Genomic DNA, 55531 nt, shown 5'->3' with positions numbered 1-55531 from the left:
CTTCGAAATCAGCATGGGGCGCGGCCCAGGTCTCGGGTGCAGTTCGGCCCAGGCCGGGAGGGAGTGCCTGCGTCCGTGGGGACGCCGGCCGCCGCCGCGGATGCGGCGATCTTCCTGGCGTCAAGGTACAGCAGGCCGTTGGGCTGATCGTGCTCGTATCCGTGGTGGTGTGCCGGGTGGCTCGGGCGCGACGGCCGGTGAGTGGGTGGGCCCCGGCCGGCCGTGGCACGGCAGGGCGCGGGTAACGGTGCGCCGGGCACGACGGCGACGAAGGCTGAGCCACGGTGGCAGACGCGCGCAGTGTAAAGGAGTTGCTGCGCCGGATCGGTGAAGACCACTCGGCCAAGATCATCTCAGGGTGTTGTCGGCACTGCGTTGGCGGGCGGGGAACTGGGCGATGTATCGCAGGGCCCGCTCCCATGGGTCGTCAGCGAAGAGGTGTCGGGGGCGGTGGTGGTGGCGTGCGCAGAACGTGTCGAGATCCATGGGGATCGGACGCGGCTGGAAGTCGCTCAGCGGTGCGTCGGCGCGGGTGACCCGCAGGAGTTCGGACTGCATGGTCCATCCGTCGTGATCGAAGGCCCAGGTGCCATCCGTGACGTAGACGTGGCTGGGGTCCGTCGCCTCGCGCGGCCAGAGCCCGAAGGGCTGGAACCCGGCGTCCGGATAGGTGCTCATGAACGCATACGCGAGGATGTGGCAAGCTCCAGCGGCGAAGAATGCCACGTCATCCCGGTTCCACGAGAGCAGTTGATCCTGCCGCTCGGCCTCGGTACGCCTGAAGCGTCCACTCGGACGGTACATGCCTTAGAACGAGACGCGGCGTCGCCCGAATGTCTCATCCTTAAGCCGGGCGAGCAGCGCACCCCACGCGTCCGGACTGAGGATGAGGCGCGGCCCGTCTGGGTCGGTCGAGTCGCGAACCCCGACCATGCTGCTTTGCCCAGACGCCAGACACGCGCACTCGACGCAGGTCTCGGACTGGCTGGCGCTGTAGCTGCTCTTCCGCCAATGAATCATTCGTTGATCCTTTCGCTCGCGTCGGTGCAGAGATCGCGGAGAGCTCGTTCAAGCCGTTCACCGGTCTCGGCCTTGCCGAGGGAGAGGCAGCACAACTCGTCCTGCACCCTCCGGTATGCCGCCACGCCTTCATCGTCGTCGATGAAAATGCGACGGCGGAGTGCGTCGACAACCACGACGGGGAAGTCCCCCGCCTCAACGTGAAGGATGGCGAACGATCCGTCAACACCGGGGTGCTTGGTGGCAGTGAACGGCAGGATCCGGAGTTCGATGTTCGGCCTCTCGATGAGTTCGAGAAGGTATCGGAGCTGGGCGATCATGACCTCCCGTCCGCCCATCCATTGACAGACCGCGGCCTCACCGACCACGGCCCTGATCGAGAGCGGATCGGACCGGGTGAGCGCCTCCTTGCGTGCCATGCGGTAGGCGACCCCCTCCTCGATATTGCTCAGCCCGCTGCTGGGGACGGACGACATGACGGCATGTGCGTACTCAGGGGTCTGGAGAAGCCCAGGGACCAGGTCCGCGTGGTAGGCGAAAAGCTCGGAAGAGTCTTGTTCGAGCAAGACGTACTCACCGTAGTTCGGCCCCTTGCCAGGGAGCTTGTGGCGTCTGATCCAGTCGCGGGAGCGGCCGCCGGGGGCGAGGCCTACGAGGGCAGATCTCAGGTCGTCGCCCTCCTCGTAGCCGTAGGACATAAGGATGTAGTTGACCTCGTGGGGACGGGCCACGACCTGGGCATTCTCTATCCTGCTCAGGGCGCTCTTGGACATCATCACGCGCGACGCCGCCTCTTCGAGGGTCAGGCCGCGTTGCTCGCGGATCTTGCGTAGCTGCACACCGAGTCGCCGTCGGCGAACGGTCGGGGGTCGTCTCGCCATGACACCGAGTGTGATGTTGTAGCAACGATCTGTCACTCGACTCAGAGAAAGAGGGAAATCCCGCTCTCCCGGAATCCCGGAGTGCTCGTCTCCCTGTCTCCGGCAAGGCGGTTGTGGGGGTTCACCTGGCGTTTCATGCTGGCGGCGTCGGTTACCGGAGGGAGTGAGGCAATGACGTGGTGTGAGCGGGAGGCGGGAGAGCTGCGGTTGCTCGGGACGATCACGATGCCCGGGGTGGCCAGGTCCGCGCGGGCGGCTCGGGCCTTCGTGCGGGGGATCGCGCCGCAGGTGGACGACGAGGCCATGGCCGACATCGTGCTCTGCGTGGACGAGCTGGTGGCCAACGCTGTCGAGCACACCGCGTCCGGCACAGGCGGTCAGATCACCGTCGTGGTGAGCGCCCGCGACGACATCCTGCGCGTGACCGTCCTCGACCAGGGCGGCGCCCGGGAGCAGCCCCGCGTGTGCACCGATCTCTGCGCGGAGGACGGTCGCGGCCTGCTTCTCGTCGACGCCCTCTCCAAGAGCTGGGGCTCGCATCCCGCGTTGAACGGCTCCGCCGTGTGGGCGGAATTTCATGCGGTGAACGGCTTGCCCGCCTTTTAGTCTTGGCCGATGCCGCTTCTCGTGCTTTCGCCGCGCTACACGTCCGACTCGAAGGTGCTGCGTGCCGCGGCCGGACGGCTCGGGTGGAAGACCGAGCGGCTGGGTGGCTGGCGGGCACCGGCGCATATGCGAGGGCAGGACGTGGTCCTTTACGGGGAGCCTACGTTCGTGGAGGTCATCGCCTCGCAGGTTGGTGTCACCCTTCTCGATGTGCCGTCCGGTTGGTTGCCGGGGCTTCCCGAGCGGCATCGGCGCAGGAGTATCGAGGTGTCGACGTTGGGTGACGTGCGGCAACGCCTTTCTGAGCCTGCGTTTGTGAAGCCTGCGGATGGGCGTAAGGCGTTCGAAGGCAGGGTGCACCGCTCGGTCGATGAGCTTCCTGGCCAGGACGTCCTGCCCGACGAAACTCCGGTGTTCGTCAGCGAGCCCGTCCGTTGGGACGTGGAATTCCGCTGCCACGTCCTGGAAGGCCAGGTCGTCACCATGTCCCCCTACCTGCTGGACGGTGAACTCGCCCTTAACGAGGACGGCCAGTGGCATGCCCCAGAGCAAGACGTCCAAGAGGCCAAGGAGTACGCCGCCCGCGTGCTCGAAGACGTGCCTGTGCCTCCGGGGACCGTCCTCGATGTTGGGCGCATCCACGGTCGGGGCTGGGCGGTTGTGGAAGCCAACGCCGCCTGGGGTGCGGGCCTCTACGGGTGCGACCCCGAACAGGTCCTTCGTGTGCTGGCCCGGTCGTGCCTCCGCCGGGAGCACATCGCCGCGACCGACCGTGACTGGGTCGTCGAGGAGGTCACCGTCGACATGGACAGGTAGGGCACCCCAGTCATCTGACAGATGAGCGGTCCTCCTCGCCCTTCGTAGCTTCGAGCACGTCATCGAGCTATGTGAGGAGCGACCCCATGACCGAGACACCGCTTCGCGTCGCGATCATCATCGGCAGCACGCGGGAGGGGCGGTTCGGCCCGACCGTGGCGGAGTGGTTCGCCGAGGAGGCCCGGCAGCGCGACGACCTGATCGTCGACGTGGTCGACGTGGCGGACGAGCCGCCGCCGGCCGCGCTCGGCGCGCGGACGTCCGAGAGGTTCGCGGGCGTCACCGCGAAGCTGGCGCAGGCCGACGCCTACACCGTCGTGACCTGCGAGTACAACCACAGCTATCCCGGCACGCTGAAGAACCTGATCGACACCCACTTCTACGAGTGGCGGGCCAAGCCGGTCGCGTTCGTGTCGTACGGGGGGTTGTCGGGCGGGCTGCGGTCCGTGGAGCACCTGCGGGGCGTCTTCGCCGAGCTGCACGCGGTCACGATCCGGGACACGGTGAGCTTCCACAGCCCGTGGAACTGGTTCGAGACCGACGGCCGGCCGATCGACGCCGAGGGCGCCACCGCCGCCGCCAAGGGGATGCTCGACCAGCTCGCCTGGTGGGGGCACGCGCTGCGCGACGCGCGCGCCGCCCGCCCGTACGGGGCCTGAGATGACCGCACTGGCGGAGGCCGCGCCGCGGGTCAGGGCCCGGCCGATGGCGATCGTGCTCGTGCTGGTCCTCGGCTCGATCATGATCACGCTGGACATGACCGTCGTGAACATCGCCATCAACCGGCTCGCGCAGGACTTCCAGGCGCCGCTCGGCACCATCCAGTGGGTGGCGACCGGCTACTCGCTGGCGCTCGGCGCGATGATCCCGTCCAGCGCCTGGGCCGTCGGACGGTTCGGCGCCCGCCGCCTGTACCTCGGCGCGATCGCGGCGTTCGCGGCCGGGTCGGTGCTCGCCGGGCTGGCGTGGAGCATCGAGTCGCTGATCGTGTTCCGGGTCGTGCAGGGGTTCAGCGGCGGGCTGGTGATGCCCGTCGGGATGACGATCATGCTGCGCGTCGCGGCACCGGAGCAGCTCGGACGGCTGATGAGCACGCTCGGCCTGGCGATCCTCGTCGGGCCGCTGGCCGGGCCCGTCCTCGGCGGCTGGCTGATCGACGAGGTGTCGTGGCGGTGGATGTTCTTCGTCAACCTGCCCGTCGCGGTGGTGGTGGTCGCGCTGGCCGCCCGGCTGTTCCCGCGCGACGCCCCGGCGGAGCGGACGCCGCTGGACGTTCCCGGGCTGCTCATGCTCTCGCCGGGAATCGCCGCCGTGCTCTACGGCGTGACGACCGGCGGCGACCACGGCGGCTTCGGCTCGGCGGGCGTGCTGGTGCCGCTGGTCGCGGGGGTTCTGCTGGTCGCCGCGTTCGCCGTCCGGGCGCTGACCGCGCGGAACCCGCTGATCGACCTGCGCCAGTTCCGGGACCGGACGTTCGCCGCCGCCACCGGCACGCTGACGCTGTTCGCGTTCGGCTACTTCGGGACGATGCTGCTCCTGCCTCTGTACCTGCAGGTCGTCCGGGGCGAGAGCGCGACGATGGCCGGGGTCCTCGGCATCCCGTTCGCGCTCGGCTCGGGGACGGCGATGCAGGTCGCGGGCCGGATCATCGACCGGGTGCCGCCCGGACGGCTCGTCCCGGTGTCGATCGCGACCGCCCTCACCGGCTTCGGGCTGTTCACCGTGCAGCTCGGCGCGGACTCCTCGTACTGGGGCCTATGCGCGACGATGCTGCTCATGGGCGCGGGCGGCGGCGCGACGATCATGCCGGCGATGACCGCGGCGACCCGCGGCCTGCCGCACGACCGGGCCCCGGCGGCGAGCGCGACCGTCAACCTGATCAACACGATGTCGGGGGCGGTCGGGATGGCGGTGACGTCGGTCGTCCTGTCCGCGCTGATGAGCGACCTGGTGCCGGACGGCGAGGGCGGCGCGCTCCAGGCCGTCCACAGGCTGGGGACGAAGGAGCTCGCCGGACCGCTCGCGGAGACGTTCCAGCACACCTACCTGTTCGCGATCGGCCTGCTGGCGCTGGCGCTCGTCCCGGCGCTCCTGCTGCCGCGCCGTCCGGCCGAATGAACGTGGGCGGCCCCGAGGCTTGGGGGCCGCCCGCCTGTTCAGATCTCCTTGAGGAAACCGGAGTCGACGGCGAAGTCGGCGCCCGTCGTGCTCGCCGAACGGGGCGACGCCAGCAGCGCGACCGCGTCCGCGATCTCCTGCGGCTCGGCGAGCCGGCCGGTGGTGAGGCCCATCATCTCGGCCGCGCCGCCGTCCAGCACCGCGTCGCGGTCCGAGCCGGTGGCTCCGGCGATGATGTCGGCGGCGCCGCCCTCGTCGGTCCACCACGGCGTCCGGACCGGGCCCGGCGAGACCGTGTTGACGCGAATGCCCTGCGGCGCGTACTCCTCCGACAGCCCCTTCGCCAGGTTGTTCATCGCCGCCTTCGCCGCGTTGTAGTCGAAGTTCATCGGCCCGGGACGCCGCCCGTTGCCCGACGAGACGTTCACGATCGACGCCACCTCGCTCTTCAGCAGGTGCGGGATCGCCGCCCGCACCGCCCGGACGGCGGCGACCACGTTGAACTCGAACATGTCGCGCCAGTCGTCGTCGGTGAGCGTCATGAACCCGAACCGCGGCAGGCTCACACCGGGCGGCGGCCCGCCCGCGTTGTTGACCAGGACGTCGAGGCCGCCGAACACCTCGACCGCCCGCTCCACGGCCCGCGCCGGGGCGTCCGGGTCCATGAGGTCGGCCGCGACGTGCAGCAGGTTCGGGCCGGCGAGCGCGCCGAGCTCCGGGCCCGGCTTGCGCGACACCGCGACCACGCGCGCGCCCTCGTCCAGCAGGGTGCGGGTGATCGCGAGGCCGATCCCCTTCGACGCTCCGGTGACCATCGCGACCCGTCCCGCCAGCCGCAAGTCCATGGGTTCCCCTCTCATAGGACGGACACGCCCGCACCGGACGCGCCACGCCCTCATGAACCCCGGCCCGCCGCCCCCGGTTGCGTCAGGACGGCGCGGGATCGTCCAGCCTGCTGAGGACGGTGTTGCGCACGTGCTGGAAGATCACCGACGTCCGGAACCCGGCGATCTCCTTGCGCTTGCTGAGCCCGTCCAGCAGGAACGCGTGCAGGTGGTCGAGGTCCTGGACGCCGACGTGCAGGACGAGGTCGTCGCCGCCGGCCACCACGAACACGCCGATGACCTCGGCCATCCCCGACACGTAGTCCTTGAACGTGTTGATCACCGTCCGGTTGAGCGGGCGGACCTGGAGCGACACCAGCGCCTGCACGCCCCGGTTCAGCGCCGCCGGGCTGATCTCCGCGTGGTACCCGCGGATCACGCCGCGCCGCGTCAGCGCCCGCACCCGTTCGAGGCACGTGGACGGCGCGATGCCGAGTGTCCGGGCCAGCTCGCGGTTGGACTGCCGGGCATCCGTCTGGAGAAGGCGCACGATCTCCGTATCAAGTTCGTCCATGCCCCGATTATGGCTACCAATTCCGAACGAACGTTCAGCTCAAAGCAGCATGCGTCGCCCAAATGGCTAGTTTTTAGCCGTAGGACCACTCATTCGGGGGATTCATGGCGAACACGACCGGTCATCGGCTCGGCCTCGGCCAGGGCACGGCGCTGATCGTCGGCGCCGTGCTCGGCCCCGGCGTGCTGGCCCTGCCCCACCTGGCCGCCGCGGCGGCGGGCCCGTCCTCCACGGTGGCGTGGGCGGCGCTGCTGGCGCTCAGCGTGCCGGTCGCGCTGACGTTCGCCGCGCTCGGCGCCCGGCACCCCGACGCGGGCGGCGTCGCCACGTTCGCCGCCCGCGCGTTCGGCCCCCGGACCGCGGCGATCGCGGGCCTGTGCTTCTACGCCGTCGTCCCGGTCGGCGTGCTGGCCGGCGCGATCATCGGCGCCGACTACACGGCCTCGGCCGCCGGGCTCGGACGGCCCGGCGCCATCGCCGTGACCTGCGCGCTGCTGCTGGCCGCGTTCGCCGCCAACTACGGCGGGCTGCGCGTCTCCGGAGGCGTCCAGCTCGTCCTCGTGGCCCTCCTCGCGGCGCTGCTGATCGCCGGGATCCTGGCCGCCGTCCCGCATCTGGACGGCGGGAACTTCACGCCGTTCGCCCCGCACGGCGCTTTCGGCGTCGTCCACGCGGCCGGCGTCCTGTTCTTCGCGTTCGCGGGCTGGGAGGCGGCCAGCCACCTGTCCGGGGACTTCGCCGACCCCCGCCGGCTGCTGCCCCGCGCGACCGTCCTCACCCTCGCCATCGTCGGCGCCCTCTACCTCGGTCTCGCGGTCGCGGTCACCGGCGTCCTCGGCGACCGCGCCGCCTCCTCGCCCGTCCCGCTCGCCCTGCTCCTCGACGCGGGGATCGGGACGGACGCCGCCCGGCCGGTGACCGCCGGGGCCGCGCTCGTCCTCAGTTTCGTCGCCATGAACACCTACATCGCCGGCGGAGCCCGCCTCGGCACGGCCCTGGCCCGGGACGGCGTGCTCCCCGCGCCCCTCGCCCGCGGCCGCCGGAGCCTGGCGCTGCTGGCGCTCGCGACCGGCGCGGTGACCGTCCCCGTCCTCTCCACGGATCTGGGCCTGGACCCGCTCATGCGCACCACCGCCGCCTGCCTGGCCGCGGTGACCCTCATCGGCACGGCCTCCGCCACGCGCCTCCTGGCAGGACGTGCACGCGCCCTCGCACGCTCCGGCGCGCTGTTCACCGGAGTGGTCCTGCTGTCATGCGGGCTGTATCTCGCCGTGCCCGCCGCCCTGGCTTTGACCGTCCTGGGTCTCCGCCTCGGCCGCACGGCGCGCGCGCAGAGCACGCACCCTGCCGCGTCGGAACCCCTGCACCGCCGAGCCCTGGCCGGTCAGGTCGACACGGAGGCCAGGTAGGCGTCGGTCTTGGCGGGGTCCATGATCCAGTTCTCGAAGTCGTGCGGATTGGCGTAGCCGTAGGCGAACCGGTAGGCGACCGCCTCGTTCTGGGCCGCCACGCCGAGAACCTTCTGCACGTGCTCCGGCAGCGGGCCGAGCATCATGTTGGTGTACGCCGTCGGGTGCCGGACGTAGTCCCAGAACGCGTCGAACGTCCGCTGCATCCATTCCGCGTCGAACGGCCGGTCCCCGTGCCGGACGATCTCGTCGCAGTAGATCGCGGCGCAGCGCGCGGCGTTGTTGGACCCCTGGCCCGTGACCGGGTCGTTCGCCACGAGCACGTCCCCCATGCCGAGCACGTTCACCGAGCCCGACAGCCGTCCCACCGGGTGCCGCACGACCGGGGCGTAACCGCCGTACAGGGTGCAGCGCGCGTCGGTGGGTTCCGCGCCGACCGTCAGCTCGTACTCCCAAGGCGCGTACTGGCGCATCATCTCCAGCGTCCGCGCCAGATGCCCGGACGGGGACGGGCGATCCGACCACACGTCGAAAGGCCCGCCCGGCACCGCCTCCCAGAGCAGGATGTCGCAGGGACCGGTGTTGGTGTAGCCCGGCATGAAGAACAGCTCGCCCACCCCGGGAGTCGCCGTGATCCGGACGTGCGGCTCGGGATAGTCCGGACGCGGAGACATCCCGTGCAGGTAGATGCAGGACAGGTGACGCTGCGGACGGTCATACGGCGACCGGGACGCGTCGCGATCGAACAGCTCGACCAGCTCTCCCTTGCCCGCCGCGATGAGCGTGAGGTCGTACAGGGAGGCGAGGCCCTCCAGGTCGGACGTCATGACGCCGTGGTAGACGACGTTCCCGCCGCGCGACTCGAACAGCTCCAGCCAGCCCGCCATCTTCACCCGCTGGTCCACCGACTGGGCGAAGTCGTCCCACCGGCCGACGAACTGCAGCGCCTCCTGGCCGGGCGGCCCGGCCACCGTGAGCCGCTGCGCGACGATCTTGGGGGCCTGCTCCTCCCACAGGTTCAGCCCCCGGTCGCGCTCCAGCTGGAGCTGCGGCCAGAACATGCACTGGGTCGACATGATCCGGCCGCCGCGGATCTCGTCCGGCGTCCGGGCCGACATCACCGTCACGTCGTAGCCCTCGGACTGCAGGCTCAGCGCGAGCTGCAGCCCGGCCTGCCCGGCACCGATGATCAGGATCCTGCGCAACGCGTCCTCCTAGCCGGAGATCCCGGGGGATCAGGGGGGATCAGGGGGTGGTCACGGCGCCGGACCGCCGCCCGGCCGTGCTGTGCAACGTGTGGGTCAGGGTCTCGGTGAGCACCGTCGCCACGGAGCCGCGGTCGCGGGCGTCGCAGGTCGTCAGCGGCACCTCGGGCGGCAGCCCCAGCGCCTCCCGCACCTCGGGGAGCGGATGGGAGGCCCGGCCGTCGAACAGGTTGACCGCGACGATGAACGGCACGTCGGAGTCGTTCTCGAAGTAGTTCACCGCCGGGAACGACACGTCCAGCCGGCGCGTGTCCACCAGGACCAGCGCCCCGCTGGCGCCCCGGCACAGGTCGTCCCACATCGGCCAGAAGCGCGGCTGGCCCGGCGTGCCGAACAGGTACAGGACGAGGTCCGCGGCCATGGTGATGCGCCCGAAGTCCATCGCGACGGTCGTGGTCGTCTTGCCGGCGGGGTCGCCGTCGAGCGGGTCGACGGTCTTGGCCGCCTGCGTCATCCAGGCCTCGGTGTTCACCGGGGGGATCTCCGAGACCGCGCCGACCAGGGTCGTCTTGCCGACGCCGAACCCGCCCGCGATCACGATCTTGGCCGAGGCACGCGACTGCGGCGGGCGGTCAGGCGAGCTCGCGTAGACCATCGATCACTCTCTCCAGGATGCGCGGGTCGTACGGGGAGATCTCGGAGCCGATCACGACCCGGCCCCCGGACGCCAGATCGCTCAGCAGGACCCGGGTCACTCCGAGCGACACCCCGCAATGCGCGGACAGTTCCGCCACCGACTCGTCGACGGTGTGCACGCGGTCGTACAGCGCGCGGGCCTCGGGCAGCAGCCGGGCGGCGAACGCGGCGTCGTAGCCGTTCCCCGACACCAGGGTGTGCACGAACAGGTGCTGCCGCCCGCGGGTCCGCCCGCCGGTCAGGACGTAGGGCCGCACCCAGGGATGGGCCGTCATGGTCGTCCTCCAGTCACGGGGATCGCGCGGCTCATGGCATGCCCTGCCCCGCCGACATCCGGCGCAGGTCGTCGCGCATCTGCGGGGTCAGCACGTGCCCGACGCTCTCGACGAGCCGGCCCATCCGGTAGGCGACCGCGCCGAGGTTGGCGCCCTCGGACACCAGCACCGCCAGCCCGGCCAGGCTGCCGATGCTCATGAACAGGAAGTGGCCCGCCGGGAACTTCAGCATCACCTGCTCGCAGCCGCTCTCCCCGACCCGGCGGGCGATGTTGTTCGCCAGGCTGATCATGCCGCTGGTCATCGCCGCCATCGGGTCGGCGAAGTCGGCGGGCATCCGGCCGGAGCCGACGAGCGCCAGGCCGTCGGAGGACACCAGCAGCGCGTGCGCGACGCCCGGCGTCGAGCCCGCGAAGTCGTTGAGCAGCCAGCCGAACCCCTCCGGGCCCTGCGGCCGGCCGTTGTCGGCGTTGACGGTCATGGTTCGGCTCGTCCCTCCGGAGGATCGTCGGCTTCGTGCCGGTCCGCCGCCGGAGCGCCCGAGGTGAAGGCCTCCAGGTCCTCGGCGAACGACCGGGCGGCCGTTCCGCGGCCGGGCGCGCCCTCCGCGCGCAGCGGGGACACGCTCGCCTCCGGCGCCGCCTCCGAACGCCGCAGGCTCATGCTCTCCCGGCGCGGCAGCGGGTCCAGGGCGGACAGCGGCGGCTGCGCGGCGGGCTCGGCGAGATCGGGCACGCGCTCCGGCGCCCGCAGGTGCGCCAGCGACCGGTCCACGGCACCGCCGGGATGCGGCGCGGCCGAGGCCGCCGGACGGGGCGGGACGAGGGGCTCCTCCGCCAGCTCGCACAGCAGGGCGGGCGGGACCACGACCATCGCGACCGTCCCCTGGGCGGAGCCGCTCGCCGCCGGGCGGCACGCGAGACCCACGCCGATCCCGTGCTTGGCCGCCAGGCGGTGGGCGACCGGGAAGCCCGTGTGCCGGGCGGTGTCGGCCCCGATCGGCGGGACGGGACCGGAAAGCATCGCGTTGATGGCCTGGAGCCGGTCGGGGGCGATGCCGATGCCCTTGTCCTCGATCCGCATCATGACGGCGCCGTTGTCCAGGAGGTGCGCGCTGACCGTGACGGCGGACGGCGAGTACCTGGTCGCGTTGTCCAGCAGCACGACGAGCAGGGACGCCACGTCATCGGACGCGTAGGGGACCACGGCGAGCTGGACGACCTTGCCGATGACCACCTGGGTGTACCGCTCGATCGACGACTCGGCGAGCCGCACGACGTCCACGAGCGAGGTGGTGTGCCCGCCCATCTCCGCCGAGCCGCCCCCGGCGAGGACGCTCATCTCCCGCGCCGCGCGGCGCATCCGCGTGACGGCGTGGTCGACCTGGTAGAGGAGCTGCAGCCGGTCGGCGTCCTCTTCCTCGCTTTCGAGCTGGTCCATGGCGGGACGGAGCTGCTCGCTCAGCAGCAGCACCTGCTGGGAGAACTGCTCGCACACGGCCGGCCAGGCGCTCGGTTCCGGGGTCGCGACGGGAGGGCCCGCCGGGGCGTGACCGGCATGACCGGCCTGGGAGGCGAGACCGCCGTCCTGTGCCGGTGCGCCCCAGCCGCCTTGCCGGGGTGGTGCCGCGTACCTCATGGGGGGCGTCTGGGACGTCCTGGCAGCGGAAGCGCTGCGCCTCCACCAGCTCACGTTCGGTCACCGCCGTACCGCGCGTTCGGCGGCCTACCGCCCCGGCCCCGCATCATGCTCCGCGTCGTCCTTCCGGTCGTTGTGCCCGCGCACGGACAGCCGGCACAGCATGACCTTCAGGCGCGTCTACGTCGCGCCGGCGCACGGCGAAGCCACGCGCCTCCGCGTCCGAGAGCAGGCCCCGTGCGGCGACCACGCACAAGGGTGGCAGAGTGACATGTAGCGATCAATGCCCAATGACCAAGCCGCCATATTTGCCACAAAGATCCCATTTTCCCGTTTTAGACGGGGGCTGCGCTCAGCGCAGGGCGTCGTACACGCCGGCGGCCACGGCACCGTAGGCCAGATGCGGGATGACGTCGGCGGCCCAGTCCGAGGCCGTCCACTCGCGAGGATCGGTCAGCCCCAGCAGGGTCATCGGGGCGCTGGACCCGAGCATCGCCAGCCCCGTCAGCGCGACCGCCCCGACCGGCCGCGGAACCCGCCGCCGCCCCGCGACCAGACCGAACAGCAGGCCGGCGCCGAGCCCGGTGCCGAAGCCGAGGACCGGCCCGAGCCCGGCCTTGCGGTTCTCGGCCTGCTCGCCCTCGCCGAGGTCGACGCCGGCCACGTCCGCCAGCCGCTCCACGCTCTGCTCCGGCGTGGTGCTCGCCGGACGGCCCCGAACCGCCATGTCCAGGTAGGTCACCAAATTGAGTGCGGTGGTCCCGGCCGCTCCGGCCGCCAGCCCGCGCGTCAGTCTGTCCATGGTCCCCCGCTACCCCGGGAGGCGGCCCGTCAACGTGCGGGGGCTCGGCTTGGTGGAACGTCGCCCGCACCCGAGCGACCGGCGGGCCGCATAATGCCTGGTCGTGCGTCCGCGGGTTCTGTTAGCCTCCGTCCGCACACGCTCCCAGCCTCCCGGAGTCCCTCCGTGACCATGAACATCGCGATCCGCCTGGCTCTCGGTGGCCTCCTTCTCGTCGGTGCCGCCGCATGCGAGGGGGACGACAAGTCCGGGGCGGCCGGCTCGTCCTCCGCACCGTCCACGGCGGCGACCACGGCGACGCCCGCACCCGCGCAGGCCACCCCGACCACGAGCGCCCCTGGGACTCCCGCGCCGACCACCACCAAGCCCAAGATCAAGCTGCCGACCAGCAAGCAGATCGTGATGATCGACCCGGAAGGGAAGAAGTACACGTACCTGAAGATGGCGCAGCTGGCGGCGGGCATGCGCTACACCATGGGCGACCGGCCCCAGGCCAACTTCTGCGAGAAGTCCTACGTCAAGGGTGTCGAAGGCGGCGGCAAGTTCCCCGCGGGCAAGGCGGCCTTCCTGGCCGCCTGCCACGAAGGCTGGCGCAAGGCCGAGCAGATGCACCGCGCCGGGCAGTAAGGGCCCGTTCGGGACGTCACTTGGACCGGATGCGGCCCATGGGGCTGTCCGCCGTTGCCGAGCAGATCGATCCGCGCCCTGCTGCCGTGCCAACGCCACCGCGAACCTGCGAACGGGCCGCCACTGCCGCCTCATTGAAACCGGCCTGCGGACGTAAGGGGCGGCACGGGCGTCACGGCTACCTGGGGGTGCCATGACGCCCGTACGGTCGCGGCGGTCAGGCGGCCTTGCCCCGGGCGATGTAGACGTTCATGTCGGTGAAGTCGAGGGTGATGTTGTAGGGCTTGTAGAAGGGGTGGAAGAAGGCGCCCAGCGTGTCGAACCCGTTGGGGGCGGGCCGCATGGTCGGGTTCGCACCGCAGTAGACCTCCTTGGCGGTGGCGCTGCCGAGGCGTATCTCCTTCGGGTAGCAGGGGTAGACGACGACGGGATGGCTGTGGCCGAAGGTCTCCATCGGGCGGTCGTAGTCGGTGCGGACCCGCAGACGCTTGGCCGTTTCCTCGGACACGATCGCGGCGGTCTCGGTGGCTCCGCCGATGGACAGGCCCACCACCCCGGGTCCGGAGCCGGCGATGCTGCCCCTGCTGTGCACCGCATGCTCACGAGCCAGCCACAGCGGCAGGGGCTTGGCGCCTGCCCGTGCGGCCTCGGCGCGCACCCTGGCGGCCGCCTCGGGGGTCCGGCGGCGCAGGATCAGCGACCGGCCCGCGTAGTCGAACGTGGTCAGCAGGTGGTAGAAGATCCACGTGCCGATGATGCCGTCGTTGGCGCCCCCGGGCGAAGCCTGGTCCGTCTCCGACCACTCCACGGGGATGTTGCGCAGTTCGATGCCGCCCATCCTGAACGATTCCAGCACCCCGAAGTACTGCCATGCGGTGCCGTTCAGGTAATCGATCTTCTGCTCGGCCACGGCGGTGAGCCCGGCCTCCTCGGCCACCTCCGCCGACATGCCGAGCCACGGGGCGCCGGTGTAGAACATGAAGCGCTTCGGCGGTCCGCCGTTGACCGAGCCCTCCACCAGCGCGGACGGATCCAGCTGCTGCCATGGCAGCCGCGCCGTGTCGCCGTGGATCTGATACGCCTGACCGCGGAGCGCCTCGAACCATTTCGCGCGCACCTCGCCGCCGGCCGCCCGCCAGTGCGGCACGGAGAGGGAGAACCTGTCCTGCCGGATGTAGCAGTCGCCCAGGAGCTGGTTGGTCTCCTTGTCGTCGGGCGCCAGGTCGAAGGCCATCCTGAGGTACTTCTCGGCCTCGGGAAACCTGTTGCTCAGCAGCCCGACATAGCCGCGCTGGCGGGCCGCCCGGACGTTCTCGGGGTCCGTCTTCAGGATCTTCTCGTAGGCTCGGCCGGCCTGCTCGAACCTGCCGGCCTTGAACAGCGCGTCCGCGTCATCGGTCCCCGTTCGCGCCGTGGCGGCCTCGCCCAGCAGCGGCACCGCCGCGGCGGCGCCTGCCACCACGGCCGCGCCCCGAAGGACGGAACGCCGGTCCCATTCGCCGTCATCGGTCATTGCCTTCTCCTTTTCGTGATCGTTGGCCGCGGCACCTTCCAGGCGTGCTGGCGGCTCCTTGACGCTCAGAGCGTGCGCAGCGCCTCGGTCGGGGAGAGGCGGGCGGCTCGCAGGGCCGGCAGCAGCCCGGCGATCGCGCCGATCAGGATCGCGGCGCCGATCCCGCCGGCCCACGCCTCGGCCGGGATCACCACCGCCCAGCCCTTGACGCTCGCGTAGACCGCGGTGGTCAGCGCCCCGGCCGCGACTCCGGCGACCCCGCCGAGCAGCGCGAGCATCACCGCCTCGGACAGGAACTGGGTGCGGATGTGCCCCCGGGTCGCGCCGAGCGCCCGGCGCAGCCCGATCTCCGACCGCCGCTCCAGCACCGAGATGATCATGATGTTGGCGACCCCGACCGCGCCCACGAGCAGCGCCACCACCCCGAGCCCGAGGAACAGGCTGTCGAACGCGCCCTCCGCGGCGGCCCGCGCGGTGAGCGCGTCCGACGGCTGGCTGACGTCGACGTCGGCGGGCGCCTCGGGGTTCGCGGTCTGCGCGAGGACCCCCTGCACCGCGTTGACCCGGTCCGTCCGGGCCCGCACGTAGACCGTCGTCGGAGGTCCGGGCACCGCCGCGCCCTTGTCGACGGCCGTGTAGCCGAGGTAGCGCTCCGCGGCCGGGTAGCCGATCAGGGCGCTGGTGTCGATGTCGGTCGACAGCGCCGCGGGCTCCAGGATGCCCGCGACGTAGAACCACTGGTTCTTCAGCCAGATCCGCTGCCCCGGGTAGACGCGGTCGATCCCGAGACGCTGCGCGGCGAGCGCCCCGAGCACCGTGACCGGCTGGCGCTCGGTCGCCGCGTTCAGCCAGCGGCCCTGCGCCACACCGGTCCCGACCACCTCGGGGAGGTTGAGGCTGGCGGCCTCCACTTTCAGGGCGTTGGTGTTGATCGCCGGGATCAGCGGGCTGCGGTACACGCTCGCGCCGTCGATGGCGCCCGCGTGCGCCGTGTCCTCGACGTCGGGCAGATGGGAGATCCGCTGGGGCGCGGCGGCCGGGAGCTGCGCCGTCCCGCCGGTGACCGATTTTCCGGTGTTGGCGGTCAGCAGGTTCGTGCCGAGCCGGTCGATCTGTGCCAGCAGCCCGGCCTGGGACGACGCGGACAGCCCGAGCACCGCCACGATCGCCGCGGTGCCGATCGCTATCCCGAGCGCGGACAGCGCGGCCCGCAGGCGGCGCGCCCGGATCCCGGCGCCGGCCACGCGCAGCTGGTCCGACGGCCTCATACGCCCTCCATCTCGCGCGCCGCGCTGTCGGAGACGATCCGCCCGTCGAGGACGTGCAGCCGGCGGGGCATCTGGGCGGCCAGCCCGCCGTCGTGCGTGATCACCAGGATGGTCGCGCCGCCCGCGTTGAGCTCGTGCAGCAGCTCGATGATCGCCGCGCCCGTCGTGCTGTCGAGGTTCCCGGTCGGCTCGTCGGCGAGCACGATGGCCGGGCGGCCGACCAGGGCGCGGGCGATCGCCACGCGCTGGCGCTGCCCGCCCGAGAGCCTGCTCGGCCGGAAGCCCGCCCGGTCCTGCAGCCCGACCCGGGCGAGCGCCTCGGCGGCCCGCCCGCGCCGCTCGGTCCGTCCGACGCCGCCGTACAGCAGGCCGTCGGCGACGTTCTCCAGGACGGTCGTGTGCTCGGACAGGTGGAACTGCTGGAAGACGAAGCCGATGCTGCGCGCCCGCAGGGCTGCGAGCCGGCGGTCGGTGAGCGCCGCGACGTCCTCCCCGTCGATCCGCACCGTGCCCGCGGTGGGCCGGTCGAGCGTGCCGAGGATGTGCAGCAGCGTGGACTTGCCCGATCCCGACGGGCCGACGATCGCGACCAGTTCCCCGCTCCGGACGGTGAAGCTCACCCCGCGCAGCGCGTGGACGGGCGGCTCCGAACCGTAAATCTTGGTGACGCGCTCCAACTCGATGACGTTCGTCCCGCTCATGTCGACGGCACCACCACTCGGTCACCGGCCGCCAGCGCGCCGGAGACCTGGACCCGCCCGTTGGCATGGTCGAACAGCCCCAGCGTGACCGGGACGAACCGGGTCCGGCCGCCGTCCCCCGCCGCGACCTCGACCTCGTAGCCGCCGCCGGCCCGCCCGAGGAGCGCGGTGACCGGCACGCTGAGCGCGTTCTTCACGCCGTCCGTGGTGATCTCCACCTGGACCGGTGCCTGGTCGAGCGTCCCGGCGTCCTTCGGGCGCTTGAGCGTGATGTAGATGGGGAGCGTCGCGGGCGCCGCGTCGGCGCCGTCCTTTCCGGAGGACGTCGCGACCGTGCCGATCCGGGTCACCACCCCGGGCGTGGTCCGGTTGTCCGGGAGCGTGATCTGCGCGCCGTCGCCCTTCCTGACCTCCGACTGCTGGGACGGGTCGAGGTTCACGACCACCTCGCGCCGGTTCGACGAGGCCTCCATGACCGGACGGCCCGGGACCGCGCCCGTGCCGTTCCCGGCCGTCACCTTGCCGATCCGCAGCGGGCCGGGCAGGGACACCGCCTGGCCGAGGTCCAGCCTGCCGGTCACGTCGGCGCCGCGCTCGTCCTGGAGCTTCTCCAGCGCCGCCGCGGTCGCCCAGCCGAAGTGGCCGGAATCGGGATCGAGCCTGGACCGTTCGGCGTAGCCCCCGTCCACCAGGGTCCTGTTCAGCGCCCGGACGTCCTTGCCGTCGTCGCCCACGGACAGGTCCCGGTACGCGGGGACGCTTCCGCAGACCAGGATCACCGGCTTCTGGTCGACCTTGTACAGCGTCTCGCCGCAGTCGATCTGCGCGCCCGCCACCGGCATCCGCGTGTAGGTCCCCTTCGCCTGGTTGACCACCTGGTACGGGGTCCCGGTGGCGCCGGCCGCGTACGAGAGCGTCCCGCTCTGGCCGACCTGCGAGGAGAGGGGGCCCTGCTGGACCGCCACGAGCGACGTCCCGCCGCCCGTCGCCGTCTCGGCTTCGCCGCCGTCACCGGACGGAGCCGTCACGGCGACTGCCGCGACGGCGGCCACGACCGCGAGGACGGCACCGCCGCCGATCATCCTGCGGCGTCTGCGCGGCGGGCGGGCGGGCGCGTCCCGCGCCTCCAGGGCCGGTTCGGTCACTCTGGTGCTCATCGAATCCCCGCCTCAGCCGCCGGCGCCCTTGGCGCCGCCGACCTCGAACGGGCGGCAGGCTTCGACGGCCCTGCGGAACTGCGGGGTCTTGTTGTCGATCGTGCCCTTCTCGATGAGGATGCGCCCGTTCTGCGGGTCGGGGAAATTCGGGACGCCGTTCTCGCGCATGCACCGCGTCCACTTGAGCATCTTCGCCTGGAGCTCGGCGTTCTCCGGCGTGCCGGGCCGGTTCTGGGGCGGCTCCAGCGACTGGCACGCCTGCCGCGCCTTCCGGAACGCCGCGGAGTCGCGGCCCGGGAAGTTCGCGCCCGGGTTCTGGCCGGGGTCGGGGTAGCCCGGAAGGCCGTTCTCGCGCATGCACTGCGCGTGCTTGATCCCCTGGTCCGCCGTGGCGACCGCCTTCGCGCCGGACGAAGTCGTGCCCGACGCCGATTCGCCGGAGCCCCCGCATCCGGCGGCGGTCACGGCGAGGGCGGCGGCCGACGCGGCCAGCAACACCGAGGCCCTGTTCATCGTTCCCCTTCCCGAAAGACATCGTTGTGCGAGGTCATGTCTAGAAGGGGAGCGGTCACATGGCGGTGCGCGAGGCTGTGACCCGGCTGTGACCGCGATTCGGGGAGGCTGACCGGGATGAGGGTGCTGGTGGCCGAGGATCACGCGGAGCTGGCGGGCTCCGTCGCCCGGGTCCTGCGGCGCGAGGGGATGGCGGTGGACGTCGCCCTCGACGGCCGGGCCGCGCTCGACCGCGCGGCGCTGACCGACTACGACGTGGTCGTGCTGGACCGCGACCTGCCCGGCGTGCACGGCGACGACGTCTGCCGCGCGCTGGTGGCCGACCCGGGCCGCCGGACCCGGGTGCTGATGCTCACCGCGTCCGGCACGATCGCCGACCGGGTCGAGGGGCTCAGCCTGGGCGCCGACGACTACCTGCCGAAACCGTTCGCGTACGCCGAGCTGGTCGCGCGGATCCGCGCCCTCGGGCGGCGGGCGCAGCCGGCCCTGCCGCCGATCCTGGAGCACGGCGACCTGCGGCTCGACCCGGCGCGGCGCGTCGCCACCCGCGCCGGGCTGCGGCTGGCGCTGAGCCCGAAGGAGATGGCGGTGCTGGAGTACCTGCTCGCGGCGGGAGGGCGCGTGGTCTCCGCCGAGGAACTGCTGGAACGCGTCTGGGACGAGGCGGCCGACCCGTTCACCACCACGGTCAAGGCGACGATCAACCGCCTGCGCGCCAAACTGGGCTCCCCAGCGGTGATCGAGACCGTCCCGCAGAGCGGCTACCGGATATGAGGCCGCTCCCGCGCGGGGTGCCGCGGACGGTCCGGATGCGCCTCACGCTGCTGTACGGGTCGCTGTTCGCCGCCTCCGGCGCGGTCCTGCTGGCGATCACATTCGTGCTCATGCGGAGGAACGCGGTCTTCAAGGTGCGGGTGCCGTGCGTCGACGCGAGAATCGAGGACTGCGCGGCCCGGCTGGGCCTTCCCCCCGAGACGACCGATTCGGTGGCCGTGTGGAGGGAGCAGCAGCAGGACGCGCTGACGCACGGGTTCCTCGCCCAGGCCGGGATCGCACTGGCGATCATGCTCGTGGCGTCCCTGGCGCTCGGCTGGTTCGTCGCGGGACGGGTGCTGCGCCCGCTGCGCACGATGACCACGACCGTCCGGCACATCTCGGCGCGCAACGTGCACGAGCGGCTGGCCCTCACCGGCCCCCGCGACGAGCTCAGGGACCTCGCCGACACCGTGGACGGCCTGCTCGGGCGCCTGGAGGCCGCGCTCGACGCGCAGAAGCGCTTCGTCGCCAACGCCGCGCACGAGCTCCGCACCCCGCTCACGCTCGAACGCGCGCTGGTGGAGGAGACGCTCACCGACCGGCGGCCGACCCTTGAGGCGTTCCAGACGACCTTCGAGCGGATCCTGACGATCAGCGACCAGCAGGGAAGGCTGCTGGAGTCGCTGCTCACCCTCGCCACCAGCGAGCGCGGGCTGGACGGCCGCGTCCCGGTCAACCTGGCCGCACTCACCGAGCGGGTGCTGGCGGACCGTCCGGAGCCACCCGGCGGCCCGCGCCTGTATTCGCGGATCGCCCCCGCCGCGACCGCGGGCGACCCCGCCCTGGTCGAGCGCCTCGTGGCCAACCTCGTCGACAACGCCATGCGGTACAACGTGCCCGGAGGGAGCGTCGACGTGACGACCGGAACGCGGGACGGGCAGGCCGTGATCAGCGTGAGCAACACCGGCCCGGTCGTCCCGCCGGAACAGGTGGCGCGGCTGCTCGAACCGTTCCAGCGGCTGGACCGCTCCGCCCGCGGCGACGGGCACCACGGGCTCGGCCTGTCCATCGTCCACGCGATCGTGCTGGCGCACGGCGGAACCCTCAACGCCTCCCCGCGCCAGGACGGCGGCCTCGTCGTCGAGGCCGCCTTCCCGGCCGCATAGGCGATACAGAAGAGGGCGCATCAGCTGGGGTCGCAGACCGGGTCGGTGGCAGGGAGAACACCGGTGGCCAGGTAGGCGTTGACCTTGGCGTCCACACACGCGTTGCCGTACTCGCCGTAGATCCCGTGGGCGATGGTGCCGCGCAGGGTGAGCAGGCGGGAGCCGGTCAGCGCCCGGTGCATGGCCTTGCCGCCCTCGTAGGTGGTGGCGGTGTCGCCGGTCGAGGACACGATCAGCGCGGCGGTGGAATTGCCGATACTGGTGGGACGCTCGCGCGGCTGCCCCGGCCAGAAGGCACAGGGCCAGATGTTGTTCTTCAGCGGGCCGAACAGGGGATGCCGGGCGCGGCTGCGCTGCACGTCCTTCCAGTAGACGTCGGGGTCGCGCGGCGCGGCGCGGTCGCCGCAGGTGATCGCGGCCGTCGGGCTGACGAGCGGGGAGCCCTCACCGGTCAGGACGAACCTCAGCTGCCCGTCGAGTTCGGGGCCGGGGTCGGCCGGGCGGCCGTGCGCGGCCTCGTTCAGGGTCCGGACGGTCGAGCTGAACTGCGCGCGGGCCGCGGGACGGTCGTCGCCCGAGCCGTTGGAGAGGATGTAGGGGACCACCTGGTCGTCCACCTCATACGACCCGACGCGCAGCGGACGGTCCTCCGCGGCGGCGACGATCGCGTTCACGGTGGCGAGCACGCGGCCGGGGGTGGCGCCGAGGCCGTAGGTGCCGTGCCGTCCGGCGGCCCAGACCGCCCAGCCGCGCAAGGCGCGTTCCGCCTCGTCCTCGGTGCCCCGCAAAGCCAGGGGGCCCCACGTGCGCGGATCGCCCGCGCTGTCCAAGACCACACGGTCGCTGCGGCCGGGGAACATCTGGGTGTAGACCGCGCCGAGGTAGGCGCCGTAGGAGTAGCCGAGGAAGGAGATCCGGTGCTCGCCGAGGACCCGGCGCACGAGGTCGATGTCGCGGGCCGTGTCGCGGGTGTTGGCGTAGGGGAGCACGTCGCCGTGGCGCCGGGCGCAGCGTTCGGCCAGGTCGCGCTGCACCGCCACCTGGTGGTCGAACCGGGCGCGGGTCGCGCCGGCAGACCGGAGGAACATGCCGATCGGCCAGCCGCAGTCGAGGGGCGTGCTGCGCCCGACGAAGCGCGGGTCCAGGCCGACGAGGTCATAGCGGGCGGCGACGTCCTTCATGGCCGCGCGCACCTGCAGCGGCATGCCCAGCGTGGGCTGGCCGGGCCCGCCATTGTTGAGCACCATCGTGCCGATGCGATGGGCCCGGTCAGTGGCAGGAAGGCGAGACAGCGCCAGCGTGATGGTGCGGCCCCCGGGCTTGGAGTGGTCGAGCGGCACGGTGACCTCCGCACACCGCGCGCCCGCCCGGTCGAGATCCTTCCCGACGGTGTCGTCGGCCCCCTGGGCGCAGGCCTTCCATTCCAGCGAAGGAGGCGGCCCGGAGTCGGCTCTGGCCAATGAGGGAACAGCGGCGGAAAGGGCGGTCAGGGCGAGGGCCGGAACCAAACGGCCGAATGTCGTTTTCATGGTCGAGGACGCTAATTCGGCCGGAACTCCGGCACGATACAGCCCGCCGCAGGCGTTGACCTACAGCCCGCTGTAGTGCCAGACCGGGCCCGGTGGCGAACAATGGCCTCCATACCGCCGGGATAAGGAGGTCCGTATGCGTAACCGGGCGTTCTCCGGCTCGGCCTACCTGCTGGGCACGCTGGCCACGTCCGTGGCCACGGTACCGGCGTTGCCGGTGCTGCTCGCGCCACCGGCGGCACGGGGATGGGCGGCCTGGCACCGCCGGCGAGCCGCCAGGCTGCTCGGCGTTCCAGCCGACGGACAGCCGTCTACGCGGCGGAACCTAGCCTGGGCACTCGCGCACGTCGCCGCCGGTTTCCCGCCGGGACTCGCCGCCCTGATGTGCTTGGGCAACATCCTGGTCGCCGCAGTGGCACTGCCCTTCTGGTGGGCGTTTCCCGCAGACACACGCCCCACCCTGTTCTCGTTCCTCGACGTCCACATAAACAACTGGGCGACCGCACTGATCGGAAGCTCTGTGCAGATCGCCCTCCTCGGCGCGGCCGCCTGGTGGGGGCTCCCCTGGCTGGCGCGCCTCCACGCGCGCCTGTGCCTGGCGGTGCTCGCGCCGTCGGCCACCGAGCGGCTCACCGAACGCGTCGACACCCTGACCAAGACCCGGGTCGGCGTGGTCGACGCCCACGGCACCGAGCTCCAGCGGATCGAACGCGATCTGCACGACGGGACGCAAGCCCGCCTGGTGACCATCGCCATGCAGCTGGGCATCGCCCGGGAGTCTCTCACCGACGACCCGGACGCGGTGGGGCCGCTGATCCAGCAGGCGCACGAGACGGCGGAGGGGGCGATGACCGAGCTCCGCGCGGTGCTCCGGACGATCTACCCGCCGATCCTCGCCGACCGCGGCCTCGACGGCGCGCTGGCGTCGCTGGCCGCCCGGTCGAACGTGCCCGTCCGCATCGACCTCGCCGACCTGGGCTCCCTCCCAGCCAGCGTCGAGGCTGTGGCCTACTACGTGATCGCCGAGGCGCTGACGAACACGGCCAAGCACGCCGCCGCCACGCGGGCGGACCTCCGGGTCGAGCGAACCGGCGACGTGCTGGGCATCGAGGTCACCGACGACGGCAAGGGCGGCGCCGACGAGGGCCACGGCACCGGCATCACCGGGATACGCCGGCGGGTCGCCGCCCTGGACGGCACCGTCCGCCTCGACAGCCCGCCGGGCGGCCCCACCACGCTCACCGTCCGGGTGCCGTGCGCACCATGACCGTCCAGGAGGATTCCGTGCGGGTCGTGATCGCAGAAGACAACGTCCTGCTATCAAGCGGCCTGGAACTCCTACTGCAGTCCAGGGGCTGCCAGGTCGTGGCGGTCACCGGCGACGCCGAGGCGTTCCTCGCCGCCGTCGCCGAGCACCGCCCCGACATCGCCATCGTCGACGTGCGGCTGCCGCCGTCGTTCCGCGACGAGGGAATCCACGCCGCGTTGCGGGCCCGCCGCGAGCACGGCCCGCTGCCGATCCTGGTGCTGTCGCAGTACGTCGAGCGCGAGTACGCGGGCGAACTCCTCTCCGACGGCCGCGGCGGCATCGGCTACCTCCTGAAGGACCGCATCGGCCGGGTGGCCGAGTTCGTCGACGCCCTCCGCCGCGTCGCGGCCGGCGGTACCGCCATGGACCCCGACGTGGTCGCCCAGCTCCTCGCCCACCGCGCCGGCACCCCTCTGGACACCCTCACGGCCCGCGAGCGGGAGTCGCTCGCCCTCATGGCGCAGGGCCACGACAACGCCACCATCGCCGAGCGGATGCGCATTTCCGACAATGCCGTCCACAAGCACATCGGCAACATCTTCGCCAAGCTGGGCCTGGCCCCGGACGACTCCGGCCACCGCCGAGTACGAGCAGTACTCGCCTACCTGGACGGCAACCCCACCTGACCACCCCCGCGCCGATTCCGGCCATGGCAGTAGGCGAACGTCTGGTCACAGCGAGCGCGAACAGGGAAAGTGGACTACATGGCCCCGAACCGCCGCCAGACGCATGCCCGACACCCTCCCAAGGGGCGACAGTCACACCCGCAGCACCCCAAACCCGGAGGGGGCAAGGGGCGAAGCCCCAAAGCAGACCCGAGCACCAGCAGCCACGAACGCAACAACATCAACCGGCAGGGGGCGTGGGGGCGGAGCCCCCACATCGGGGGTCCGGGGGTCGCCCCCCGGGTCAACATGACGAAGGAGTGGCGGCCCGCGCTCTCCGCGGGCACACCACTCCCAACTCGTTCGTGGGCGAGGAGGGATTTGAACCCTCACATCCTTTCGGACACACGGACCTGAACCGTGCGCGTCTGCCGTTCCGCCACCCGCCCAAGGGTGCCGTCCCGTTTCCGGGCGCCTGAAAAGGCTAGCACGGGTGATGCGGTGGTTAGGTATCCAGATACGCCGAGCGAACCTTCGCACCGATACGATCGTCTACCAGTGGGGAAGGGAGGTGCCCGTGGGCGTCATTCAGCGCTTCGAGCGAAGGCTCGAGGGCATGGTCGAAGGGGCCTTCGCCCGTGCCTTCAAGTCTGAGCTGCAGCCGGTCGAGGTGGCCAGTGCTGTGCAGCGCGAGATGGACGATCGGGCGGCGATCGTGGCACAGGGCCGCACGCTCGTTCCGAACGACTTCGTCGTCGAGATCTCTCAGCAGGACGGGCAGCGGCTGCAGGTGTACGCCGACAGCCTGAGCCAGGAACTGGCGAATCTGGCGCGCGAGTACGCGAAGGAGCAGGGGTACTCCTTCGTGGGCCCGGTGCGTGTGCGGTTCGAGAACGCGGGGGATCTCGCCACGGGCATGTTCCGCATCCGGTCCGGGGTGATCCGGGGCTCGACGGTGGAGGGCGGGGAGATCCGCCAGCCGGTGAGCGACGTTCCGCAGGGCGGCCGCGGCGGAGTGTTCGGCGGCCATCCGCGGCTGCTGGTGACGACGGCGGTGGAGGGATCCGACACGACTCAGCGCACCTATGAGATCAACACCCCTGTGACCTTGCTCGGTCGCGGCACGGACTGCGACCTGCGTCTCGTCGATCCTGGCGTGTCACGGCACCATGCCGAGATCCGTGTAGAAGGTCCCGAAATCGCTCTCGTGGATCTAGGGTCGACCAACGGCTCGTTCGTGAACGGGCAGCCGATCCGGCGGGTCACGCTGGTCGACGGCTCCCGCGTCACGATGGGCCGGACCACCCTTGTGTTCCGCCGCGATAGGGAGTAACCCCGACTCCGATGTCCCCATTCACCCTCACGCTGATCAAGCTGGCGTTCCTGGCGGTGCTCTGGCTCTTCGTCATCGCGGCCGTCGGCGTGATCCGGGCCGACCTGTTCGGCTCCAAGGCCGCGACGAAGGCCGCGACGCGGGCGTCCCAGCCACGCCCCCCGAAGGCGGCGCGGCAGCCGAAGCCGCCGCGGCAGCAGCGCAGCGCCCAGCAGGGCGCCCCGACGAAGCTGGTGGTGGTGCAGGGCGAACGTGCCGGCACCGTCATCGACCTCACGGGGGTGCCCATCACCATCGGCCGGGCGAATGACGCCACGCTGGTCGTGACCGACGACTACGCTTCGAGCCGGCATGCCCGAATTTTCGCGCAGGACGGTCAGTGGATCGTGGAAGATCTCGGCTCGACCAATGGGACGTACCTCGGACGCACGAAGGTGAGCCGGCCGATGCCGGTCCCGCCGGGCGTACCGGTCCGTATCGGCAAGACCGTGATCGAGCTGCGCAAATGACTCTGGGAATCCGCTACGCCGCGCGCTCCGACGTGGGCATGCTGCGCGAGGGCAACGAGGACTCGGCGTACGCGGGCGCGCACCTGCTCGCCGTGGCCGACGGGATGGGCGGGCACGTCGGCGGCGAGATCGCGAGCGCCGCGGCGATCGAGGCGCTGCGGGCGCTCGACAAGGACCTGCCGGCGACGGAGCTGCTGGCCGCGCTGGAGCACACCGTCAAGACGGCGAACGACAACCTGCACCGCATCGTGGAGTCGGACCCGGCCCTGCAAGGGATGGGCACGACGCTGACGGCGATGCTGTGGGCGGGCAACCAGGTCGCCCTGGTGCACATCGGGGACTCCCGCGCGTACCTGCTGCGGGACGGCAGCCTCTTCCAGATCACGCACGACCACACGCTGGTGCAGTCGCTGGTGGACGAGGGGCGGATCAGCCCGGACGAGGCGGCGTCGCACCCGCAGCGTTCGCTGCTGTTGCGGGCCCTGGACGGCCGCGGCGAGGTCGACCCCGACCTGTCGCTGCGCGAGGCGAAGGTCGGCGACCGGTACCTGCTGTGCTCGGACGGCCTGTCGGGCGTCGTCACCGCGGAGACGATCTTCCAGGTGCTGACCGACGTGGACGACCCGGAGCAGGCCGTCCGGCAGCTGATCGACCTGGCGAACCGGGGCGGCGGCCCCGACAACATCACCTGCGTCGTCGCCGACGTCGTCGACCTGGAGCGGCAGCCGCCGACGGGCGGGCCGGGCCACGCGGTCGGCGCGGCGGCGAACGCGGCCCCGCCGGAGCCGCCGGGCGGCGGGCCCGGCGCGAACACGACGGCGGCCGACACCCCGGCCGGGCGGGCGGCGCAGCTGCGCGAGACGCGCCCGCAGCCGCCGGTGGCCGTGGACGAGATGCCGCCGCCGCACGCGGCGATGCCGCGGAACGAGCCGATGGGCGCCCCGCCGGCGCCGATGCAGGCGGCCCCCCAGGCGCGGCGGGGCGGCGCGCGCCGCTGGACGTGGCTGGTCGTGGTGGCCGGGGTGGTCGTCATCGGGGTCGTGGCGGGCGGGTTCGTGCTCGTCCAGAACGTCCGGAACGGCTACTACGTCGGCGCGGAGGACGGCCGGGTCGTGCTGTTCCGCGGGACGACGCAGAAGGTGCCGCTCATCAGCCTGTCCCGCAAGGCGGCCGCGAAGGACCAGCCGAAGCAGCCGATCCTCGTCGCCGACCTCCCGCAGGACCTCCAGCAGCAGGTGAAGGACACCTACACCGTCGACGGCCCGAAGGCGCTCAAGCAGCTTGAGGACGCCGTCTGCAAGTACTCACTCGTCGAGGAGAACGGCAAGGTCGCCATCCTCAAGGGCAAGGGCCAGCAGAACTGCAAGCAGGCCACGGTGAAGGCCACCGACGTCCCGGTCGCGGAGCTGCCCGCGTCCGATGTCGACGCGGTCGCCAAGGGCAGCCTGGTGTTCATCGGGCAGAGCGCGGCCGAGGCCAAGCTGAACGAGCTCAACACCCGCCGCAACGAGTGCAAGCAGCGCAACTCCACCATCAAGGACTGTCCCTCCAGCGGGGGGAGCTCGTAGATGCACTCCATCGGGGAACAGATCAGGGCGCACCTGCCGTACCAGCGCCGCAACGCGGCCTCGCTGGCACTGCTCGTCTTCGCGATGATCCTGACGCTGTCGGCGTTCGCGGAAGTGGGGCTGGCCCGTGACGGGAACATCCCGGGCGGCCTGTTCATCTATGGCGGCGGCCTGGCGGTGCTGGCGTTCGTCGCGTACTTCGCCCAAGCGAAGTTCACCCCGTACGCCGACCCCCTGCTGCTGCCGCTCGCGGTGGCGCTGAACGGCATCGGGCTGGCGATGATCTACCGGCTCGACCTGGACACCAGCAGCGACCGCAAGGCCGCGGCGGCGGCCGGCAAGAAGCTGCTGGAGGACGCGGCCGACGCGCCGAGCCAGCTGATGTGGACGTTCGTCGGCATCGGCCTGTTCGTCGCCGCCGTCGTCATCATGCGCGACACCGAGAAGCCGGACGCGCCGGTGTCGTTCACCCCGAAGACCGCGCAGCGCTACACGTACCTGATCGGGCTCACCGCGGTCATCCTGCTGCTGCTGCCGATCGTCCCGGGCATCGGCCAGCAGATCAACGGCGCTCGCGTGTGGATCTCCGTGGGCCCGTTCTCGGTGCAGCCGGGCGAGTTCGCGAAGCTGCTGCTGGTCGTGTTCTTCGCCGGCTACCTGGTGAACAAGCGGCAGGCGATGTCGCTGATCGGCAAGAAGGTCGGCCCGATCAGCCTGCCGCGGGCCCGCGACCTCGGCCCGATCATGGTGATCTGGTTCTTCTGCCTGGGCGTGCTGTTCATGCAGAAGGACCTCGGCACCGCGCTGCTGTTCTTCGGCCTGTTCATCTCGATGCTGTACATCGCGACGCAGCGGGTCTCGTGGGTCTTCATCGGCGTCGGCCTGCTCGCGATCGGCGTGTTCATCGCGACGCTGCTGCCGTTCATGGGGCACGTGAACCAGCGCATCGACATCTGGCAGAACCCGAAGCCGTACTTCGACGGCGGATGCCTGCTGGAGAACGGCAAGGTCGTCCCGGTCAACCCCGACACCGACATCTACAAGAAGTTCAAGGCGCAGGGCAGCGTCTCCCCGGGCTTCTCCGCCTGCGCCGAGCTGGGCGGGGAGTACTCCGACAGCGCCCAGCTGATGAAGGGCCTGTTCTCGCTGGCCCAGGGCGGGGTGCTCGGCACCGGCCTCGGCCAGGGCGAGCCGTGGCGGACGCCGCTGTCGTTCAGCGACTTCATCTTCGACTCGCTGGGCGAGGAGCTCGGGCTGACCGGGCTGATGGTGTTGCTGCTGGTATACGCGTTGATCGTGCAACGCGGGATGAAGACCGCCGTGGCGGCCAGGGACCCGTTCCTGAAGCTGTTCGCGGGTGGTGTGTCGTTCGTGCTGGCCCTCCAGGTCTTCGTGATCGTCGGGGGCGTCACACGGCTCATCCCGCTGACGGGCCTGACGACGCCCTTCCTGTCCCAGGGCGGTTCGTCGCTGATGGCCAACTGGATCCTGATCGCGATTCTGGTGCGGATGAGCCATGACGCTCGGAAGCCGGCCCCGCAGGCGATCCAGGACGAGGGCATGACCCAGATCGTGAGCACGAGGTGACTTTCGTCCAATGAACAGCGAGCGAGCCGGTGCTGCCTGGACTGAGGAGCGCGCGGAGCGACGAAGGAGCGAGCACGCGACGAGGGAAGGCAGCACCTTCCCGGGCTCGCTCGCAGCCGAGCGGAGCGAGGCCCAATGAACATGGACAAGCCGGTCCGGCGGGTGGCGATCTTCGCGCTGCTGCTGTTCTTCGGGCTGATGGCGCAGGTCAACTACGTCCAGGGCAGCCAGGCGGAGGACCTGCGCACCGACGCCCGCAACAGCCGCCAGTACGCGGACGTGTTCAACTCTCCGCGCGGCCAGATCTCCGCCGGCGGCGAGGTGCTGGTGACGTCGAAGGAGACCGGCAAGGACAACCCGAAGTACGGCCGCACCTACAAGGACGGCCCGATCTTCGCGCCGGTGACCGGGTACTTCAACGGGAACGCGACGCAGGTGGAGCGGGCCTACAACTCGCTGCTCGGCGGCAAGGACAAGCGGATCACGCAGCAGCGCTGGTTCGACACCTTCATCGGCAAGAAGGCCGAGGGCGCGAACGTCGAGCTGACGATCGACCCGCAGGCGCAGCGGACGGCGTACCAGCAGCTCAAGGCGAAGACGACGCAGGGCCGCCGCGGCGGCGCCGTGGTGATCGACGTGGAGACCGGCGCGGTGAAGGTGGCGGCGTCGTGGCCGTCGTTCGACCCGAACGAGGTCGCCCCGCAGACCGGTGAGAAGGGCGGGCAGCGGCTGGAGCAGCTCGACCAGGGCAACGGCGTCGTCAAGCCGCTGGTCGACAACGCGATGAGCCAGACGTTCCCGCCGGGTTCGTCGTTCAAGGCGGTGGTGTCGGCGATCGGGATGCAGAAGCTCGGCCTCAACAGCTCGTCGACGGTGAACACCGGGCAGCTGATCCTGCCGGAGTCGGGCCGCCCGCTGCCGAACTCCCACGACACCGGCAACTGCGCCGGGACGGCCCCGCTGCGCGGCGCGTTCGCCGAGTCCTGCAACACCTCGTTCGCGAAGATGGCGCTGGACCTCGGCATCGAGCAGCTCCACGAGGGCGCGACGAAGTTCGGGTTCGGCGAGCGCATCCAGCTGGAGCCCGACATGTACGCGGCCGAGAGCGACGTCCCGGTGGCCTACACCGACGCCGAGGGCAAGACCACCCCGACCGGCAAGGACGGGACGGCCCGGTCCGGCATCGGCCAGGAGAACGTGCGGGCCACCCCGCTGCAGATGGCGCTGGTCGCCTGCTCGATCGCCAACGACGGCAAGATCATGAGCCCGTACGTGGTGCAGAAGGTCCGCGCCAAGGACCAGAGCGAGCTCTACAACGCCTCGTCGAAGGAGCTCGGCGAGGGCATGACCGGTGACCAGGCCGATCAGCTGCAGGACATGATGCGCGCGGTGATCTCCGAGGGCACGGCGAAGAACCTGCAGGGCATGCGGATCGCCGGCAAGACCGGTACCGCCGAGCAGGGCCCCGGCAACCCGAACGCCAACTGGTTCGTCGGGTTCAGCCCCGCCGAGAACCCGCGCTACGCGTTCGCCGTCATGACCGAGGTCGCCGGCGGCTCGGGCGCCGGCGACGCGGGCCCGATCGCGGGCGCGATCATGGCTAAGGTCCTGCAGAAGTGAGTGCGGACCTCGTCCTGAACCACCGGTACCGGCTGCTGGAGCGGCTGGCGATCGGCGGGATGGGCGAGGTCTGGCGCGCGTCCGACGAGGCGGCCGGGCGGCAGGTGGCGGTGAAGCTGCTGCGCCTGGAGCTCGGCTCGGACATGCGGGCGCGGGGCCGGTTCGAGTCGGAGGCCCGGTTCGCGGCGGAGCTGCGGCATCCGGGGATCGCGCGGGCGTTCGACTACGGCGAGCAGGACGGCCGGACTTTCCTGGTGATGGAGCTGGTGGCGGGTGAGCCGCTGGACGAGATCCTGGCGCGCGACGGCGGGCTGCCGGTGGAGGCCGTCCTCGACCTGATCGTGCAGGCGGGGCGGGCGCTGACGGTCGCGCACGAGGCGGGGATCGTGCACCGCGACGTCAAGCCGGCGAACCTGATGGTGTCCCCGGACGGCAGGCTGAAGATCACCGATTTCGGGATCGCGCGGCGGCTGGCGGCGGCGTCGCAGACCCAGACCGGGATGGTCATGGGGACGGCGCACTACATCTCGCCGGAGCAGGCGCAGGGACTGAAGCTGTCCCCGGCGGCGGACCTGTACTCCCTGGGCGTGGTGGCCTACGAGTGCCTGACGGGCGCGCCGCCGTTCGACGGGCCCACGCCGGTGGAGGTGGCGCTCAAGCACGTCCGGGACGCGCCGGCGGAGCTGCCGGCGCGGGTCCCGGAGGAGGCCCGCGAGCTGGTCATGGAGATGCTGGCGAAGGAGCCGCGGGACCGTCCGGCGGACGCCCACACGGTCGCGGCCCGCGCGCTGGCGATCCGGGCGGGCCTCAGCACGGGCCGGATCAGCGCGGTCCCGGCGGGGCCGCCCCGTCCGGGACGGTCCGGTGCGGCCCGTCCGGGCCCGGGCCGGCACTCCGCGGCCGGCGGCACGCACATCGTTACCCAATCGTCGGCTTTGTCGGGATTTGACGACACGTCAGGGGCGGATAGCCTCGCCAACGGGTCAGTGCCGGGGCAACGGCGCACGGTGCTGGCGTACGTGTCCGTCGCGGCCGCCCTGCTGGTCTGCGTCATCGTGATCGGTTCCCTGTGGAAGGGGCTCGCCTTCGCCGGGTCCGGCAAGGACGAGCGGGACCCGCCCGCCACCCCGGCGACCCTCCCGGTCGGGGACGACGGCGTGAGCGATCCCACGGCGAAGCCCGGCGGCACGCCGCCGGAGCACTCCCCGCCGAGGCACCGGAGCCGCAGCGGTACGAGGCCGGCTGTTCCACCACCGCACCGGACGCATAGGATCCGTCCGTCAACGCAAGGGGCGCCTCGGACGTCCCCCACACGCAAGCCATCCACGAATCCGCCCCGGGCGACTCCCACCGCCCCTGAGCCGACACCCACACCGACGGAGAGCCCCACGAATCCGTCAACTCCGAGCCCGGATCCCCCGCCGACACCGGACGGGAAGCTAGGTTCAGGAGACAAGGTGTAGACGTACGAGGGAAAGTGCACATATGAGTCAACCTCGGCTGCTCGGCGGCCGCTACGAGCTCGAAACAGTGATCGGGCGGGGCGGCATGGCCGAGGTCTACCGTGCCCGAGACCTGCGCCTCGATCGCGTCGTCGCGGTCAAGACGCTACGGTCCGACCTGGCTCGTGACCCCACGTTCCAGGCCCGGTTCCGGCGCGAGGCCCAGTCGGCCGCGTCGCTGAACCACCCCTCGGTCATCGCGGTGTACGACACCGGCGAGGACATGATCGCAGACACGCCGATCCCGTACATCGTGATGGAGTACGTGGACGGGAGCACGCTGCGCGACCTGCTGCGGGAGAACCGCGCGCTGCTCCCCGACAAGGCGCTGGAGATCACCGACGGCATCCTGCGCGCGCTGGACTACAGCCACCGCGGCGGGATCGTGCACCGCGACATCAAGCCGGCCAACGTGATGCTCACCCGGCAGCACGAGGTCAAGGTCATGGACTTCGGCATCGCCCGCGCCATGGCCGACTCGGCGGCCACGATGACGCAGACCGCGCAGGTGATCGGCACCGCGCAGTACCTGTCGCCGGAGCAGGCCCGCGGCGAGCGGGTCGACGCCCGCAGCGACATCTACTCGACGGGCTGCGTGCTGTACGAGCTGCTCACCGGCAAGCCGCCGTTCACCGGCGACTCCCCGGTCGCGATCGCCTACCAGCACGTCCGGGAGGAGCCGGTGCCGCCGTCGCAGGTGGACCCGCAGATCCCGCAGTGGGCGGACGCGATCGTGCTGAAGGCGATGGCCAAGGAGGCCGACCACCGCTACCAGAACGCGACGGAGTTCCGGCAGGAGATCCAGCGCGTCCTGCAGGGGCAGCCGGTGGCGTCGACGGCGGCGTCCACGATGCTGATGGGCGGCGCGCAGCCGCAGGGCACCCAGGTGATGGGCGCGTACGGCGGCCCGGCCCGCACGCAGGTGCGGCGCCCGCCGGACGACGGGTACGGCCTGCCGCCCGCTCACTACGACGACGATGACGAGAGACGCGGCGGCGCCGGGAAGAAGGCGGCGCTGTGGCTGGGGCTCGCGGTGCTGTTCATCGGCGGCGCTGCGCTCATCGGCTGGATGATGAGCGACACCGACAAGGCGCAGCAGGTCGCGGTCCCGCAGAGCATCGTCAACGTGTCGCAGAGCGACGCGACGGCGCAGCTCACCAAGCTCGGTTTCAAGGTCGGCGAGCCGAGGACGGACTACAGCGACGACATCCGGCGCGGGTACGTCATCAGCTCCGACCCGGAGCCCGGCACGAACGCGGCCCAGGGCGCCACGGTGACGCTGCTGGTCTCCAAGGGCAAGAAGCCGCCCACGGAGGTCGAGGTGCCGGACGTGACCGGCAAGCCGTACGCGGCGGCGAAGAAGCTGCTGGAGGAGCGCGGCTTCGAGGTCGAGAGGAAGGTCGAGTCGAGCGACAGCGTCCCGCGGCTCAACGTGATCGGCACCGACCCGGCCGGCGGGTCGAAGGCGCCGAAGAACTCGACCGTGACGGTGACGGTGTCCAACGGGCCGACGAACCTGAAGGTGCCGGACCTGTTCAACAACAGCCAGCGGGCCGCGTGCGCGAAGCTGCAGGGCCTCGGGCTGAAGTGCAACGTGCAGAAGGGCCCGTCCACGAACCCGCAGGTCGCGCCGGGCTTCGTGTTCAACCAGCAGCCCGGTCCGGACGCGACGGTCGCGCCCGGCGACACGGTGACGATCTTCGTGGCGGAGAAGCCGCAGTCGCCGCCGCCGAGCGGTCCCGGCGGGAGCCCGACGCCGGGCTTCCCGGGCTTCCCCGGCGGTAACGACGACGGCTGAGCCGTCCCGCCCGGACGGTGCCGTGCCGCCCGACGATGAAGGGCCCAGTCTCCCGGATCGGGAGGCGGGGCCCTTCGGCGTCGTGTCGTCAGGACGCGAGGAGGGCCTCCGCCACTCGGGGGCAATGGCGGAAGCCCTCGATATGGTCTTCGTCACCGCGCCTTGGGACGTTACGGATTTCAACCGATATTTTCCGGCGGAGCCTGCGAAGGGCTCGCCGCGGGCCCGCCCCCGCCGCGCATCCGCGGGTCACCGCAGGAGGAGAGCCAGTTGCGCAGGAGCCGGTGACCGTGCCGCGAGAGCACCGACTCCGGGTGGAACTGGACGCCCTCGACGGGACGGGTGCGGTGCCGCAGGCCCATGATCACGCCGTCGGGGGTGCGGGCGGTCACGTCCAGGACGTCCGGCGGGACGGTGCCGGGACGGACGGCGAGCGAGTGGTAGCGGGTCGCGGGGAAGGGGTCGGGCAGGCCCCGGAAGACGCCCGCGCCGTCGTGGTGGATCTCGCTCGTGGAGCCGTGGACGATCTCCGGCGCGCGGCCGACCGCGGCCCCGTGCACGTGCGCGATCACCTGGTGGCCGAGGCAGACGCCGAACAGCGGGGTGCCGCGGCGCTCGGCGTCCCGGACGAGGTCGAGGCAGACGCCGGCGTCGGCGGGGTGCCCGGGACCGGGGCTCAGCAGGACGCCGGCCACGCGGGCGGCGTCCGCGACGGCGACGTCCGAGCGGTCCTTGACCACGCAGTCGGCGCCGAGCTCCCGCAGGTACTGGACGATGTTGTAGACGAAGCTGTCGTGGTTGTCGACGACGAGGACGCGCACGGCCGGTCAGCCGCCCGGGGTGGCGGTGCCGGGAGTGGCGGTGCCGGACGGCGCCGGGGTCTGCACGACCCCGTGGTCGAACTGGACCTTGGGTTCGACCCAGGGGAACACCACGTACCACAGGAGGGCGGCGACCGCGATGAGCAGGCCGGCCGCCGTGGCGGTCTTGGTCTGCCAGGCGCCGGGCAGGCGGCGCCAGATCCAGGCGTACACGGGACCTCCTCCTACGTTCCGGCGGCCTGCGACGCGGCCGCGACGCGGGGCCTGGACTCGGCCAGCTCACCGAACACGATCATGCGTTTGGCGGCGGAGTACTTCGGGTGGCAGGTGGTGAGCGTGATGAGCCGCTCGGTCGGCCGCCGCTTCGGATGGAACGGGACGGACGCGGTCACCTCCGTCGCCGACGGCTTCACGATCCTGCGGTCGGTGACCGTGTACACGTACTGCCGCTCGCGGGTGTCGATCAGGATGCGGTCGCCGCGGTCGAGTTCGCCGAGCCGGTTGAAGGGCGCCGAGTAGGTCGTCCGGTGCCCGGAGACCACGAAGTTGCCGACCTGGCCCGGCAGCGCGGTGCCGGGATAGTGGCCGGGGCCCTTGCGCAGGTCCTCCCGGCCGACGCCCTCGATGACGACGAAGTGGTAGCCCTTCCCGAAGCGGGGGACGCGGATCATGGCGAGCCCCTTGCCGAGCCTGACCTTCTCGGTGGTGACCCGGCCGTCCCGCCAGTTCTTCAGCATCTCGTCGCCGAGGCGGTCCTGCGCGCCCTGCGTGTACCGGCCCGTGCCCCACAGCTCGTACGTCACGAACAGCATGAGGATCAGCCCGGCGGTGATGCACAGTTCGCCCATGCCACGGATCACCGTCCGCACCGCGCGTCCTCCTCCTGCCGAGCGCTAGCCGCCCTTGGGCGGCGCCGTCGGCACCGTAGCGTGCTTCATCGTCACGTTGCCGGTGTAGGGCGGCAACGTGGCGCGTTCCAGGCTCCGCACCGCGTAGCCGAGCCCGTAGGCCCGGACGTACCTGCGGTAGATCGCGATCTCCTCGGACGCGCCGAGCGCCGCGCGCAGCCGGTCCGGGTCGCCCGCGGCGATGATCCGGAACGGCGGGGAGTACACGACGCCCTGGAGGATCAGCGTATTGCCGACGCACCGCACCGCGCTCGTGGAGATCACCCGCTGGTCCATGATCTGCATCGCCCGCGCGCCGCCGGCCCACAGCGCGTTCACGACCGCCTGGACGTCGCTCTGGTGCACCACGAGGTCGTCCGGCCGGGCCCCGTGGGGAAGGCGGCCCGCTTCCGGTGCCGGCGCGTCGTCCAGCGTGACGCTGACGGCGGGGCCGGTGTACGGGGTGAACCCGGCGCCGGCCGCGAGCCGGTCGGCCTCCTCCCGCGCCTCGCGCACGCGGGCGTCGTGCCGTCCGGCCTCCCGGGAGATGGCGTCGACCTGGGCGCGCAGCCGCCGGTACTCGGCGCGCTCCTCGCGGCCCCGGCGCTGCTCCGCGGTGATCAGCTCGGTGATCCTGGTGCGGCCCTGCTCGCGCAGGTTCGTGCCGCGGGCCGTGCTCGCGCTCGCCGCGAACAGGACTCCCGCGAGAAGCGTGAGAACTGGGATGATGCTTCCCCACGCTGGACGCCGTACGCTGCTCATCGAGAATCTGCTCATCAGACAGTGCTCACCAGCGACTACGCTAACCGACAAACCACCCATGCGCGGTCCGGCGCTCCGGCCGCCGGACGCCCGAGGAGATCGAACCGCCGTGGCCAAGTCCAAAGTGCGCAAGAAGGCCGTCTACACCCCGCCGCAGAAGTCGAAGGCACCCGAGGTCAGCCCGCGCTGGCTCGTGCCCACGATGGTGGGGCTGTGGCTGGTCGGGCTGATCTGGATCGCCGTCTTCTACGTGACGGCGAGCACCGGCACCGACGTGCCGTACATGACCGACCTGCACAACTGGAACCTGGGGATCGGCTTCACGGCCATCATCCTCGGTGTGATCCTGTCGACCCGCTGGCGCTGACCGCGGTTATCCACAGGTTGGGGATCTCTCACCCCGGCTTTCCCCAGGTTTTCCACAACGGTTTTCCACAGGCGCGGTGCCGCGGACGCCGCCGTGTGAGCGGCGCCCGCGGCGTTCGCCCGCCGTCCGAGCGCGGCTAGACCGCCGGACTCAGCTCCGCCGTCCTGACCAGGACCAGCGCCGCGAGCAGCGCCAGCGTGACCAGCGGCGCCGCCACGTGCACCAGCGTCCGCCGCGCGGCCGGCGCGTAGGCGTACGCCGCGGCCAGCGCCGCACCCACCACGAGCCCGCCGACGTGCCCCTGCCAGGAGATGCCCGGTACCGAGAACGTGATCACCAGGTTGAGCACCAGCAGCACCACGATGGGGCCGACCGGCCCGCCGAGCCGGCGGCCGATCACGAAGTAGGCGCCGAACAGCCCGAAGATGGCCCCGGACGCGCCGACCGCCGAGTCGCCGGGCGAGCCGACCAGGTACAGCAGCACCGACCCGCCCAGCCCCGACAGGACGTACAGGGCCAGGAAGCGCCACCTGCCGAGCACCTGCTCCAGCGCGGGGCCGACGGCCCACAGCGCCCACATGTTGAACAGGATGTGGGTGATCCCGAACGACCCGCCGCGCTGGTGCAGGAACATCGTGGTGAACAGCCGGTACCACTCGCCCTCGGCGACCCCGCCGACGTCCCCGTCCGGCAGGACGCCCCGGCCGAGCATCATGAACTCCCAGACGACCCGCCAGGACGACAGCTCCGCCAGGTACGCCGCCACGCACGCGCCGATCAGCGTGTACGTCACGACCGGCGTGGCCGACGCGGGACCGCGCGCGCCGAGGGCCGTCCGGGGCACCGCCCGGCGGACGCCCCGGTTCCCCTCGGCGACGCACTCCACGCACTGGTGGCCCACCGCCGCGTCCCGCATGCAGTCCGGGCAGATGTAGCGGTCGCACCGGGTGCAGCGCACGTACGTCTCGCGCCCCGGGTGCCGGTAGCAGGTCGGCACCGAGGTCTCAGGGGCGTGACCGTGGTCTGTGCTCATCAGGGCTCCGTTGGCCGATGCGGTGGCACCCGTCGCGGGGTCTCACCGTGAGAACGTCTAACGGCGCTCGATCGTCACCGACTGTACGACGACGTCCTCCTGCGGACGGTTCATCCGTCCCGTCGGGAGGCCGCCGATCCGGTCGACGACGTCGGTGCCCTCGATGACCTTGCCGAAGATGGTGTGCCGGCCGGTCAGGTGCTGGGTGTGCGCGACACTCAGCGTGATGAAGAACTGGGAGCCGTTGGTGCCGGGCCCCGCGTTCGCCATCGCCAGCAGGTACGGGCGGTTGAACTTCAGGTCCGGGTGGAACTCGTCCTTGAACTCATAGCCCGGCCCGCCGGTGCCGGTGCCGAGCGGGTCACCGCCCTGGATCATGAAGTCCTTGATGACGCGGTGGAAGATGGTGCCGTTGTAGAGCGGCTTGTCCGACTTCTGGCCGGTGCGCGGGTCGGTCCAGGTGCGGGAGCCCTCCGCCAGCTCGACGAAGTTCGCCACCGTCTCCGGCGCGTGCTCCGGGTAGAGCTGGATCACGATCTTGCCCTGCGACGTGGTGAGCGTCGCGAAGATCTCGTTGGCCACGCTGGCCGCCTCCTCATGGAATGGATTGTGGGACGTCTCGACGCGCGGTCTCGGCCAGAGCCGAATCCGTCACCCTGTGTGAACATTCGATCACGTTCACGGGGTTTACCTCCCGTTCGCGGGGAAGGCTGCTTGACAGGACCTCGCAAACAGGGAGGTTAGCGTGTCCCTAATGATCAGTATCCGCCGGAAGCCGCAGGACGAAGTCCGTTCCCGGTTCGGCCGCGTCCAGGAGACGGCCCGGCACCGCAGCGTGCTGTGGCGGCAGGGCGCCTCCGACGTGGCGGGGCGGGCCTCCGACATGGCGGGGCGGATCGGCCCCGTCGCGGGCGAGCGCATCATGGTCGCCCGCGGATGGAGCGCACCGAGACTCCGGAGCGCGGCCCGGTATGTGGAGAGCGGGCTGGCCCCGCGGGTGAGCACGTTGCTCAACGACGCCGCCGGACGGGTGGAACCCCCGAAACCGGCGAAGTCCGGGCGTGGCGCCCTCATGGCGATGATGGGCGCCGTCGCGGCCGTCGGCGTGGCCGGCGTGGTCGCGACGCGGCGCGGCGCCATCCGCGACATGACGAAGGGCTCCGGTGAGCACCGGGAGGACGCCACCTCGGCCGACTCCATGACGGTCACCGGCGCCGATGTCGACGGAGAGGTGCAGTCGCCGCATTGACCCGCACAGGGGAAGGGGGCCCGGCCGTGCACGGCCGGGCCCTTTTGCGTGGCCGCGGCCCTGCGGGACGGGGGTTGCTACCACCCGGTACGGTGAACGCCATGTCGCCGAAGCGCTCCGTCCTGCACGGGCTGACCGCCCGGGTGAGGCAGCGGGCCCGCCAGGGCGCGCACACGGCCCTGCACCGCGGCTGGGAGTGGCTGCAGCGGCACGGGGAGATCACCCCGCACACGCCGGGCCGCCGCAGGTTCGCCTACCTCGGCGAGGGCGCGTGCATCGGCTTCCCCGTCGGCGCGATCTACGGGGAGCCGTGGATCTCGATCGGCGACCACACGCTCGTCGGGACCCACGTCACGATCTCGGCGGGGTTCGTCCCGGGCCTGGACCTCGGCCCGGACGTCATCGTGCGGATCGGCGCGAGCTGCTCGCTCGGCCGCGGCACCCACATCGTCGGCCACCAGTCCATCGACATCGGCGACGACGTCTTCACCGGCCCGAACGTCTACATCACCGACCAGAACCACACCTACGGGGACCTGCACACCCCGATCGGGCGGCAGTGGCCGGAGAACAACCCGGTCGTGATCGGCGACGGCTGCTGGATCGGCACGGGCGCGATCATCCTTCCCGGCACGCGGCTCGGCCGCAACGTCGCGGTCGCGGGCGGCGCCGTCGTCCGCGGCGAGTTCCCCGACCACTCGGTCATCGGCGGCGTTCCCGCGAAGATCCTGCGCAGCCACGACAAGGAGCTCGGCTGGCAGCCGCCCCTGCGCAGCGGCCCCCTGATGTCCCTGGACGAGCTCGCCGCCCTCTCGGTGGACGGCCTGGACGGCCTCCAGATCCTCCAGGACAAGCTGCGCAAGGAATCCCCCGGCCCCGCCTCCGGCTCCGAGGACGTGCTCAGCGAGGAAGCCGGCTGAGGAACGCCGGCGGGTTCCGCGGCGAGCCGTCCCGCGGTCGCGCGTGTTCCGCGGTCGCGCGTGTTCCGCCCGGCCGCCGTTGTCCCCCGTGCGAGCTACCCGCGATTGTCCACCGCACGGTGACGATCCGCGCCCTGCCGATTCCATAGCGTTCTCCACGTAGCCGCGGCGCCCCAGCCGCGAAATCCCCCCGGCCCTTTCCGGGCACCGCTCCCGCTGGAGGACACCATGCTTCGCAAGATCAGGACCGCCGCCGTCACCGCCGTGTGCTGCACCGTGCTCGGTGCGGGACTCGTCGGCTGCGACGACAGCACGGGGGAGGACTGGGACCCCTTCGCCTCCTCCCCGAAGCCCGCCGCCGGCTCCTTCACCGGGACGAAGAAGATCGAGGTCGGCGGCAAGTCGGTGAACGTGTCCTGCTCGGGCGAGGCGAACGGCAAGCCGGTCGTCGTCCTCCTGCACGGCGGGGGCGACGGGCTGGACAAGATGGCCGCCCTGCAGAAGACCCTGAGCGAGAAGAACCGGGTCTGCTCCTATGACCGCCTCGGCGCGGGCAAGAGCGACAAGCCGGACGGCCCGCAGGACTTCACGAGCTCCGGGAAGGTCCTCACCGGGGTCCTCGACCAGGTCGCCGGCGACGCCCCGGTCGTCCTGGCCGGGCACTCCCTCGGCGGGCTCATCGCCGCCCGGTACGCCCCGGAGCACCAGGACAAGGTCAAGGGCCTGGTCCTCCTGGACGCCACCCCGTCGACCATGGTCGCCGACCTGACGAAGATCATCCCCGCGTCCGCCACCGGCCCCGCCGCCCAGCTGCGGGCGCAGTACATCGCGCTCTTCAAGGGCCAGAACCCGGAGCAGCTCGTCATCAAGGACGGGAAGGTCGCCTCCGCCGGCGACATGCCGGTGGAGGTGGTCAAGCACGGGAAGCCGTACCTCAGCGCCGTCCCGCAGTACGGGCAGAGCCTGGAGCAGGCATGGACCGAGGGCCAGCGCAAGTGGCTCGAACTGTCCAGCGACAGCTCGCTGCGCGTCGCCAAGAAGAGCGAGCACTACATCTACACGGACCAGCCCGAGGTCGCCGTCAAGTCGATCCAGCGCGTAGCCGCGCAGGCCGCGCGCTGAGCGCTCCCCGGCCGCGAAGTGCGGCCCGCGTGAACAAGGCCCCTGGCGCGAAGCCAGGGGCCTGTTCCGTTCGTTCTAGGGCGGTCAGTTCGAGCGTGCGGTACGGCGGTCGCCGTCGCGGCGGTTGCCGTTGTACGGGCCGCCCCGGCGGGCGCCGTGGGAGCCGCCGCCGGTGCGGGGGCCGCCGCCGTGCCGGTCGCCGGACGAGTAGGAGCGGTGCTCGCCGCGCCCGCCGTCGCCCTCGCGGCGCCGGCCGCCGCCCTCGCCGCGGTCGAAGGAGCGCGCGGGCCGGCCGCGCCGCCCGCCCGGACGTCCCCGGCCGCCCTCGCGACGGGCCGGCCGCTCGGGGATGATCGGGCCCTCGATCGGGATGCCGGACGGCGGCCGGGCGCCGGTCAGCTTGACCAGCTCGGCGTCGCCGGTGCTCACCCGGATGCGGGGCGCGTTGATGCCGGCCCGGCGCGTCATCGAGGACGTGGCGCGCACCTGGTGCGGCAGGACGAGCGTGACGACGGTGCCGCGCTCGCCGGCGCGGGCGGTGCGGCCCGCGCGGTGCATGTAGTCCTTGTGGTCGGCGGGCGGGTCGACGTGCATGACGAGGGACACGTCGTCGACGTGGATGCCGCGGGCGGCGACGTCGGTGGCGACGAGGACGCTGATGGATCCCTCGCGGAACTCGGCGAGCGTGCGGGTGCGCAGGCCCTGGCTCTTGCCGCCGTGCAGGCCCGCCGCGCGGACGCCGGCCTGGACGAGCTGCTTGGCGAGCCGGTCGACGCCGTGCTTGGTGCGGGCGAACAGGATCGTCCGGCCCTCGCGGTTGGCGATCTCGGCGGTGACGGCCGCCTTCTCCTTGGGCGCGACCAGGAGGAGGTGGTGGTCCATCGTGTCGACGGACTCGTCCACCGGGCCGATGGCGTGCGTCACCGGGTCGTTCAGGTACCGCCTGACCAGGACGTCCACGTCCTTGTCGAGGGTGGCGGAGAACAGCAGCCGCTGCCCGCCGGGCTTGGCGGCGTCCAGGATGTCGGTGACGTCGGGCAGGAAGCCCATGTCGGCCATGTGGTCGGCCTCGTCCAGCACGGCGATCTCGATGTCGGACAGGTCGCAGGCGCCCTGCCGCATCAGGTCCTTGAGCCGGCCGGGCGTGGCGACCAGGACCTCGACGCCGCGGCGCAGCGCGTCGATCTGCTTGAACATCGAGGTCTGGCCGATGACGGTCTTGAAGCGGAGGCCGAGCCCGCGGCCGAGCGGCTCCAGGTTCGTCTGGACCTGCTGGGCGAGCTCGCGGGTCGGCACCAGGATCAGCGCCAGCGGGCGCTTCGGGGCGGCCTTGCGGCCGGAGAGCCGGGCGAGCAGCGGAAGGCCGAACGCCAGGGTCTTGCCGGAGCCGGTCTTACCGCGTCCGAGGACGTCGCGTCCCGCCATGACGTCGGGGATCGCGGCGGCCTGGATCGGGAACGGCGCGTCGATGCCCTGGCGGGCCAGGGCGTTCACCAGCACCGGCGGGAGGCCGAGCTCGGCGAAGGTGGGAACCCGCTCCTCGTCCGCGGTCGCGGGCATGGACGGGTTCTGTGCAGCGGCAGCTGTGGTCACGCATTACCTTCCGAGAGGGGGGCACGTCTCGGGAGGCACCACGGTGTGCGTGGCCTGCAAGGACGAGCCTGACGCCAAGGTCGGCGTCGAAGAGTGATTCCTAGAGTCTAACGTCGCCGGGGGCCGTCCTTATGCCCCGTCCCCGAGGGAACATGCGTCATCCCCTGCTCAGCAGGCACAGGAGACCCCCGTCACAGGGGCCGTGAGCGGGTCGGGGGAACGGTGCGTGACGACGCCGCCACCCGTCTCGACCGGGAGACCTTCGCGCGCCCAGTACTCGAACCCGCCGAGCATCTCCTTGACGGGACGGCCGAGTTTCGCGAACTCCAGCGCGGCCTTCTGCGCGCCGTTGCAGCCGGGACCCCAGCAGTAGACGACGACGGTGGCGTCCTCGGGGAGGAGCGCGGCGGCCCGTCCGGCGATCTCGGCGGTGGGCAGGTGGACGGCGCCCTGGACATGGCCCTGCGCCCAGCTCTCCGCGCTGCGCGTGTCGACGACGACGAGGCCCGGCGTGCCGGCGGCGAGGGCGGCGGCGACGTCGGACACGTCGGTCTCGAAGGCGAGGCGGGCGGCGAAATGCCGGCGGGCCTCATCGGCGGCCGCGGCGGATGCGGTTTCGGGCGCGGGGACGGTGGCCATCGCGGGCTCCTCGTTGGTCGGGTCGTTGCTCGGGTCGTTGCTCGGGGTTCGGGACCGATCCTCGGTGGAGCGGACGTCGAGCGGGAGTGGCACGAACGCCCATCATCGCTAAGATCTCGCCATGTCCGTCCCACCGTCCCGGCGCCACACGGTGTCGGTGCTGGCGTTCGACGGGATGGCGCCGTTCGAGCTGGGCACGGTCGTCGAGGTGTTCGGGCTGCCCCGTCCCGAGCTCGGCGTTCCCTGGTACGACCTACGGGTCTGCTCGCCGGAACGCGGCCCGATGCGCGCGGTCGGCGGCTTCACGATGACCGCCGAGCACGGGCTGGACGCGTTCGCGGCGGCGGACACCGTGCTGGTCGTCGCCGTCCCCGACGTCCGGCGGGATCCGCCGCCGGGGGTCGTCGCGGCGCTGCGGGAGGCGCACGCGCGGGGCGCCCGCGTCGTGTCGATCTGCTCGGGCGCGTTCGCCCTCGCCGCCGCCGGCCTGCTGGACGGGCGGGAGGCCACCACGCACTGGCGGTACGCGGACCTGCTGCGGCGGCGCTTCCCCGCGGTGCGCGTGACGCCGGACGTCCTCTACGTCGACGGCGACGACGTGCTCACCGGGGCGGGAAGCGCCGCCGGGCTCGACATGTGCCTGCATCTCGTACGCAAGGACCACGGCGCCCGGATCGCGAACGCGGTGGCGCGCCGCCTGGTCGTCCCGCCGCACCGGGACGGCGGCCAGGCGCAGTTCGTGGAGGCCGCCGTGTCGCCTCCCGACGAGGACGATCCGGTCGCGCGGGCCATGGCGTGGGCGCTCGCGCACCTCGCCGAGCCGATCACCGTCGCCCGGATGTCCCGGGAGGCGTGCCTCGCGCCCCGCACGTTCATCCGGCGCTTCGGCCGGCGGACCGGGACGAGTCCGCTCCGCTGGGTGGTCAGGCAGCGCGTCCTGGCGTCGCTGCCGCTACTGGAGGACGGCACGGCGCCCATCGAGGAGGTCGGCGCGGCCGTCGGGTTCGAGAGCCCGGCGACGTTCCGGCACCACTTCGTCCGGGCGATGCAGACGTCCCCGTCCGCCTACCGGCGCACCTTCCGCGCCGGCCTCTGACCGGACGGGGCCCCGGCTTGCTCAGCGGGGGTGGACGGGGGCCTGCCGGTCGATCTCGCGGCCCAAGGTGACGACCATCCGGTCGAAGGCGGCCGCCCCGTACCGGGCGTGGAGGGCGGGGTAGACGTTCTTGCGGGCGGCCTCCCTGAGCATCCAGCTCAGGTCGGCGCGGGGGACCCCGCCGCCGCGGGCGAGCCGGTCGTGCGCGTCCCGCGTCACCCGGAGCAGCTCCGGATGCGCCGCCGACTCGGTGAGGATCATGCGCGTCGCGTCCCTGAGTTCCATGGGCGGAGTCTAGAACCGCCGGCGGATCATGGACAGCCGAGGACGTCGGGCGGCGGCGGTTGTGCAATGCGTGCCTGATTCGGAGAGTCGTCCCAGTTCGCTCTGCTTGGCCCTTCCCGTCCGCCAGAGGCCTGGTTAGCATCACGCTGCCCCACCTCGACGGAGAGGACCCCCCGCCATGCACAGACGCCTCCTCGGCGTGCTCGCCGCCGCGTTCCTCGGCGCCGCGGCGGTCACCGCCGGACCGTCCACCGCGACCGCCGCTCCCGCCCCGCCCAAGGCCGCCGTCGACTTCACCGGGATCGTCGCCCTCAGCAACTGCTCCGGCTCCCTCGTGCGCGCCCCCGGCGCCGCCGACGGCGACCCGGCGCTCGTGCTCACGAACGGGCACTGCTACGAGGGCGGCATGCCCGCTGCCGGCCAGGTGATCACGAACCGGGCGTCCCAGCGCACGTTCACGCTGCTCGACCCGAGTGGCAGCGGGTCGCTGGGCACCCTGCGCGCGACGACGATGCTGTACGCGACCATGACCGACACCGATGTGGCCCTGTACCGGCTGAACACCAGCTACGCGAGCATCCAGCAGTCGTACGGCGTTCCCGCGCTGGAGCTGTCGCTGCAGCGCCCGGCGTCCGGGACCGACCTGCGCGTCGTCTCCGGCTACTGGAGGCGCATCTACTCCTGCCGCCTCGACGGCTTCGCCTACGGTGTCCGCGAGTCCCAGTGGACATGGAAGGACTCGCTGCGCTACACGCCCGAGTGCGACACGATCGGCGGGACGTCGGGTTCGCCGGTCGTCGACGCCGCGTCCGGCAAGGTCATCGGCGCGAACAACACCATGAACGAGAACGGCGGACGCTGCACGCTGAACAACCCGTGCGAGGTCGACGAGTCGGGGAACGTCACGGTGCGCGAGGGCATCGGGTACGGCCAGCAGACCCACATCCTGGCCGCCTGCATCGCGCCCGGCAGCGTGATCGACTACGACCGCCAGGGCTGCCTCGTCCCGCGCGGCTGACGCCCCGTCTCTCGCGCTGACCAGCGCCTCCCCTCCATGGCCCGCGGCCCCGACCGGCCGCGGGCCTCGCTGTGAGGGAACTAACCACGGCGCGTAGTACTACAGCTCGTAGTATGTCTGACAGGATATAGTACTACAGCTTGTAGTAGATGAGCCGGAGAGGCACGCGCCCATGGACTCGGTCGACATCGCACGGTGGCAGTTCGGGATCACCACCGTCTACCACTTCCTGTTCGTCCCGCTGACGATCGGGCTGTCCGCGCTCGTCGCGGTCCTGGAGACGGCGTGGCTGCGGACGGGCAAGACCGCCTACCTGCGGGCCACCAAGTTCTGGGGCAAGCTCTTCCTGATCAACTTCGCGATGGGGATCGTCACCGGCATCGTGCAGGAGTTCCAGTTCGGCATGAACTGGAGTGACTACTCCCGGTTCGTCGGCGACATCTTCGGCGCGCCGCTCGCCATCGAGGGCCTGCTCGCCTTCTTCGTCGAGTCGACCTTCCTCGGCCTGTGGATCTTCGGCTGGGACCGGTTGCCCAGGCGGATCCACAACGCCTGCATCTGGATCGTGCACGTCGGGACGCTGCTGTCCGCATACTTCATCCTCGCCGCCAACTCCTGGATGCAGCACCCGGTCGGCTACCGGATCGACCCCGAGACCGGACGCGCCGTCCTCACCGACTTCTGGGCCGTCCTGACCAACTCCACCCACCTCGTCGCCTTCCCGCACACCATCACCGCCGCGTTCGTCACCGGCGGCATGTTCATGGCGGGCGTCTCCGCCTGGCACCTCGCCCGCCGCAAGAACGTCGAGGTGTTCCGGCCGTCGCTGAAGCTCGCGCTGGCCGTCACCGCGGTCGCCTCGATCGGCGTCGCCGTCTCCGGCGACTTCCAGGGCAAGGTCATGACCGAGCAGCAGCCGATGAAGATGGCCGCGGCCGAGGCCCTCTACGAGACCGAGCAGCCCGCCTCCTTCTCGATCTTCACGGTCGGGACGCTGGACGGCGACGAGGAGGTCTTCGGAATCAAGGTCCCGCGCGTCCTGTCGTTCCTCGCCACCGGCACCCTCGACGGCGAGGTCAAGGGCATCAACGACGTCCAGGCCGCCGAGGAGGCCCGGTACGGGCCCGGCGACTACCGGCCGCTCGTCCCGGTCATCTACTGGAACTTCCGGATCATGGTCGGGGTCGGGATGCTCACCGCGCTCGTCTCGCTGGCCGGGCTGTGGCTGCTGCGGCGCGGGCGGCTGCCGTCCAGTCCCTGGGTGTATCGGATCGGGATGCTGTCGCTGACGCTCCCCTTCATCGGCAACTCCGCCGGATGGATCTTCACCGAGATGGGCCGCCAGCCCTGGTCGGTGTTCGGCCTGATGAAGACGTCCGCGAGCGTCTCGCCCGGCGTCACGCCGTCCTCGATGCTCATCTCGGTCATCTCGCTGACCGCGCTGTACAGCGTCCTGCTCGTCATCGAGACGGGCCTGATGCTCAAGTACGCCAAGGCCGGGCCGCCCTCGGAGAACGAGGTGCTGCCCCCGCCGCCGGGCGACCCCGACTCCGATTCCGACTCCGAGCGCTCGCTCGCGTTCGCCTACTGAGAGCCGGCCATGGAACTCACGACCGTCTGGTTCATCGTCATCGCCTTCCTCTGGACGAGCTACTTCTTCCTGGAAGGGTTCGACTTCGGCGTCGGCATGCTGCTGCCCGTCCTCGGCCGGGACGACGTCGAGCGCCGCGTCGTCATCAACACCATCGGCCCGGTATGGGACGGCAACGAGGTGTGGTTCATCGTCGCCGGCGCCGCCACCTTCGCCGCGTTCCCCGAGTGGTACGCCACCCTGTTCAGCGGCTTCTACCTGCCCCTCCTCGCGATCCTGCTCGCGCTGATCATCCGCGGCGTCGCTTTCGAGTACCGCGGCAAGCGCGACGAGGCCCGCTGGCGCTCCCGCTGGGACAAGGCGATCTTCTGGGGCAGCCTCGTGCCCGCGTTCCTGTGGGGCGTCGCGTTCGCGAACATGGTCCGCGGCGTGCCGCTGGACGCCGACCACGAGTACGTCGGGACCCTCGGTGACCTGCTCAGCCCGTACGCGCTGCTCGGCGGGCTCACCACGATGATCCTCTTCGTCCTGCACGGGGCGGTGTTCCTCGCGCTCAAGACCTCCGGAGGGATCCGCTTCCGGGCCCGCCGCATCGCGGGTTTCGCCGCCGTCGCCGCCCTCGTCGCCGGCGGGGGCTTCCTCCTGGTCACCCAACTCCAGTACGGCAAGCCGGTGACGTGGCTGACCGCCGCGGGCGCCGCCGCCGGGCTGCTCCTCGCCGCCGCCAACCGGCGCGGCCGGGAGGGCTGGGCCTTCATCGGCACCGGCGCCGCCATCGTGCTCGCGGTCGCGACCCTGTTCACCTCGCTGTTCCCGGACGTGCTGCCGTCCACCCTGGACACCGGCTCGCTGACCACGACGAACGCCGCCTCGTCGGACTACACGCTGACGATCATGACGTGGGTCGCGGCCGTGTTCACCCCGATCGTGATGATCTATCAGGGCTGGACGTACTGGGTGTTCCGCAAGCGGATCAGCACGTCCCACATCCCCGTGAAGCCGCCGGAACCGGTCGCATGAAACCCCTCGACCCCCGGCTGCTGCGGTACGCCCGGACGACGCGGCTCTTCCTGCTGGCGTCCGTGGCGCTCGGCACCGCCACCGCCGGCCTGATCATCGCGCAGGCGACCCTGCTCGCCGCCATGCTCACGCGCGCCTTCCTGGACGGCGCGTCGCTCGCCGACCTGCGCACCCCCATGCTGCTCCTGCTCGCCGTCGTGCTGGCGCGGACGCTCGTCGCGTGGCTGGCCGAGGTCGCGGCGCACCGCTCGTCCGCCGCCGTGAAGTCCGAGCTGCGGCGCCGGCTGCTCGCGCACGCCCTCGGCCTCGGCCCGCGCTGGCTGTCCGGCGAGCGCAGCGGCGAGCTCGCCACCCTCGCCAGCCGCGGGATCGACGCCCTCGACGACTACTTCTCCCGGTACCTGCCGCAGCTCGTCCTCGCGGTCATCGTGCCCGTCGCCGTCGGCGCGCGGATCCTGCTGGGCGACTGGCTGTCGGCCGTGACGATCGCGGCGACGCTCCCGCTCATCCCCGTCTTCGCGATCCTCGTCGGCCTCACCACCCAGCGGAAGATGGACCGCCAGTGGCGGACCCTCTCGCTCCTGTCCGCCCACTTCCTGGACGTCGTCGCCGGGCTCCCCACGCTGAAGATCTTCGGCCGCGCCCGCGCCCAGGCCGGCCGGATCCGCGAGATCACCGACCGCCACCGGCGCGCCACCATGTCGACCCTGCGGATCGCGTTCCTGTCGGCCCTGGTCCTGGAGCTGCTGTCGACCCTCTCCGTCGCCCTCGTCGCCGTCTCGATCGGGCTGCGGCTGGTCGAGGGCGGGCTCGGCCTGGAGACGGCGCTGCTCGTCCTGATCCTGGCGCCGGAGGCGTACCTGCCCCTCCGCCAGGTCGGCGCGCAGTACCACGCCAGCGTCGAGGGCCTCACCGCCGCCTCGCGCGTCTTCGAGGTCCTCGAAACGCCACCGCCCGCCTCCGGGACGCGCCCGGACGTCCCCGGCCTGGCCCGCGCGACACTCCGCCTGGAGGACGTGACGGTCACCTACCCCGACCGCGACGCCCCCGCCCTCGACGATTTCTCGCTGACCGTCCATCCGGGCGAAACGGTCGCGCTGGTGGGGCCCAGCGGCGCGGGCAAGTCGACCGTCCTCTCGGTCCTGCTGGGCTTCGTCCGGCCCGACTCGGGCCGCGTCCTGGTCGACTGGGACGACCTCGCCACGTTCTCCCCGGACGCCTGGCGCGCGCAGATCGCGTGGGTCCCGCAGCGCCCGTACCTGTTCGCCGGCTCGGTCGCCGCGAACATCCGCCTGGGCCGTCCGGACGCCTCCGACGCCGAGGTCCATGCCGCCGCGGAGGCCGCGAACGCCCTCTCCTTCATCGAGGCGCTGCCGCCCGGCTTCGATACCCCGCTCGGCGACCGCGGCACCGGCCTGTCCGCGGGCCAGCGCCAGCGCATCGCCCTGGCCCGCGCCTTCCTCCGCGATGCGCCGCTCCTCCTGCTGGACGAACCGACCTCCGGCCTGGACGGCGAGAGCGAGGCCGCGGTGATCAACGCCGTCGCCCGGCTGGCGATGTCCCGCACAGTGATCCTCGTAGCCCACCGCCCAACCCTGCTCCCCCTGGCCGACCGCGTAATCCCCCTCACCCCCACAAAGGTCACAACATGACCAGCCTCAGCAACCGCCACCGCAACGACCGCGCGCTCCGTACCGGGGACGGACCAGGGTTGCGCCGGGGGTCCGCGAATGACTCGGCCGACCTTGTGGTCTCTCTCGTCCGCGCGGAGGCGACGACATGATCGGCCTTCGCGACCGGCGCCGTGACGGCCGCGTGGTCCGGGTCGGGGAGGGGCTGGGGGCGCGCTGGGGGCTGCGGATGATTCACGTGAAACCTCGTTGCGCGGCCCGGAGGGGTATGGCTCGAAGGGTGGGGGCGGCATGGTGGTCTTGCGGCTGATCGCGTTCGCGCGGCCGGCGCGGGCGCGGCTGGGGCTCGCCGTCCTGTTCGGCGTCCTGGCGCTGGGCAGCGGGGTCGGGCTCATGGCGACCTCGGCATGGCTCATCTCGCGTGCGGCGCAGCATCCGCCGGTGCTCATGCTGATGGTCGCGATCGTGGCCGTGCGCGCGTTCGGCCTGGGGCGAGGCGTGTTCCGCTACGTCGAGCGGCTCGTGGGGCACGACGCGACGTTCCGCATCCTCGCCGACCTGCGCGCCCGGGTGTACGAGCGGCTGGAGCGCCTGGCGCCGGGAGGGCTCCCCGCGTTCCGGAGCGGCGACCTGCTGAACAGGCTCGTCGCGGACGTGGACGCCGTTCAGGACCTCTTCCTCCGCGTTCTGCTGCCCTGCACGATCGCCGCGGTCGTCGGCGGCGCGTCCGTGGGGGTCGCCTGGGCTCTGCTGCCGTCGGCGGGGGTCGTCCTGCTGCTGGCGCTGGTGGTCGCGGGTGTCGTGGCGCCGTGGCTGTCCGCCGTCGTCTCGCGGCGGGCCGAACGCCGCACGACCGACCTGCGGGGCGAGCTCACCTCTCACGTCGTCGACACGCTGCAGGGCGCGCCCGAGCTCATCGCCTACGGAGCAGCCCCTGACCAGCTCGCCAGGGCCGAGCAACTCGATCACGACTTCACGCGTGCGACGGCCCGTTCCGCGACGACCACCGGGGCCGGGGCCGCCATCTCCGCCCTGGCCGGCGGTCTCGCCGTCTGGGGCAACCTCGCCGCCGGCGTCCCGGCCGTTCGCTCTGGGGCCTTGGACGGTGTCCTGCTCGCGGTCATCGTCCTGCTGCCGCTGGCCGCGTTCGAGGTCGTGGCCGGGTTGCCGCTGGCCGCGCAGTACATGGAGCGGGTCCGGCGTTCGGCGTCACGCATCTTCGCCGTCCTGGACAGCCCGCCCCCGGTGCGGGACCCGGACGACCCCGCACCGTTGCCCGCGCCGCCCTACACCCTCTCGGTCGAGAACCTCCGAGCGCGGTGGACGCCCGACGGCCCGTACGCCCTCGACGGCATCTCCCTCGACCTGATGCCGGGCCGCCGCTGCGCGATCGTCGGCCCGAGCGGGTCGGGCAAGACCACGCTCACGTCCGTCCTGCTCCGCTTCCTGGAACCCGCCGGCGGCCGGGCGTCCCTCAACGGTGTGGACCTGCGCGCCCTCACCGGCGACGACGTCCGCCGGGTCATCGGCCTCTGCGCCCAGGACGCCCACCTGTTCGACTCCACGATCGGCGAGAACATCCGGCTGGCGCGTCCCGCCGCCACCAATGACGAGATCCGCCACGTCCTGCGCCGCGCCCGGCTCCTCGACTGGGTCGAGACCCTCCCGCGCGGCCTCGACACCCATGTCGGCGAGCACGGCGCCCAGGTCTCCGGCGGGCAGCGCCGGCGCATCGCCCTGGCCCGCGCGCTCCTCGCCGACCCGCCGGTGCTGCTTCTGGACGAGCCCGCCGAGCACCTGGACATCGCGACCGCCGACGCGCTCACCGCCGACCTGCTCACCGCCACCGAGGGCCGCACCACGCTGCTCGTCACCCACCGCCTCTCCGGCTTGGACGCCGTCGACGAGATCGTCGTCCTGGACGGCGGCCGCGTCGCCGACCGCGGCACCCACGCCGCCCTGCTCTCCCGCCCCGGCCCCTACCGCGCCCTCTGGGAGCGCGAGCAGGCCGCCGTCCCGGCCCCCGAATTTAAGTGAGTAAATTAATCGAGATCAGGTAAACCTGTCGCCAGAGCAATTCGTCGCGCCATTTTCTTGGATTTATCGAGAACAATTCCGAACGGGCCGCCATCTCACCGAGTACAGGATCCGATCGATGGGAACGGGGGTTCCACAGATGAAGATTCTCCTGCGCGCGGTGCTCGCCATCGCCGCGACGGTCCTCGCCGTCGGCACCAGCCTGGGGGCGATGCAGGCCGCCGGCGCCGACGGACCGGACACCAGCCCGACGGTGGCCAAGGCGATCGAATCGCAGCCGTGGGTGGAGCTCGGGCCCGGCGACAGCGACTACCGCATCGCCTCCGCCCGCTGCTACCTGGTGCAGTTCGGCTATTACCACGACTGCACGCCGACGTCCGCCGGGGAGGGCTGGCCCGCCGACCTCGGTCCCGCACTGAAGAAGTACCAGGCCGCGCACGACCTGCCCCAGTCGGGCAGGCTCGACGCGGAGACCTGGGGCGCGCTGCGTGACGACGGCGGCGAGGTCGGGCAGGGCAGCGGCCGCCGCAGCCAGATCAAGGGCATCCAGTACGCGATGAAGGTCCTGCAGGACCGCTCCCTCGTCGCGGACGGGTACTACGGTCCGGCGACCACGAAGGCCGTCACCGCCTTCCAGAAGCGCAAGGAGATCGACGCCGACGGCATCTTCGGCCCGATCACCTTCCGCGCCGCGTTCGCCAAGGGCGCCGAGGCCCAGCGCACGCCTGGGCGGTGACCCATCGGCGGCCGCCTCGCGCCCCTCCCGGTCGCGAGGCGGCCGCCGCCTTCACCCGCCGGATACCATTTCGTTGATCAACGCGGCGCGCTCATTTCACCCTTTGAGCGCGTCGCGAATGTGATGTGCGAGTGAGCGGGGCGCCTGCGCATGAGCCAGATGCCCCTGCCCGGGGATGCGCACGATCTGCGCTTGAGGCATCGCCCGCGCGAATTGCGCGAACGCCGTTCCGTACGGGACCTTCCCTTCGTTGTCTTCGCCGAGCAGCAGGGTGACCGGGACGTCCAGCGCCGCGTAGGTGTCCATGGCGGGACGGTGATCGTTGATGGCGGCGAGTTCGCCCGCCGAGGGTTCGGCCAGCGGGCGCAGGACGTCCCACGCCGGGCTCGCCCGGAGTTCGGCGACGTAGCCGGGCGTGAACCCGGACACCAGGAGGTTGACGACCTCCACGGCCCGGTCCAGATCCCCCTGGTCGACGGCCTCGCGCAACGGCCCCACCGCCTCCGGGGCGAAGGGGTGGGCCACCGGCTCGTACAGGACGAGCGAGCGCAGATCCGTACGGCCGGCGGCCGCCTCCAGCGCGATCAGCGCCCCGTAACTCCAGCCGAACAAGTGCACGTCCTCGCCGAGGGCGTCCAGGACGTGACGGAGATCGTTCACCTCGGTCCGCACCGAATACCCGGGCCCGAGAGGTCCACTCGGCGCCCGGCCACGGCGGTTGAGCACGATGACCCGGTTGGGTAGGTCGATGTGCTCGACCACGGGCCGCCACCCGGCTGCGTCGGCCATGACGCCGGGCAGCAGGACGAGCGGTGGACCGTCACCGTCGCGGACCTCGGCGGCGAGAACGGTGCCATCACGGTTGAACTGCAGTGGACGCACTGTCGATCCTTCGAGACGAGTCAGAGTGTCGAGACGAACCCGGGCAGGAGACCGAGCACCGGGACGGCGATGAGCGTGCACACGGTCATGGAGACCACGTTGCCGATGAACGGATGGAAGTCCGGCGGCAGCCGCCTGGAGACCAGCGCGGCGAGCGGCGGCCCGGCGACCGCGCCGAACACGGCCCCGAGAACGACCGCCTGAACGGTCGCGCCATAGGTGAGGACCACCGCCGGCGCCACCGACACGACCGGGACGAAGGTCGGATACCAGCCGAGGACGGCCCATCGGCGCTGGTAGAGCAGGACGCCCAAGGTCCCCGCCAGCACCTGGGCGGTGAGCATCGCGGGCAGCAGCCCGCTTCCGTACACCGGCGTCAGCGGGTTGAGCAGGTAGGTCGCGAGCGTCCCGCCGATCAGGCCGATGGCGGCGATCTCGTTGCCGTAGAACTGGGCCTCGGTGAAGTCGGCCAGCACGCGCCGGACCACCCAGACGCCGCCGCGCTCGTCCGGCTCCGGCGCCGGGGGCTTGGCGGTTTCGGCGGATTCGCTACTCTGCTCGGTTGCGAGCGGACGAGGCATCCACGGCAGATGGCGGCAGATCAGGAACGCCAGGAGCGCTCCGACCCACATGCCCGTGACGTTGCCGATGACGTTGGGCAGGTGCAGCGGGTGGCAGAAGTAGTTCGCCACGGCCAGCGCCACCGGCGTCGTCAGCGCGGCTCCGAGCACCGCCCCGGTGGCGGCCACCGACCATCCCGCACCGTAGACGAGCACCACGGCCGGAGGAACCGACACGAACGGCACGAAGGTGGGCTGCCACTGGCCGGTCGCCTGGATCGTCCACCCCCAGGCGAGGTCGGACAGCAGCAGGCCGAACGCGGCGGAGCCCAGCAGCCACGGCCACAGCCCGGTGCCGTAGCTGATCGGGAAGCCCGCCCAGCGGCGGCCCCGCCGCCAGGCCGTGTGCGCGAGCCAGCCTCCCGCGATCATCCCGAGCCCGCCGATCGCGGACTTGAAGAACTCGGCCTCGGTGGCGTCCCCGATCCACCAGCGCAGGAACTGCGGGACGTTCGCGTACATCTCGTCCTGCCATGCGGTGTAGCCGGGCAGGACGTGCGGCAGCCCGTCCTCGGCTCGCGTGAGGAGGACGGCGAGCGCCGCGGTCACCGAGACCAGGACGGCGCCGCCCGCCCATCGCCCGACCGCCGGATCCGCGGCGCGGGCGGACACGGCCGGCGAGGTCTTCGTCGTGTCGCTCATGGCGGGCCTCCTCACCGCGGGAAGGCATCGCCGCCGCGGTAGCCGAGCAGCGGATCGTAGAGATCGGTGCGCCGGTCGCGGACGAGGTCGTTGAGGTCGTTCCAGATCGGCGCCGACCGCGCCGCGACGACGTCCAGGTCCGCGTAGACGGTCGTCTCGCCCTCGGCCGGGGCGACGGAGCCGATCGGCCAGCCGTTGGTGGCCGTGATGAGGGAGCACCCGAGGAACTTGCCGCCCCGCTCCTCGCCCACCCGGTTCGCCGCCACGATCGGGAGGTTGTTCACGTGCGACGCGCTCATCGTCAGGTAGGAGGCCATGCACCGGCCCGCCTCGTCGAAGAGCGGGGGCGGCGTCCACACCCAGTTGTTCACGCTGCAGACGACGTCCGCGCCCTGCGTGGCGAGCAGCCTCGCCACCTCGGGGAACCAGATGTCCCAGCAGATCAGCAGCCCGATCCGGCCGATCCGGGTCGGGAACACCGGGAAGCCGAGATCGCCGGGCTCGAAGATCAGCTTCTCCCTGTTCCACAGGTGGGTCTTGCGGTAGGTGCCGATCACTCCGTCCGGACCGGTCAGCACCGCGGTGTCGTACAGCCGGACGCCGTCGCGCTCGGCCAGGCCGCCGACGATGTGCAGGCCGCGCTCGCGGGCGGCCT

At 71.7% G+C, this 55531-nt stretch carries 57 protein-coding genes and 1 tRNA gene (1 of these 58 cut by a window edge); 28 read left to right on the top strand and 30 right to left on the bottom strand.

The features are described 5' to 3' along the window. Positions 1-348 precede the first annotated feature (348 nt). The 3 genes from BM339_RS43210 to BM339_RS43200 are packed head-to-tail and all read right to left on the bottom strand — an operon-like array spanning position 349 to position 1859. Complete coding sequence (locus BM339_RS43210) at positions 349-804, bottom strand: hypothetical protein (protein ID WP_075024593.1); 456 nt, start codon at positions 802-804, stop codon at positions 349-351. Positions 805-807: 3 nt separating this feature from the next. Beyond that, on the bottom strand, positions 808-1020 hold the full coding sequence (locus tag BM339_RS43205) for a DUF397 domain-containing protein (RefSeq protein WP_075024592.1): 213 nt from the start codon (positions 1018-1020) through the stop codon (positions 808-810). Beyond that, positions 1017-1859, bottom strand: coding sequence for a helix-turn-helix domain-containing protein (locus BM339_RS43200; RefSeq protein ID WP_075024591.1), 843 nt, complete (start codon positions 1857-1859; stop codon positions 1017-1019). Before BM339_RS43200 ends, BM339_RS43205 begins: the two co-directional genes overlap by 4 nt. 213 nt (positions 1860-2072) lie before the next feature. Between BM339_RS43200 and BM339_RS43195 the strand changes: the two genes are divergently transcribed. From BM339_RS43195 to BM339_RS43180, 4 genes are all read left to right on the top strand, one after another. Next, positions 2073-2507, top strand: coding sequence for an ATP-binding protein (locus tag BM339_RS43195; RefSeq protein WP_218163911.1), 435 nt, complete (start codon positions 2073-2075; stop codon positions 2505-2507). 9 nt (positions 2508-2516) lie between these two features. Continuing rightward, on the top strand, positions 2517-3323 hold the full coding sequence (locus BM339_RS43190) for an ATP-grasp domain-containing protein (RefSeq protein WP_075024590.1): 807 nt from the start codon (positions 2517-2519) through the stop codon (positions 3321-3323). A gap of 86 nt (positions 3324-3409) precedes the next feature. Further along, positions 3410-3982 (top strand): NADPH-dependent FMN reductase, encoded by a 573-nt coding sequence (locus tag BM339_RS43185; protein ID WP_021594331.1) that lies wholly within the window; start codon positions 3410-3412, stop codon positions 3980-3982. Between the two features lies 1 nt (position 3983). Continuing rightward, a complete protein-coding gene (locus BM339_RS43180; protein ID WP_075024589.1) occupies positions 3984-5441 on the top strand; it encodes a DHA2 family efflux MFS transporter permease subunit in 1458 nt (485 codons plus the stop codon). A gap of 38 nt (positions 5442-5479) precedes the next feature. On the opposite strand, the gene BM339_RS43175 is transcribed toward BM339_RS43180, so the two are convergent. Beyond that, positions 5480-6286, bottom strand: coding sequence for an SDR family NAD(P)-dependent oxidoreductase (locus BM339_RS43175; RefSeq protein WP_075024588.1), 807 nt, complete (start codon positions 6284-6286; stop codon positions 5480-5482). Positions 6287-6368: 82 nt separating this feature from the next. Continuing rightward, the gene (locus BM339_RS43170; RefSeq protein ID WP_021594334.1) at positions 6369-6839 is read right to left on the bottom strand and encodes an Lrp/AsnC family transcriptional regulator; all 471 of its coding nucleotides are present in this window, start codon (positions 6837-6839) and stop codon (positions 6369-6371) included. Positions 6840-6943: 104 nt separating this feature from the next. Here BM339_RS43170 and BM339_RS43165 point away from each other — a divergent pair, with 104 nt between their 5' ends. Further along, positions 6944-8248, top strand: coding sequence for an APC family permease (locus BM339_RS43165; RefSeq protein ID WP_075024587.1), 1305 nt, complete (start codon positions 6944-6946; stop codon positions 8246-8248). Here the strand turns inward: BM339_RS43165 and BM339_RS43160 are convergent. The 6 genes from BM339_RS43160 to BM339_RS43130 all read right to left on the bottom strand — a co-directional run bounded on the left by BM339_RS43160 (position 8224) and on the right by BM339_RS43130 (position 12864). Next, positions 8224-9453: a styrene monooxygenase/indole monooxygenase family protein gene (locus BM339_RS43160; protein ID WP_021594337.1), complete on the bottom strand. Its 1230-nt coding sequence runs from the start codon at positions 9451-9453 to the stop codon at positions 8224-8226. The two genes, BM339_RS43165 and BM339_RS43160, sit on opposite strands and share 25 nt — an antisense overlap. 40 nt (positions 9454-9493) lie before the next feature. Next, positions 9494-10108: a GTP-binding protein gene (locus BM339_RS43155; RefSeq protein ID WP_021594338.1), complete on the bottom strand. Its 615-nt coding sequence runs from the start codon at positions 10106-10108 to the stop codon at positions 9494-9496. After that, positions 10086-10424: a DUF742 domain-containing protein gene (locus BM339_RS43150; protein ID WP_021594339.1), complete on the bottom strand. Its 339-nt coding sequence runs from the start codon at positions 10422-10424 to the stop codon at positions 10086-10088. The genes BM339_RS43155 and BM339_RS43150 overlap by 23 nt, the downstream gene beginning before the upstream one ends. Before the next feature lie 31 nt (positions 10425-10455). Continuing rightward, positions 10456-10905, bottom strand: coding sequence for a roadblock/LC7 domain-containing protein (locus BM339_RS43145; RefSeq protein WP_021594340.1), 450 nt, complete (start codon positions 10903-10905; stop codon positions 10456-10458). After that, entirely contained in the window at positions 10902-12062 is a 1161-nt protein-coding gene (locus BM339_RS43140; protein WP_143118825.1) for an ATP-binding protein, read from the bottom strand. The genes BM339_RS43145 and BM339_RS43140 overlap by 4 nt, the downstream gene beginning before the upstream one ends. Positions 12063-12414: 352 nt before the next feature. Further along, positions 12415-12864: a hypothetical protein gene (locus BM339_RS43130; RefSeq protein ID WP_021596795.1), complete on the bottom strand. Its 450-nt coding sequence runs from the start codon at positions 12862-12864 to the stop codon at positions 12415-12417. Positions 12865-13029: 165 nt separating this feature from the next. On the opposite strand from BM339_RS43130, the gene BM339_RS43125 reads away from it, so the two are divergent. Beyond that, positions 13030-13491, top strand: coding sequence for a hypothetical protein (locus tag BM339_RS43125; protein WP_075024586.1), 462 nt, complete (start codon positions 13030-13032; stop codon positions 13489-13491). A gap of 217 nt (positions 13492-13708) precedes the next feature. Here BM339_RS43125 and BM339_RS43120 read toward each other — a convergent pair whose 3' ends face one another. The 5 genes from BM339_RS43120 to BM339_RS43100 form a co-directional block, all read right to left on the bottom strand. Beyond that, entirely contained in the window at positions 13709-15004 is a 1296-nt protein-coding gene (locus BM339_RS43120; RefSeq protein ID WP_075024585.1) for an aspartyl protease family protein, read from the bottom strand. 65 nt (positions 15005-15069) lie between these two features. Further along, a complete protein-coding gene (locus BM339_RS43115) occupies positions 15070-16272 on the bottom strand; it encodes an ABC transporter permease (RefSeq protein ID WP_075024584.1) in 1203 nt (400 codons plus the stop codon). Then, positions 16269-16973, bottom strand: coding sequence for an ABC transporter ATP-binding protein (locus BM339_RS43110; RefSeq protein WP_075024583.1), 705 nt, complete (start codon positions 16971-16973; stop codon positions 16269-16271). The genes BM339_RS43115 and BM339_RS43110 overlap by 4 nt, the downstream gene beginning before the upstream one ends. After that, positions 16970-18130, bottom strand: a complete 1161-nt coding sequence (locus tag BM339_RS43105) for an efflux RND transporter periplasmic adaptor subunit (RefSeq protein WP_075024582.1) — start codon at positions 18128-18130, stop codon at positions 16970-16972. Before BM339_RS43105 ends, BM339_RS43110 begins: the two co-directional genes overlap by 4 nt. A gap of 12 nt (positions 18131-18142) precedes the next feature. Further along, positions 18143-18643: a hypothetical protein gene (locus BM339_RS43100; protein WP_021596789.1), complete on the bottom strand. Its 501-nt coding sequence runs from the start codon at positions 18641-18643 to the stop codon at positions 18143-18145. Between the two features lie 117 nt (positions 18644-18760). On the opposite strand from BM339_RS43100, the gene BM339_RS43095 reads away from it, so the two are divergent. Continuing rightward, positions 18761-19417 (top strand): response regulator transcription factor, encoded by a 657-nt coding sequence (locus tag BM339_RS43095; protein ID WP_075024581.1) that lies wholly within the window; start codon positions 18761-18763, stop codon positions 19415-19417. Positions 19418-19452: 35 nt separating this feature from the next. Then, positions 19453-20565: a sensor histidine kinase gene (locus BM339_RS43090; RefSeq protein WP_218163910.1), complete on the top strand. Its 1113-nt coding sequence runs from the start codon at positions 19453-19455 to the stop codon at positions 20563-20565. A gap of 20 nt (positions 20566-20585) precedes the next feature. Here BM339_RS43090 and BM339_RS43085 read toward each other — a convergent pair whose 3' ends face one another. Beyond that, complete coding sequence (locus tag BM339_RS43085; RefSeq protein WP_075024579.1) at positions 20586-22094, bottom strand: alpha/beta hydrolase; 1509 nt, start codon at positions 22092-22094, stop codon at positions 20586-20588. Between the two features lie 136 nt (positions 22095-22230). Between BM339_RS43085 and BM339_RS43080 the strand changes: the two genes are divergently transcribed. Next, on the top strand, positions 22231-23361 hold the full coding sequence (locus BM339_RS43080) for a sensor histidine kinase (protein WP_075024578.1): 1131 nt from the start codon (positions 22231-22233) through the stop codon (positions 23359-23361). A gap of 17 nt (positions 23362-23378) precedes the next feature. Continuing rightward, a complete protein-coding gene (locus tag BM339_RS43075) occupies positions 23379-24029 on the top strand; it encodes a response regulator transcription factor (protein WP_021596784.1) in 651 nt (216 codons plus the stop codon). A 345-nt stretch (positions 24030-24374) separates the two neighbouring features. On the opposite strand, the gene BM339_RS43070 is transcribed toward BM339_RS43075, so the two are convergent. After that, positions 24375-24457 (bottom strand) — tRNA-Leu (locus BM339_RS43070). 128 nt (positions 24458-24585) lie between these two features. Here BM339_RS43070 and BM339_RS43065 point away from each other — a divergent pair. From BM339_RS43065 to pknB, 7 genes are all read left to right on the top strand, one after another. Continuing rightward, on the top strand, positions 24586-25341 hold the full coding sequence (locus BM339_RS43065) for an FhaA domain-containing protein (protein WP_021596783.1): 756 nt from the start codon (positions 24586-24588) through the stop codon (positions 25339-25341). A gap of 11 nt (positions 25342-25352) precedes the next feature. Continuing rightward, positions 25353-25850: an FHA domain-containing protein FhaB/FipA gene (locus BM339_RS43060; RefSeq protein WP_021596782.1), complete on the top strand. Its 498-nt coding sequence runs from the start codon at positions 25353-25355 to the stop codon at positions 25848-25850. Further along, positions 25847-27418 carry a Stp1/IreP family PP2C-type Ser/Thr phosphatase gene (locus BM339_RS43055; protein ID WP_075024577.1) on the top strand — a complete coding sequence of 524 codons (1572 nt, stop codon included), beginning with the start codon at positions 25847-25849 and terminating at the stop codon, positions 27416-27418. Before BM339_RS43060 ends, BM339_RS43055 begins: the two co-directional genes overlap by 4 nt. Beyond that, positions 27419-29005: an FtsW/RodA/SpoVE family cell cycle protein gene (locus tag BM339_RS43050; protein ID WP_021597065.1), complete on the top strand. Its 1587-nt coding sequence runs from the start codon at positions 27419-27421 to the stop codon at positions 29003-29005. Positions 29006-29140: 135 nt separating this feature from the next. Then, positions 29141-30625, top strand: coding sequence for a peptidoglycan D,D-transpeptidase FtsI family protein (locus BM339_RS43045; RefSeq protein ID WP_075024576.1), 1485 nt, complete (start codon positions 29141-29143; stop codon positions 30623-30625). After that, on the top strand, positions 30622-32088 hold the full coding sequence (locus tag BM339_RS43040; RefSeq protein ID WP_021597063.1) for a serine/threonine-protein kinase: 1467 nt from the start codon (positions 30622-30624) through the stop codon (positions 32086-32088). Before BM339_RS43045 ends, BM339_RS43040 begins: the two co-directional genes overlap by 4 nt. 22 nt (positions 32089-32110) lie before the next feature. After that, positions 32111-33925 carry a Stk1 family PASTA domain-containing Ser/Thr kinase gene (gene pknB / locus BM339_RS43035; protein WP_021597062.1) on the top strand — a complete coding sequence of 605 codons (1815 nt, stop codon included), beginning with the start codon at positions 32111-32113 and terminating at the stop codon, positions 33923-33925. 179 nt (positions 33926-34104) lie between these two features. On the opposite strand, the gene BM339_RS43030 is transcribed toward pknB, so the two are convergent. Genes BM339_RS43030 through BM339_RS43015 form a run of 4 tightly spaced genes read right to left on the bottom strand, consistent with a single transcriptional unit; the run spans position 34105 to position 36395 of the window. Continuing rightward, entirely contained in the window at positions 34105-34746 is a 642-nt protein-coding gene (locus tag BM339_RS43030) for an anthranilate synthase component II (protein WP_021597061.1), read from the bottom strand. 6 nt (positions 34747-34752) lie between these two features. After that, complete coding sequence (locus BM339_RS43025) at positions 34753-34959, bottom strand: hypothetical protein (protein WP_075024575.1); 207 nt, start codon at positions 34957-34959, stop codon at positions 34753-34755. 11 nt (positions 34960-34970) lie between these two features. Further along, complete coding sequence (locus tag BM339_RS43020) at positions 34971-35615, bottom strand: class E sortase (RefSeq protein WP_244938814.1); 645 nt, start codon at positions 35613-35615, stop codon at positions 34971-34973. A 24-nt stretch (positions 35616-35639) separates the two neighbouring features. Next, on the bottom strand, positions 35640-36395 hold the full coding sequence (locus tag BM339_RS43015; protein ID WP_021597058.1) for a DUF881 domain-containing protein: 756 nt from the start codon (positions 36393-36395) through the stop codon (positions 35640-35642). Positions 36396-36453: 58 nt separating this feature from the next. Between BM339_RS43015 and BM339_RS43010 the strand changes: the two genes are divergently transcribed. Then, positions 36454-36762, top strand: coding sequence for a cell division protein CrgA (locus BM339_RS43010; protein ID WP_081842401.1), 309 nt, complete (start codon positions 36454-36456; stop codon positions 36760-36762). Positions 36763-36898: 136 nt separating this feature from the next. On the opposite strand, the gene BM339_RS43005 is transcribed toward BM339_RS43010, so the two are convergent. Then, complete coding sequence (locus BM339_RS43005; RefSeq protein ID WP_024934685.1) at positions 36899-37795, bottom strand: rhomboid family intramembrane serine protease; 897 nt, start codon at positions 37793-37795, stop codon at positions 36899-36901. Between the two features lie 57 nt (positions 37796-37852). After that, positions 37853-38377, bottom strand: a complete 525-nt coding sequence (locus BM339_RS43000) for a peptidylprolyl isomerase (RefSeq protein ID WP_021597055.1) — start codon at positions 38375-38377, stop codon at positions 37853-37855. Positions 38378-38549: 172 nt separating this feature from the next. Between BM339_RS43000 and BM339_RS42995 the strand changes: the two genes are divergently transcribed. From BM339_RS42995 to BM339_RS42985, 3 genes are all read left to right on the top strand, one after another. Further along, a complete protein-coding gene (locus BM339_RS42995) occupies positions 38550-39044 on the top strand; it encodes a hypothetical protein (RefSeq protein ID WP_021597054.1) in 495 nt (164 codons plus the stop codon). A gap of 101 nt (positions 39045-39145) precedes the next feature. Then, positions 39146-39964 (top strand): acyltransferase, encoded by an 819-nt coding sequence (locus BM339_RS42990; protein ID WP_075024574.1) that lies wholly within the window; start codon positions 39146-39148, stop codon positions 39962-39964. A 228-nt stretch (positions 39965-40192) separates the two neighbouring features. Beyond that, positions 40193-41086 carry an alpha/beta fold hydrolase gene (locus tag BM339_RS42985; RefSeq protein ID WP_021597052.1) on the top strand — a complete coding sequence of 298 codons (894 nt, stop codon included), beginning with the start codon at positions 40193-40195 and terminating at the stop codon, positions 41084-41086. A gap of 84 nt (positions 41087-41170) precedes the next feature. Here BM339_RS42985 and BM339_RS42980 read toward each other — a convergent pair whose 3' ends face one another. Both BM339_RS42980 and BM339_RS42975 read right to left on the bottom strand, forming a co-directional pair. Then, complete coding sequence (locus BM339_RS42980; RefSeq protein ID WP_033330710.1) at positions 41171-42646, bottom strand: DEAD/DEAH box helicase; 1476 nt, start codon at positions 42644-42646, stop codon at positions 41171-41173. Between the two features lie 201 nt (positions 42647-42847). After that, positions 42848-43411: a rhodanese-like domain-containing protein gene (locus tag BM339_RS42975; protein ID WP_337959952.1), complete on the bottom strand. Its 564-nt coding sequence runs from the start codon at positions 43409-43411 to the stop codon at positions 42848-42850. A 28-nt stretch (positions 43412-43439) separates the two neighbouring features. Between BM339_RS42975 and BM339_RS42970 the strand changes: the two genes are divergently transcribed. Continuing rightward, on the top strand, positions 43440-44414 hold the full coding sequence (locus BM339_RS42970; protein ID WP_075024573.1) for a helix-turn-helix domain-containing protein: 975 nt from the start codon (positions 43440-43442) through the stop codon (positions 44412-44414). A 21-nt stretch (positions 44415-44435) separates the two neighbouring features. Here BM339_RS42970 and BM339_RS42965 read toward each other — a convergent pair whose 3' ends face one another. Beyond that, positions 44436-44699, bottom strand: a complete 264-nt coding sequence (locus tag BM339_RS42965) for a hypothetical protein (RefSeq protein ID WP_075024572.1) — start codon at positions 44697-44699, stop codon at positions 44436-44438. Positions 44700-44877: 178 nt separating this feature from the next. Here BM339_RS42965 and BM339_RS42960 point away from each other — a divergent pair, with 178 nt between their 5' ends. The 6 genes from BM339_RS42960 to BM339_RS42940 all read left to right on the top strand — a co-directional run bounded on the left by BM339_RS42960 (position 44878) and on the right by BM339_RS42940 (position 52732). Then, on the top strand, positions 44878-45717 hold the full coding sequence (locus BM339_RS42960; protein ID WP_075024571.1) for a S1 family peptidase: 840 nt from the start codon (positions 44878-44880) through the stop codon (positions 45715-45717). Positions 45718-45889: 172 nt separating this feature from the next. Then, positions 45890-47308, top strand: a complete 1419-nt coding sequence (locus BM339_RS42955; protein ID WP_021594132.1) for a cytochrome ubiquinol oxidase subunit I — start codon at positions 45890-45892, stop codon at positions 47306-47308. Between the two features lie 9 nt (positions 47309-47317). Continuing rightward, positions 47318-48328, top strand: coding sequence for a cytochrome d ubiquinol oxidase subunit II (gene cydB, locus BM339_RS42950; RefSeq protein ID WP_075024570.1), 1011 nt, complete (start codon positions 47318-47320; stop codon positions 48326-48328). Then, on the top strand, positions 48325-49980 hold the full coding sequence (gene cydD / locus BM339_RS51000) for a thiol reductant ABC exporter subunit CydD (RefSeq protein WP_218163909.1): 1656 nt from the start codon (positions 48325-48327) through the stop codon (positions 49978-49980). Before cydB ends, cydD begins: the two co-directional genes overlap by 4 nt. A 270-nt stretch (positions 49981-50250) precedes the next feature. Then, positions 50251-51996 carry a thiol reductant ABC exporter subunit CydC gene (gene cydC / locus BM339_RS50995; protein WP_218163908.1) on the top strand — a complete coding sequence of 582 codons (1746 nt, stop codon included), beginning with the start codon at positions 50251-50253 and terminating at the stop codon, positions 51994-51996. Between the two features lie 139 nt (positions 51997-52135). Next, positions 52136-52732 (top strand): peptidoglycan-binding domain-containing protein, encoded by a 597-nt coding sequence (locus BM339_RS42940; protein ID WP_075024569.1) that lies wholly within the window; start codon positions 52136-52138, stop codon positions 52730-52732. A 96-nt stretch (positions 52733-52828) separates the two neighbouring features. Here the strand turns inward: BM339_RS42940 and BM339_RS42935 are convergent, their stop codons facing one another. The 3 genes in view from BM339_RS42935 to BM339_RS42925 are tightly spaced (at most 20 nt apart) and all read right to left on the bottom strand, a layout consistent with a single transcriptional unit that may run on beyond the window. Then, positions 52829-53614 carry an alpha/beta fold hydrolase gene (locus BM339_RS42935; RefSeq protein WP_075024568.1) on the bottom strand — a complete coding sequence of 262 codons (786 nt, stop codon included), beginning with the start codon at positions 53612-53614 and terminating at the stop codon, positions 52829-52831. A gap of 20 nt (positions 53615-53634) precedes the next feature. Then, complete coding sequence (locus tag BM339_RS42930; RefSeq protein WP_075024567.1) at positions 53635-54876, bottom strand: hypothetical protein; 1242 nt, start codon at positions 54874-54876, stop codon at positions 53635-53637. Positions 54877-54887: 11 nt separating this feature from the next. Further along, positions 54888-55531, bottom strand: partial view of a nitrilase family protein gene (locus BM339_RS42925; RefSeq protein ID WP_075024566.1) — the 3' portion only. Its footprint extends 241 nt past the window's final position; the window shows 644 of its 885 coding nt (coding positions 242-885); the start codon falls outside the window, past its right edge — the gene reads right to left on this strand; it ends in the stop codon at positions 54888-54890.

The organism is Actinomadura madurae (genome assembly GCF_900115095.1).
In the GTDB taxonomy this organism is placed as follows: domain Bacteria; phylum Actinomycetota; class Actinomycetes; order Streptosporangiales; family Streptosporangiaceae; genus Spirillospora; species Spirillospora madurae.
The sequence above is the reverse complement of the archived record's forward strand: the minus strand, read 5'-3'. Positions and strand labels throughout refer to the sequence as shown.

Coding starts and splice junctions, on each gene's coding strand:
- BM339_RS43210 (WP_075024593.1), bottom strand. CDS start 804: ATGTACCGTCCGAGTGGACGCTTCAGGCGTACCGAGGCCGAGCGGCAG.
- BM339_RS43205 (WP_075024592.1), bottom strand. CDS start 1,020: ATGATTCATTGGCGGAAGAGCAGCTACAGCGCCAGCCAGTCCGAGACC.
- BM339_RS43195 (WP_218163911.1), top strand. CDS start 2,073: ATGACGTGGTGTGAGCGGGAGGCGGGAGAGCTGCGGTTGCTCGGGACG.
- BM339_RS43190 (WP_075024590.1), top strand. CDS start 2,517: ATGCCGCTTCTCGTGCTTTCGCCGCGCTACACGTCCGACTCGAAGGTG.
- BM339_RS43185 (WP_021594331.1), top strand. CDS start 3,410: ATGACCGAGACACCGCTTCGCGTCGCGATCATCATCGGCAGCACGCGG.
- BM339_RS43180 (WP_075024589.1), top strand. CDS start 3,984: ATGACCGCACTGGCGGAGGCCGCGCCGCGGGTCAGGGCCCGGCCGATG.
- BM339_RS43175 (WP_075024588.1), bottom strand. CDS start 6,286: ATGGACTTGCGGCTGGCGGGACGGGTCGCGATGGTCACCGGAGCGTCG.
- BM339_RS43170 (WP_021594334.1), bottom strand. CDS start 6,839: ATGGACGAACTTGATACGGAGATCGTGCGCCTTCTCCAGACGGATGCC.
- BM339_RS43165 (WP_075024587.1), top strand. CDS start 6,944: ATGGCGAACACGACCGGTCATCGGCTCGGCCTCGGCCAGGGCACGGCG.
- BM339_RS43155 (WP_021594338.1), bottom strand. CDS start 10,108: ATGGTCTACGCGAGCTCGCCTGACCGCCCGCCGCAGTCGCGTGCCTCG.
- BM339_RS43150 (WP_021594339.1), bottom strand. CDS start 10,424: ATGACGGCCCATCCCTGGGTGCGGCCCTACGTCCTGACCGGCGGGCGG.
- BM339_RS43145 (WP_021594340.1), bottom strand. CDS start 10,905: ATGACCGTCAACGCCGACAACGGCCGGCCGCAGGGCCCGGAGGGGTTC.
- BM339_RS43140 (WP_143118825.1), bottom strand. CDS start 12,062: ATGAGGTACGCGGCACCACCCCGGCAAGGCGGCTGGGGCGCACCGGCA.
- BM339_RS43130 (WP_021596795.1), bottom strand. CDS start 12,864: ATGGACAGACTGACGCGCGGGCTGGCGGCCGGAGCGGCCGGGACCACC.
- BM339_RS43120 (WP_075024585.1), bottom strand. CDS start 15,004: ATGACCGATGACGGCGAATGGGACCGGCGTTCCGTCCTTCGGGGCGCG.
- BM339_RS43115 (WP_075024584.1), bottom strand. CDS start 16,272: ATGAGGCCGTCGGACCAGCTGCGCGTGGCCGGCGCCGGGATCCGGGCG.
- BM339_RS43110 (WP_075024583.1), bottom strand. CDS start 16,973: ATGAGCGGGACGAACGTCATCGAGTTGGAGCGCGTCACCAAGATTTAC.
- BM339_RS43105 (WP_075024582.1), bottom strand. CDS start 18,130: ATGAGCACCAGAGTGACCGAACCGGCCCTGGAGGCGCGGGACGCGCCC.
- BM339_RS43100 (WP_021596789.1), bottom strand. CDS start 18,643: ATGAACAGGGCCTCGGTGTTGCTGGCCGCGTCGGCCGCCGCCCTCGCC.
- BM339_RS43095 (WP_075024581.1), top strand. CDS start 18,761: ATGAGGGTGCTGGTGGCCGAGGATCACGCGGAGCTGGCGGGCTCCGTC.
- BM339_RS43090 (WP_218163910.1), top strand. CDS start 19,453: ATGCGCCTCACGCTGCTGTACGGGTCGCTGTTCGCCGCCTCCGGCGCG.
- BM339_RS43085 (WP_075024579.1), bottom strand. CDS start 22,094: ATGAAAACGACATTCGGCCGTTTGGTTCCGGCCCTCGCCCTGACCGCC.
- BM339_RS43080 (WP_075024578.1), top strand. CDS start 22,231: ATGCGTAACCGGGCGTTCTCCGGCTCGGCCTACCTGCTGGGCACGCTG.
- BM339_RS43060 (WP_021596782.1), top strand. CDS start 25,353: ATGTCCCCATTCACCCTCACGCTGATCAAGCTGGCGTTCCTGGCGGTG.
- BM339_RS43055 (WP_075024577.1), top strand. CDS start 25,847: ATGACTCTGGGAATCCGCTACGCCGCGCGCTCCGACGTGGGCATGCTG.
- BM339_RS43050 (WP_021597065.1), top strand. CDS start 27,419: ATGCACTCCATCGGGGAACAGATCAGGGCGCACCTGCCGTACCAGCGC.
- BM339_RS43045 (WP_075024576.1), top strand. CDS start 29,141: ATGAACATGGACAAGCCGGTCCGGCGGGTGGCGATCTTCGCGCTGCTG.
- pknB (WP_021597062.1), top strand. CDS start 32,111: ATGAGTCAACCTCGGCTGCTCGGCGGCCGCTACGAGCTCGAAACAGTG.
- BM339_RS43015 (WP_021597058.1), bottom strand. CDS start 36,395: ATGAGCAGCGTACGGCGTCCAGCGTGGGGAAGCATCATCCCAGTTCTC.
- BM339_RS43010 (WP_081842401.1), top strand. CDS start 36,454: ATGCGCGGTCCGGCGCTCCGGCCGCCGGACGCCCGAGGAGATCGAACC.
- BM339_RS43005 (WP_024934685.1), bottom strand. CDS start 37,795: ATGAGCACAGACCACGGTCACGCCCCTGAGACCTCGGTGCCGACCTGC.
- BM339_RS42995 (WP_021597054.1), top strand. CDS start 38,550: ATGATCAGTATCCGCCGGAAGCCGCAGGACGAAGTCCGTTCCCGGTTC.
- BM339_RS42990 (WP_075024574.1), top strand. CDS start 39,146: ATGTCGCCGAAGCGCTCCGTCCTGCACGGGCTGACCGCCCGGGTGAGG.
- BM339_RS42985 (WP_021597052.1), top strand. CDS start 40,193: ATGCTTCGCAAGATCAGGACCGCCGCCGTCACCGCCGTGTGCTGCACC.
- BM339_RS42980 (WP_033330710.1), bottom strand. CDS start 42,646: ATGCCCGCGACCGCGGACGAGGAGCGGGTTCCCACCTTCGCCGAGCTC.
- BM339_RS42970 (WP_075024573.1), top strand. CDS start 43,440: ATGTCCGTCCCACCGTCCCGGCGCCACACGGTGTCGGTGCTGGCGTTC.
- BM339_RS42965 (WP_075024572.1), bottom strand. CDS start 44,699: ATGGAACTCAGGGACGCGACGCGCATGATCCTCACCGAGTCGGCGGCG.
- BM339_RS42960 (WP_075024571.1), top strand. CDS start 44,878: ATGCACAGACGCCTCCTCGGCGTGCTCGCCGCCGCGTTCCTCGGCGCC.
- BM339_RS42955 (WP_021594132.1), top strand. CDS start 45,890: ATGGACTCGGTCGACATCGCACGGTGGCAGTTCGGGATCACCACCGTC.
- cydB (WP_075024570.1), top strand. CDS start 47,318: ATGGAACTCACGACCGTCTGGTTCATCGTCATCGCCTTCCTCTGGACG.
- cydD (WP_218163909.1), top strand. CDS start 48,325: ATGAAACCCCTCGACCCCCGGCTGCTGCGGTACGCCCGGACGACGCGG.
- cydC (WP_218163908.1), top strand. CDS start 50,251: ATGGTGGTCTTGCGGCTGATCGCGTTCGCGCGGCCGGCGCGGGCGCGG.
- BM339_RS42940 (WP_075024569.1), top strand. CDS start 52,136: ATGAAGATTCTCCTGCGCGCGGTGCTCGCCATCGCCGCGACGGTCCTC.
- BM339_RS42930 (WP_075024567.1), bottom strand. CDS start 54,876: ATGAGCGACACGACGAAGACCTCGCCGGCCGTGTCCGCCCGCGCCGCG.